This is a genomic window from Bradyrhizobium sp. WSM4873, from assembly GCF_055811355.1.
Window position 1 is genome coordinate 56,640 of the sequence record NZ_JBVVPS010000001.1, and the last position, 57,671, is coordinate 114,310.

44 protein-coding genes and 2 pseudogenes (2 of these 46 cut by a window edge) are annotated in these 57,671 nt (G+C 64.9%); 29 read left to right on the forward strand and 17 right to left on the reverse strand.

Features of this window, described 5'->3' with window-relative positions:
* Together AC0L21_RS00265 and AC0L21_RS00270 are read left to right on the forward strand one after the other, a co-directional pair.
* Positions 1-356, forward strand: the 3' portion of a protein-coding gene (locus AC0L21_RS00265; RefSeq protein WP_007609771.1) for a DoxX family protein. Its footprint begins 49 nt before the window's first position; the window shows 356 of its 405 coding nt (coding positions 50-405); its start codon lies beyond the left edge, outside the window; its stop codon occupies positions 354-356.
* A 407-nt stretch (positions 357-763) separates the two neighbouring features.
* Positions 764-2,458 (forward strand): methyl-accepting chemotaxis protein, encoded by a 1,695-nt coding sequence (locus AC0L21_RS00270; protein WP_473256958.1) that lies wholly within the window; start codon positions 764-766, stop codon positions 2,456-2,458.
* Positions 2,459-2,582: 124 nt separating this feature from the next.
* On the opposite strand, the gene AC0L21_RS00275 is transcribed toward AC0L21_RS00270, so the two are convergent.
* Positions 2,583-6,380, reverse strand: a complete 3,798-nt coding sequence (locus AC0L21_RS00275) for a YhdP family protein (protein WP_473258342.1) — start codon at positions 6,378-6,380, stop codon at positions 2,583-2,585.
* A 204-nt stretch (positions 6,381-6,584) separates the two neighbouring features.
* Between AC0L21_RS00275 and AC0L21_RS00280 the strand changes: the two genes are divergently transcribed.
* Together AC0L21_RS00280 and AC0L21_RS00285 are read left to right on the forward strand one after the other, a co-directional pair.
* The gene (locus AC0L21_RS00280) at positions 6,585-7,277 is read left to right on the forward strand and encodes a peroxiredoxin (RefSeq protein ID WP_473256960.1); all 693 of its coding nucleotides are present in this window, start codon (positions 6,585-6,587) and stop codon (positions 7,275-7,277) included.
* A 110-nt stretch (positions 7,278-7,387) separates the two neighbouring features.
* Positions 7,388-8,746, forward strand: a complete 1,359-nt coding sequence (locus tag AC0L21_RS00285) for a M23 family metallopeptidase (RefSeq protein ID WP_473256961.1) — start codon at positions 7,388-7,390, stop codon at positions 8,744-8,746.
* A 37-nt stretch (positions 8,747-8,783) separates the two neighbouring features.
* Here AC0L21_RS00285 and AC0L21_RS00290 read toward each other — a convergent pair whose 3' ends face one another.
* Positions 8,784-9,422, reverse strand: a complete 639-nt coding sequence (locus tag AC0L21_RS00290) for a TetR/AcrR family transcriptional regulator (RefSeq protein ID WP_473256962.1) — start codon at positions 9,420-9,422, stop codon at positions 8,784-8,786.
* Positions 9,423-9,635: 213 nt separating this feature from the next.
* Between AC0L21_RS00290 and AC0L21_RS00295 the strand changes: the two genes are divergently transcribed.
* The 3 genes from AC0L21_RS00295 to AC0L21_RS00305 are packed head-to-tail and all read left to right on the forward strand — an operon-like array spanning position 9,636 to position 15,471.
* The gene (locus tag AC0L21_RS00295) at positions 9,636-11,198 is read left to right on the forward strand and encodes an efflux transporter outer membrane subunit (protein ID WP_473256963.1); all 1,563 of its coding nucleotides are present in this window, start codon (positions 9,636-9,638) and stop codon (positions 11,196-11,198) included.
* Positions 11,199-11,215: 17 nt separating this feature from the next.
* Positions 11,216-12,340: an efflux RND transporter periplasmic adaptor subunit gene (locus tag AC0L21_RS00300; RefSeq protein WP_473256964.1), complete on the forward strand. Its 1,125-nt coding sequence runs from the start codon at positions 11,216-11,218 to the stop codon at positions 12,338-12,340.
* Positions 12,341-12,351: 11 nt separating this feature from the next.
* The gene (locus AC0L21_RS00305; protein ID WP_473256965.1) at positions 12,352-15,471 is read left to right on the forward strand and encodes an efflux RND transporter permease subunit; all 3,120 of its coding nucleotides are present in this window, start codon (positions 12,352-12,354) and stop codon (positions 15,469-15,471) included.
* Between the two features lie 9 nt (positions 15,472-15,480).
* Here the strand turns inward: AC0L21_RS00305 and AC0L21_RS00310 are convergent, their stop codons facing one another.
* The 6 genes from AC0L21_RS00310 to AC0L21_RS00335 all read right to left on the reverse strand — a co-directional run bounded on the left by AC0L21_RS00310 (position 15,481) and on the right by AC0L21_RS00335 (position 24,013).
* Complete coding sequence (locus AC0L21_RS00310) at positions 15,481-16,716, reverse strand: ABC transporter substrate-binding protein (RefSeq protein ID WP_473256966.1); 1,236 nt, start codon at positions 16,714-16,716, stop codon at positions 15,481-15,483.
* Between the two features lie 107 nt (positions 16,717-16,823).
* A complete protein-coding gene (locus tag AC0L21_RS00315) occupies positions 16,824-17,735 on the reverse strand; it encodes a DMT family transporter (protein ID WP_473256967.1) in 912 nt (303 codons plus the stop codon).
* A 138-nt stretch (positions 17,736-17,873) separates the two neighbouring features.
* On the reverse strand, positions 17,874-18,755 hold the full coding sequence (locus tag AC0L21_RS00320) for an NAD(P)-dependent oxidoreductase (protein WP_473256968.1): 882 nt from the start codon (positions 18,753-18,755) through the stop codon (positions 17,874-17,876).
* Positions 18,755-19,886 (reverse strand): peptide chain release factor 2 gene (gene prfB / locus AC0L21_RS00325; protein ID WP_473256969.1). Its coding sequence is split into 2 segments (ribosomal slippage): positions 18,755-19,816 and positions 19,818-19,886, totalling 1,131 coding nucleotides; the frame shifts between segments, so codons are not numbered across the junction. Before prfB ends, AC0L21_RS00320 begins: the two co-directional genes overlap by 1 nt.
* Before the next feature lie 111 nt (positions 19,887-19,997).
* Entirely contained in the window at positions 19,998-22,499 is a 2,502-nt protein-coding gene (locus AC0L21_RS00330; protein WP_473256970.1) for a penicillin-binding protein 1A, read from the reverse strand.
* 227 nt (positions 22,500-22,726) lie between these two features.
* The gene (locus AC0L21_RS00335; protein WP_473256971.1) at positions 22,727-24,013 is read right to left on the reverse strand and encodes an N-acetylmuramoyl-L-alanine amidase; all 1,287 of its coding nucleotides are present in this window, start codon (positions 24,011-24,013) and stop codon (positions 22,727-22,729) included.
* Between the two features lie 704 nt (positions 24,014-24,717).
* Here AC0L21_RS00335 and AC0L21_RS00340 point away from each other — a divergent pair.
* The gene (locus AC0L21_RS00340; protein ID WP_473256972.1) at positions 24,718-27,780 is read left to right on the forward strand and encodes an Rne/Rng family ribonuclease; all 3,063 of its coding nucleotides are present in this window, start codon (positions 24,718-24,720) and stop codon (positions 27,778-27,780) included.
* Between the two features lie 70 nt (positions 27,781-27,850).
* Here the strand turns inward: AC0L21_RS00340 and AC0L21_RS00345 are convergent, their stop codons facing one another.
* Positions 27,851-28,534, reverse strand: a complete 684-nt coding sequence (locus AC0L21_RS00345; RefSeq protein ID WP_473256973.1) for a helix-turn-helix domain-containing protein — start codon at positions 28,532-28,534, stop codon at positions 27,851-27,853.
* Positions 28,535-28,743: 209 nt separating this feature from the next.
* Here AC0L21_RS00345 and AC0L21_RS00350 point away from each other — a divergent pair, with 209 nt between their 5' ends.
* The 3 genes from AC0L21_RS00350 (at position 28,744) to AC0L21_RS00360 (ending at position 32,832) form a co-directional block, all read left to right on the forward strand.
* Entirely contained in the window at positions 28,744-30,240 is a 1,497-nt protein-coding gene (locus AC0L21_RS00350) for an amidase (protein WP_473256974.1), read from the forward strand.
* Between the two features lie 115 nt (positions 30,241-30,355).
* A complete protein-coding gene (locus AC0L21_RS00355; protein WP_473256975.1) occupies positions 30,356-31,582 on the forward strand; it encodes an MFS transporter in 1,227 nt (408 codons plus the stop codon).
* A 17-nt stretch (positions 31,583-31,599) separates the two neighbouring features.
* On the forward strand, positions 31,600-32,832 hold the full coding sequence (locus AC0L21_RS00360; protein WP_473256976.1) for an NAD(P)/FAD-dependent oxidoreductase: 1,233 nt from the start codon (positions 31,600-31,602) through the stop codon (positions 32,830-32,832).
* Positions 32,833-32,905: 73 nt separating this feature from the next.
* Here AC0L21_RS00360 and AC0L21_RS00365 read toward each other — a convergent pair.
* Positions 32,906-33,732, reverse strand: a pseudogene (locus tag AC0L21_RS00365) (helix-turn-helix transcriptional regulator).
* A gap of 89 nt (positions 33,733-33,821) precedes the next feature.
* On the opposite strand from AC0L21_RS00365, the gene AC0L21_RS00370 reads away from it, so the two are divergent.
* Positions 33,822-34,700, forward strand: coding sequence for an SDR family oxidoreductase (locus AC0L21_RS00370; protein ID WP_473256977.1), 879 nt, complete (start codon positions 33,822-33,824; stop codon positions 34,698-34,700).
* 35 nt (positions 34,701-34,735) lie between these two features.
* On the opposite strand, the gene AC0L21_RS00375 is transcribed toward AC0L21_RS00370, so the two are convergent.
* The 3 genes from AC0L21_RS00375 to AC0L21_RS00385 all read right to left on the reverse strand — a co-directional run bounded on the left by AC0L21_RS00375 (position 34,736) and on the right by AC0L21_RS00385 (position 37,984).
* Positions 34,736-36,070, reverse strand: a complete 1,335-nt coding sequence (locus AC0L21_RS00375) for a dicarboxylate/amino acid:cation symporter (RefSeq protein WP_473256978.1) — start codon at positions 36,068-36,070, stop codon at positions 34,736-34,738.
* A gap of 84 nt (positions 36,071-36,154) precedes the next feature.
* Positions 36,155-36,709 (reverse strand): biotin transporter BioY, encoded by a 555-nt coding sequence (locus tag AC0L21_RS00380; protein WP_473258345.1) that lies wholly within the window; start codon positions 36,707-36,709, stop codon positions 36,155-36,157.
* An 87-nt stretch (positions 36,710-36,796) separates the two neighbouring features.
* Positions 36,797-37,984 carry a pyridoxal phosphate-dependent aminotransferase gene (locus AC0L21_RS00385; RefSeq protein ID WP_473256979.1) on the reverse strand — a complete coding sequence of 396 codons (1,188 nt, stop codon included), beginning with the start codon at positions 37,982-37,984 and terminating at the stop codon, positions 36,797-36,799.
* Positions 37,985-38,202: 218 nt separating this feature from the next.
* Between AC0L21_RS00385 and AC0L21_RS00390 the strand changes: the two genes are divergently transcribed.
* The 10 genes from AC0L21_RS00390 to aat all read left to right on the forward strand — a co-directional run bounded on the left by AC0L21_RS00390 (position 38,203) and on the right by aat (position 48,116).
* Positions 38,203-39,606, forward strand: a complete 1,404-nt coding sequence (locus tag AC0L21_RS00390) for a M48 family metalloprotease (RefSeq protein ID WP_473258347.1) — start codon at positions 38,203-38,205, stop codon at positions 39,604-39,606.
* Between the two features lie 113 nt (positions 39,607-39,719).
* Entirely contained in the window at positions 39,720-40,487 is a 768-nt protein-coding gene (locus tag AC0L21_RS00395; RefSeq protein WP_473256980.1) for a DsbA family protein, read from the forward strand.
* 207 nt (positions 40,488-40,694) lie between these two features.
* Positions 40,695-41,558 (forward strand): DUF1236 domain-containing protein, encoded by an 864-nt coding sequence (locus tag AC0L21_RS00400; protein WP_473256981.1) that lies wholly within the window; start codon positions 40,695-40,697, stop codon positions 41,556-41,558.
* A 260-nt stretch (positions 41,559-41,818) separates the two neighbouring features.
* The gene (gene aroQ / locus AC0L21_RS00405) at positions 41,819-42,286 is read left to right on the forward strand and encodes a type II 3-dehydroquinate dehydratase (protein WP_473256982.1); all 468 of its coding nucleotides are present in this window, start codon (positions 41,819-41,821) and stop codon (positions 42,284-42,286) included.
* Between the two features lie 37 nt (positions 42,287-42,323).
* Complete coding sequence (gene accB, locus AC0L21_RS00410) at positions 42,324-42,812, forward strand: acetyl-CoA carboxylase biotin carboxyl carrier protein (protein ID WP_473256983.1); 489 nt, start codon at positions 42,324-42,326, stop codon at positions 42,810-42,812.
* A 60-nt stretch (positions 42,813-42,872) separates the two neighbouring features.
* Positions 42,873-44,231: an acetyl-CoA carboxylase biotin carboxylase subunit gene (gene accC / locus AC0L21_RS00415; RefSeq protein WP_473256984.1), complete on the forward strand. Its 1,359-nt coding sequence runs from the start codon at positions 42,873-42,875 to the stop codon at positions 44,229-44,231.
* Positions 44,232-44,336: 105 nt separating this feature from the next.
* Positions 44,337-45,854 (forward strand): sensor histidine kinase, encoded by a 1,518-nt coding sequence (locus tag AC0L21_RS00420; protein WP_473256985.1) that lies wholly within the window; start codon positions 44,337-44,339, stop codon positions 45,852-45,854.
* On the forward strand, positions 45,851-46,291 hold the full coding sequence (locus AC0L21_RS00425; RefSeq protein ID WP_007609730.1) for a response regulator: 441 nt from the start codon (positions 45,851-45,853) through the stop codon (positions 46,289-46,291). Before AC0L21_RS00420 ends, AC0L21_RS00425 begins: the two co-directional genes overlap by 4 nt.
* A complete protein-coding gene (locus AC0L21_RS00430; protein ID WP_473256986.1) occupies positions 46,288-47,385 on the forward strand; it encodes a sensor histidine kinase in 1,098 nt (365 codons plus the stop codon). The genes AC0L21_RS00425 and AC0L21_RS00430 overlap by 4 nt, the downstream gene beginning before the upstream one ends.
* Before the next feature lie 50 nt (positions 47,386-47,435).
* Positions 47,436-48,116, forward strand: a complete 681-nt coding sequence (aat, locus tag AC0L21_RS00435; RefSeq protein WP_026232743.1) for a leucyl/phenylalanyl-tRNA--protein transferase — start codon at positions 47,436-47,438, stop codon at positions 48,114-48,116.
* 26 nt (positions 48,117-48,142) lie between these two features.
* Here aat and AC0L21_RS00440 read toward each other — a convergent pair whose 3' ends face one another.
* Positions 48,143-49,183 (reverse strand): DUF2155 domain-containing protein, encoded by a 1,041-nt coding sequence (locus tag AC0L21_RS00440; protein ID WP_473256987.1) that lies wholly within the window; start codon positions 49,181-49,183, stop codon positions 48,143-48,145.
* 255 nt (positions 49,184-49,438) lie between these two features.
* Between AC0L21_RS00440 and AC0L21_RS00445 the strand changes: the two are divergent.
* Together AC0L21_RS00445 and AC0L21_RS00450 are read left to right on the forward strand one after the other, a co-directional pair.
* A pseudogene (locus AC0L21_RS00445) lies at positions 49,439-49,573 on the forward strand (alpha/beta hydrolase); the annotation flags it as partial.
* Positions 49,574-49,586: 13 nt separating this feature from the next.
* Positions 49,587-50,603 carry a Na+-dependent transporter gene (locus tag AC0L21_RS00450; protein ID WP_473256988.1) on the forward strand — a complete coding sequence of 339 codons (1,017 nt, stop codon included), beginning with the start codon at positions 49,587-49,589 and terminating at the stop codon, positions 50,601-50,603.
* Positions 50,604-50,665: 62 nt separating this feature from the next.
* On the opposite strand, the gene AC0L21_RS00455 is transcribed toward AC0L21_RS00450, so the two are convergent.
* Both AC0L21_RS00455 and AC0L21_RS00460 read right to left on the reverse strand, forming a co-directional pair.
* Entirely contained in the window at positions 50,666-50,842 is a 177-nt protein-coding gene (locus tag AC0L21_RS00455; protein ID WP_018454491.1) for a hypothetical protein, read from the reverse strand.
* 128 nt (positions 50,843-50,970) lie between these two features.
* Positions 50,971-51,912, reverse strand: coding sequence for a GlxA family transcriptional regulator (locus AC0L21_RS00460; protein WP_473256989.1), 942 nt, complete (start codon positions 51,910-51,912; stop codon positions 50,971-50,973).
* 91 nt (positions 51,913-52,003) lie between these two features.
* Between AC0L21_RS00460 and AC0L21_RS00465 the strand changes: the two genes are divergently transcribed.
* Together AC0L21_RS00465 and AC0L21_RS00470 are read left to right on the forward strand one after the other, a co-directional pair.
* On the forward strand, positions 52,004-52,690 hold the full coding sequence (locus AC0L21_RS00465; RefSeq protein WP_473256990.1) for a DJ-1/PfpI family protein: 687 nt from the start codon (positions 52,004-52,006) through the stop codon (positions 52,688-52,690).
* Between the two features lie 141 nt (positions 52,691-52,831).
* Entirely contained in the window at positions 52,832-53,464 is a 633-nt protein-coding gene (locus tag AC0L21_RS00470; RefSeq protein WP_473258350.1) for a glutathione S-transferase family protein, read from the forward strand.
* A 361-nt stretch (positions 53,465-53,825) separates the two neighbouring features.
* Here the strand turns inward: AC0L21_RS00470 and AC0L21_RS00475 are convergent, their stop codons facing one another.
* The gene (locus tag AC0L21_RS00475; protein ID WP_354054866.1) at positions 53,826-54,233 is read right to left on the reverse strand and encodes an NADH:ubiquinone oxidoreductase subunit NDUFA12; all 408 of its coding nucleotides are present in this window, start codon (positions 54,231-54,233) and stop codon (positions 53,826-53,828) included.
* Between the two features lie 247 nt (positions 54,234-54,480).
* On the opposite strand from AC0L21_RS00475, the gene AC0L21_RS00480 reads away from it, so the two are divergent.
* The 3 genes from AC0L21_RS00480 to AC0L21_RS00490 all read left to right on the forward strand — a co-directional run.
* Positions 54,481-55,161: a BA14K family protein gene (locus AC0L21_RS00480; protein ID WP_473256991.1), complete on the forward strand. Its 681-nt coding sequence runs from the start codon at positions 54,481-54,483 to the stop codon at positions 55,159-55,161.
* A gap of 239 nt (positions 55,162-55,400) precedes the next feature.
* Positions 55,401-55,823, forward strand: coding sequence for a response regulator (locus AC0L21_RS00485; protein ID WP_473256992.1), 423 nt, complete (start codon positions 55,401-55,403; stop codon positions 55,821-55,823).
* Positions 55,820-57,671, forward strand: partial view of a CHASE3 domain-containing protein gene (locus AC0L21_RS00490; RefSeq protein WP_473256993.1) — the 5' portion only. Its footprint extends 401 nt past the window's final position; 1,852 of the gene's 2,253 nt are visible here — the first part of the coding sequence; it begins with the start codon at positions 55,820-55,822; its stop codon lies beyond the right edge, outside the window. Before AC0L21_RS00485 ends, AC0L21_RS00490 begins: the two co-directional genes overlap by 4 nt.

Sequence of the window (57,671 nt, forward strand, 5' to 3'; positions counted from 1 at the left end):
TTCGCTTCATCACTGGACTCCTGTTGCTCCAGTACGGCATCGCCAAGCTTTTCAAATTTCCGGTGCTTCCCTACTTCGCAAACATCCCGCCGATCATCTACGCAGCCGGTACGCTTGAGCTCGTGCTTGGCGCGCTGCTGATGATCGGCCTGTTCACCCGCCTCGCGGCGTTCATCCTCTCGGGTGAGATGGCCTTCGCCTATTTCATGGGCCACATGTTCAAGGGCGAGACGCCGGTGTTCCTGCCGCTGCTCAATGGTGGCACCGCGGCGATCTTGTTCTGCTTCGCCTGCCTCTACCTCTCGGCAGCCGGCGGCGGCTCGGTCAGCGCCGATGCGGCGATGGGCAAGGACTAGCTAGCGGCACAACCGGCGGCGCGTTCGCGCGGCGCTGAGGCGTCAGCAATTGATTCGCGAATAAAGGATAAGGGATGGCACCAGTACATTTACGGGTGCCATCTCAGCGCGAGCCCAGCACGTTCCAGACCAGGACCAGGACTGCGACCAGCAGCATCGACATGATGAGGCGGTGAACGAATCGGTTCATGTCCGCTCCCATCGAATTCGGTCGCGACTAAAGACCCACACAATCTTTCTCCCAGTTGACGCGCCATGCGCCGACGCGGCGCATTTCCGCATGGGTGTTTGCGTATGCAGCTCGCGGATGCCGCTAGCGCGGCAGCCCGTCGCACGCGTCCATTCATGATTGGTAAGAATTTCATGCTACCGACGCGAGCAACAATAACCATTCCGTCGAGGCCGTGATGAAGCTGCTGAGCCACCTCAAGATCCGCACCAAGCTCGCCAGCATGGTCTGTCTTTCGGCACTCACGGTCACGGCCATCATCGGGGTGTCGTCCGTGCTCAGCAAGAGCCGCATGCTGGAGGACCGCGTCCAGCAGATGCGGACCGCGGTCGATATGCTCCACAACCTCGCCCAATCACTCGAAGAGGAGGTCGGCGCCGGCAAGCTGACGCAGGCCGAAGCGAAGGTCCAGTTCCACCAGCGCGGCCGCCGCATGAGCTTCAATGGCGGCCAAGGCTATCCGGTAGTCTATAACGCCGATACGTCCCTCATCGTCAACGGCGCCAACCAGCAGCTCGAAGGCAAGATCACCGGTGCGAAGGACTCCAATGGCGTCCTGATCGCCGACGCCATTATCAAGGCCGGCGCTGAGACCGCACAGGGCGGCGTAACCTCCTATCTCTATCCCCGCCCCGGCCAGACGGAGCCGGTCCGCAAGACCGTGTTCGCGCGCAAATTCGCGCCCTGGAACGCGACGATCAGCTACGGCCTCTATGTCGACGACATCGACGCCGACGTGCGAGCCTTGACGCTGGAATTGGGGGCGATCGGCATCGGCCTGATGCTGCTGATGGCGACACTGTCCTGGCTGATTGCCCGCGACGTGCTCGGCGCGCTCGACCGCCAGAAGAACCGCATGCAGGCCATTTCCGAAGGCGCCATCGACGCCCCGGTCGAGGAGACCGGTCGCGGCGACGAGATCGGCCGCATGGCCGAGACCCTCGAAGTGCTCAGGCAGACCGCGCTGACGGCGCGCAAGCTGGAGGCCGAGCAGGTCGCCACCAAGGCCCGCAGCGAACAGGAGAAGCGTGACGCGCTGATCTCGCTTGCCGACCGGTTCGATGCCTCCGTCGGCCAGCTCGTCGGCCTGATGGCCTCGGGCTCCGGCGAGCTGGAGGTCACCGCCAAGTCGATGTCGTCGACCGCGGAAGGCACCAACCGCCGCGCCGCCGTCGTCGGCTCGGCCGCCACCGAAGCCAGCCAGCGCGTCCAGACGGTCGCGGCCGCCGCCGAGGAGCTCTCCTCCTCCATCACCGAAATCAGCCGACAGGTCGCGCAGTCCGCCGTGGTCACCGGCCGCGCCGTGGATAGCGCACGCCGCACCGACACCATCGTGCGCGCCCTCTCCGACGGCGCCCAGCAGATCGAGCACGTCGCCGAGCTGATTTCCAGCATCGCGGCGCAGACCAATCTGCTCGCGCTCAACGCCACCATCGAGGCCGCACGTGCCGGTGAAGCCGGCCGCGGCTTTGCCGTCGTCGCTTCGGAGGTGAAGTCGCTGGCGAGCCAGACGGCGGAAGCCACCCGCGAGATCGGCGACAAGATCGCGCAGATCCAGGGCGCGACCAAGGAAGCGGTGGACGCCATCGGCGGCATTACCGCCACCATCGAGGAGGTCAGCCGGATCGCTACCTCGATCGGCGCTGCGATCGAGGAGCAAGGCGCCGCCACCGCCGAGATCGCCCGCAGCGTCTCGCAGACGGCCGAGGCCACCCAGGAGGTCACCACCAATATCGGGGGCGTCAGCACGGCAGCGAACGAGACCGGCAATGCCGCAGGCATGGTGCTCGCCGCGGCCTCGAACCTCTCCAAGCAGGCCGAGCAGCTCTCCGGCGAAGTCGGGACCTTCCTGGCCGGCGTGCGCGCGACGTAGGCCGCACCAAAGCCAGCACGTCGTCATGGCCGGGCTTGTCCCGGCCATCCACGTTCTGCGCGCTTATGGAAACAAAATTCGTGGACGCCCGGGAAAGCCCGGGCATGACGAAGTCGCCTCGCCCCTATCGCCGCGCGAGGGTGCAGCCGCTCGATAGCTGGCGCGTCGGCCCGGTCGAGCCATCGCTCGACTGCGACGGGAATTCCTCGAACGGCGAGTTCTGTTTGCCGGTGTTGAATTCGAAGATCTTGCGGAACAGACCGGGCGCCATCGCCGAAATCGGATTGACGCGCATCACGGGCGCGGCCGGCGTGCCGACGACCTCGTAGGTCACCCCGATCAATCCTTCATTGTTGCCGCCGCCGAGGAAGATGCCGAACAACGGGATCTGGCCGAAGATGTTGTTGACGCCATACATCGGCACGAAGGTGCCGCTCATGCAGACCTGATTGCCGGGAAAGTCGATTGAGCCCTCAATGGTGGCACCGATCATCGGCCCCTTGACCACGCCGTCGCGGATCGTGAGCGCGCCGTTCTGCCGCGTGAACTCCGCGCGCAACGCCGTGAAGGCGACGCCGCTCTGCGCACCGTTGGGAGCGCCCGCCGCGACGCGATCGAGTTGATCCATTCCCTTGACCGAGAAGTCGCGCACGTTGATCAGACCTTCCCGTGTCGTAGGCTCCGACGTCGGCGGCTCCATGGCCACCACCATCTGGCCGCCGAAGACCTTGTTGGTGGTATCTGTGAAGCGCAGGAAGTTGCCGGCATCGCTGGTCTGGAGATAGATTACCTCGCGGTTGCCCTGGGCGCGGCCGCCGCGCAAATCGGCGGCCACGGGCGTGTCTTTTCCGATCCTGCCGCTCAGCGTGAAGGCTTTGACCGCACCATTGCGCCGCGACATCTTGGCCTCGACGCTGCGCATCGCCTCGCCGTTGAAACCCATGACGGCGCCGAGCTTCACGTCCATGTCGAAATCGAGGTTCTTCGTCTTGCTCTTGGCATCGTCCTTGGAACTGCCTGAGATCGCCGATTTCAGGAAGCCGCGGCCGTCGAATACGTCGCCGCGCATCGTGCCCTTCAGCACGCCATCCTGGCTGCGCTCCACCTTCAGCGAGGCCTTGTCGCCGTCGGACGGCGCGTAGGTCGGGAAGTTCGCGTTCATGAGGTCGCCGTTCGGATCGACCTCGAGCGACCCCTTGATCGCAGCGCCGCCGCCTTCGATGACGATGTCCTCCAGACGTGTCGACTGCGCTGTCGGCACCACCTTGAAGCTGGCCTTGCCCGCTCTGCCCGGCAGCTTGACCCAGCCGGGCAGGATGTTGTCGAGCTTGACCGAGGTCAGGTCGGCCTCGATGCCGAGCTTCGTCGTCTGGTCGGGCCCCCCGGCGATCTTGCCGGACAGCTTAATCGGCACCGATCCGCTGACGGCGGGGCCCAGATCGAATCCGAGGCGCGCGCGGCTCGCATCGTCCAGCGTGGTCTGCAATTTGACGTCCGCATCGCCCTCGGCCGGCTTGCGATAGTCGAGCGAGGCCGCCTGCCCGTTGATCTTGACGTCGCCCTTGACCTGATAGCCCTGGTTGCTCGCGACGATCTTGAGGTTGTTGGCCTCCAGCTTCTGGTTCATCACCAGCTTGTCGGCACCAAAACCGTTGAGATCGGCGGTAACGCTGTAGGTGGTATCGGCTTTGGTCAGCTCGCCCTTGACCGGCAACCCAAGCTGGACGTTCGCCGAGAACGTCCCCTTGCTGGTATTGGGATCGATGACGGTCGACGACAGATCGCTCAGGCGATCATTGGAAAGCATTTCGGCCGCCGCAGGCACCGGGCCTTCGACACGGAACCTGGTCCGCGACGGCGACGGCTTGGGCGCCATATCGGGCACCTCGAAGACGAAGTCGGAAATCGTGATCTTGCGGCCCGCTGGCGTATCGGCGATGCCCTGCCCGATATTCACGGTCGCCGTGCGGCCGGTCACGCGCGCCTTCAAATCGGCATCGTGCACCACCGGCAGGCCATCGACGGGGCGAACCGTGACACCACTCGCCACGATATTGACCGACAGGCCGTCGTCGGGAATGGGTGGGCCCTTGCGCGGAAGATTCTTCGTCGGTGAATTAACGCCGATCTCGATGCGCTGGAGCGTTCCACGCTCGATCCGTTCGATCACCCATTCGCGCAACTCGGGGACGACAAGCGTCGGCCACATCCGCTTGAGCGCGGAGGCCGACATCGGCGTTCCCGCAAAACCCAATGTCAGCCGCGGCTCGCCCGAATAGTCGATGGCACCGGTGCCGGCGACGCCGATCTCTCCGTTGGAGATATCGGCCTGCGTCAACAGCAGCCTCTTGTGGTCGGTGTCGAAGCGGAAGCCGATCGCAATACGGTTGAAGACCAGCGGCGGCTCGTTGTCGATGCCGCCGAGCAGGATCGAACCGCCGCTGAAACCGAGCTGCCAGTCGTTGACGGTGCCGTTGGGCGGCTCGACATGAGCCAGAAGCGTCAGACGATTCGCGCCCGAGAGGACCTTGAACGGAGCGACCAGCACCCGCCGATTGGCGTCCCACTCGACATTGATCTCGGCCGAGTCGATCGCCATCGGATAGTCGGGCGTATCGGTGTCGATGATGTTGCCCGCGCCGACCGCGATCTTGCCGCGAAAAAAGGTCGGCACGCCGTCGCGGCCGAGTTCGCCCTTGAGCTCGCCGGTCAGCGGCAGGTCGGCGGTGTAGGTGAGATCCTTCACCCGCAGCGCCAGCAGGATGTTGGCGGTCGAGACCTTGTCGGCGCGGATATCGACCGAGCGCACGCCGTTCTCGGTGGGGCCGATCGTGGCACGCAACGACCACGGACGCGCGCCCTCCTCGCCGAGGCTAAGCGCGACGCCGCCACGGCTCGGACGGCGCAGGCTGAGCGTGATGTTCTCAAACGTCCATTTGCTGCCGCGCTGCTGATCGTCGACGATCAGATTGCCGTTCTTCAGGCCGATCTCGTTGAGGTTCTGGCCGTCGAGGCCGGTCATGCTCAGACTGTCGAGCCAGTCGAGGCCCTGAAGAATGCCGGTCGGGGCCGTGGGCTGGGTCGCGGCTTGCGATGCATCGGGGGTCGCAGGCTCGGTTGCGAATGGCGGCGGCGGGACACCGTTGCGCGGGAAAGTCGGCGGCAGCCCCGCATCCTTCTTGGAGGCGACGCCAGTCGCGAGCGGCTTTGCGGTGTCGCCAGCCGACACCGTGACGGTGCCGTCAGGCGCGATCCGGATCGCGAGCTCGGCATCGACGAGGTTGAGGCTTTCGGCGCGCAGATGCCCCATCAGCAGGCCCGCCCCCGACAGCTTCACCTCGGCCTTCGGTGCGGTGGCGACAATGACATGATCGTGGTCGCGCACCACGATGTCACGGATACGCACGGCGATGCGGATCCGCCCGGCCCGCTCGATCTGCGTGCCGCCGACCTCCACGGTGTTGCCGTGACCGATATTGTCCTCGATCGCGGCCGCGAGCCACGGCGTCGCAATGTCGAGATTGATGGGACCGGCGCCGAGCCGCCACCACAGCGCGCCGAAACAGCCGACGAAGATGACGATCAGGGCACCGGCGACCACGGCCACGCGCTTCAGCCAGCGACCACCGCCCAGCCAGCGGCGCAACGGACCAAACCCGTCAGTGAATCGATGGAAGCCCGAATTGGAACGCGACAACAGCCGGCGCGCGCGATAGCCCGCCGCCGCTTCCTGATCCGGATCCCAATCGGCGTCGTCCCATTGCTGCTGCTCTGGTTGGCTGCCGCGCCGATCTAAATCCCGATTGTAATCCTGGGGCGACGTATTCCTTGCCATTGCCTCTCGATACAAGCGCCCGTCGTAGGATTGAGCGCCGCCGGGGCTGCAGCCATCGACAGGAAGCGAAGCTTCCTGCCCCGGCATTGCCGCCATACCTCGAATATTCCTTCTGTTCGTCATGTCGCCCCGGGAGCGCGTTCAACGAGCAGTGGGGTGGTGCGTGGAATTCCTTGTAACCAGACTCCGGCGTCGTCAGACTCGCCCCGCCGAGGGCACGATTCCGGCATAGCGGAAAAGGGCTGCAATACCGCTTTGGTTGACCCGCCGAAAGCGACGAAAGGAAGGCGTATGTCCAAGAAATCCCAAAAGGAATCGTCCAAAACGCCCTCCGGCAGGCCGACGGCTAAAAAGAAGCCCGTGAAAGCGCGGGCTGCGACTCAAACCAAGCCCGCGAAAACACAGCGGACACCGGCGAGCAAATCAACTGGGACCATAGCAAAGACAGCATCGCATAAGGCCGCATCGAAACGGTTAAATTCTTCCAGATCGGCTTCCACGCCCGAAACGGCGGCGAAGGCCGGCCTGGCCGAGGGTCAGAAGGCTCCCGCCTTCCGCCTGCCCCGCGACGGTGGCGGTGTCGTCGCGCTGTCGGATTATGCCGGCCAGAAGCTGGTCCTGTTCTTCTATCCCCGCGCCGACACGCCGGGCTGCACGAGGGAGGCCATCGATTTCACCCGGCTGACCGGCGCCTTCGCCACGGCTGGCACCGCCGTGCTTGGTATCTCCGCCGATCCACTCAAGGCTCAGGACAAATTCCGCGACAAGCACGGTCTCGGCGTGCCCCTCATCTCGGACGAGACACACGAGATGCTGCAGGCCTACGGCGCCTGGGGCGAAAAGTCCATGTATGGCAAGAGCTTCCTCGGAGTTCTTCGTACCACGATGCTGCTTGGCACCGACGGCAAGATCGCCCGGATCTGGCGCAATGTCCGGGTCGACGGCCACGCCGACGAGGTGCTGGAGGCCGCAAGGAGCCTTTAACCAATCATTTAAATTCAAACGGTTCCGTTTCCGGAAAATTAACCATGACTGGCCCAGATTGCCGCGGCAATTAGGCCGTACGGACTCATCCGACCGGCGCGGGAGTGCCGATGTCGAAAAGTTCTGCCCAATTCTCGCAGTACCCCCAGCATCACCCCCACGACCACGGTCGAGCCTTTCATCGCCGTGCTGCCGCGGTGGCAACCGCGCTTCCCCTTCCGGACACCGACGACGCCTACACCATCGTGCATCACGGCAAGCAGGTTCGCCTGGGGCCTGTGGTGTTCTGGATCGTGGTCGGCACGGTCGTGTTGCTCGGGCTCTGGTCGGCCGCAACCGCCACCTATTTCGCCTTCCGCGACGACGTCCTCACCCGACTGATCGCCCGGCAGGCCGAGATGCAATACGCCTATGAGGACCGCATCGCCGAGCTGCGCGCCAAGGTCGACCGCACCACCAGCCGGCAGCTGCTCGACCAGGAGCAGTTCGACCAGAAGCTCGACCAGATCATGAAGCGCCAGACGGCGCTGGAATCCCGTGCCACGGCGCTCGGGTCCATGCCAGACGTGACCGGATCGATTCCCCGGTCCACCCCGCAGCGTGGCGACGCCAGCCAGACGACGCAGGGCACGCCAAAACCCTCGCCGATCAGCGACACCGTAATCTTCGTCGCGCCGCCGGATCGCGAAGCGCGGCTCGAATCGCGCGCGCCGAGCCTTGCAGCTCCGCCCGTCAATCAATTCGCCAAGAACCAGGGATTCGACAACGTCGTCGTTCGGCTCACGACCTCGCTCGACCAGGTCGAGCGCCGCCAGATGGCAGCACTCAACGCCGTCGAGGAAGGCATGGATTCGCGCATGCGCCGGATGCGCGGCGTCGTCAGCGATCTCGGCCTGAACCTCGCAAGTCTCGAAGCCGCCGTGCCGCGCACGGCGATGGGCGGGCCTTTCGTACCCGTAAAACTCACCGCCAGTTCGGGGCCGTTCGAGAAGCAGCTCTATCGCATCAACAGCACCCGCGCCGAGATGGACCGGCTCAATCGCACGCTCGCACTCGTGCCCTATCGCAAGCCCGTCATCGGCGAGGTCGAGTTCACCTCCGGCTTCGGCGTGCGCAGCGATCCGTTCCTGGGCCGGCCCGCGATGCACACCGGGCTCGACTTCCGCGCCGCGAGCGGCGATCCCGTTCGCGTCACCGCCAACGGCAAGGTCGTCTCGGCCGGCTGGTCCGGCGGCTACGGCCGCATGATCGAGGTCGATCACGGCAATGGCCTTGCGACGCGCTACGGCCATCTCTCCGAGATCAATGTCCGGGTCGGCGAGATCGTCAAGATCGGCCAGGTCGTTGGTCTCGTCGGCTCGACCGGACGTTCGACCGGCCCGCATCTGCATTACGAGACCCGCATCGACGGCGAAGCGGTCGATCCGCAGAAGTTCCTGCGCGCCGGTGTGCGTCTCAGCGCAGGCTAGAGCTGGCCTCTTCCTTCATGCGATATGCGTGAGAATTTCAGCCGCGAGGCTGACACGCTTTCAGGAAGAGATTGAGACCCGCCTCGATCTCCTGCTCGATCATTCCTTCCGTGAGCTCGTTGAGACCCAGCACGATCAGCAGCGGCAGCTCGCCGCGGATCAGGCTCAGGAATTGTCTGGCGGCTGCGATCGAGTCGTCAAATTCCAGCAGCTTCGCCGCCCTCGCCTCTTCGAGGAAATGAGAGAGCCGCCGGATCGTCGCTTCGGGTCCGCTTTCATAGAACAGCCGCGCGAGCACGGGAAAGCGTCCGCTTTCATTGGCGATGATGCGGACGAAGGCGACGTCTTTCCGGTCGATGAAGGTGCGGACGTATTGCCTGGCGAACTCCCTGAGCGCCTCGGAGAGTCCGGCCGACAGTTTGGGCATCGGCAGGTCGTGTTGCAGGCTGTCGCATTCCGCCACGATCAACGAGGCGAACAAGGCTTCCTTGCTAGGGAAATACGCATAGAGCGTTGCTTTCGACACGCCGGCGGCCTTCGCGATGGCGTCCATGCTGGTTGCGGAAAAGCCGTGGTCGAGAAACAGCTGCCAAGCCGCGCGAATGACAGTTTCCATCTTGCGGCCCGCCGGCGGGCTCGGCTGCTCAGCAGCGGGATGGGCGATCGTTTCGATCAATGATGGCACTCCGTCGGGTCACGAATCGGTGTCGCTGCCGCCAGCGCGCAGAATGACGCCGCATCAACGAGTTGAAAGAACAACAACCTGATCTTGGGGACTCCGCGTACATCAAAATGTTTGATGCTGCAATAAAACTAAACAGTTCAGTACTGTTGACAATCCCGGCGGGGCCGGTCAAGTACTAAACGGTTCAGTTTAATAAGGCGGCGGATGTCGGCGAGAACATTGCTTCAAAGAGGTACTTTACTACCGCTCATTCAGGCTGCCCTTTCCCTTGGCGGCTGCGCGGTAGGCCCCGATTTCGAGTCCCCGGCCGCCCCAGCGGTGAGCGGTTACACGGCGGGCCGACTGCCCGCGACGCAAAGCGCGGACGTCCCCGGCGGCATGGCGCAACGGTTCTCGTACGGCGCCGATGTGCCCGCGGTGTGGTGGCAGGTGTTCCGCTCGCGTCAGATCGAAGCCTTCGTCCGGGAAGCGATCGACAACCATCCCGACCTCTCAGCGGCGCAGGCTGCGCTGCGCCAGGCCCGCGAAGTTGCCGCGGCAGATACCAGCGCGCTGCTGCCGTCCATCACCGGGGACAGCAGCGTGACACGCAACGAAGTACCGCTGGCACAATCCGGACAAGCCGGGCCATCGTCTCTGTACACCCTCTACAAGACTTCGGTCCCGGTTTCCTTCACGCCGGACATCTTCGGCGGCAAGGCGCGGGGCATCGAGGCGGATCTTGCCAATACGGACTATCAGCGCTTCCAACTCGAGGCGACCTACCTGACATTGACCGCAAACGTCGTGACGACCGCGATCAGCGATGCGTCCTACGCGGCGCAAATTCGGGTGACCCAGGAGCAGATCGACGGTCAGCGTCAGCTGGTCGCGTTGCTCGACCAGCAGTTTGCCCTCGGCGCCGTCGCCAACAGCGATGTCCTGACTCAGAAGGCCCAACTGGCGCAGACGATTGCGACGCTGCCGCCGCTGCAGAAATCCCGCGCGCAAAATCGCAACCAGCTGATGGCTTATCTCGGCCGGCTGCCGAGCCAGGACAGGGGCGAGGCGGTGCCGCTGGCAAATCTGCGCTTGCCGCGCGATCTGCCGGTCAGCGTACCGTCATTGCTGGTGCGGCAGCGCCCGGACGTTCGTGCCGCCGAAAGTCAGGTTCATCAGGCCAGCGCGAATGTTGGTGTCGCCACAGCCAACATGCTCCCAAACGTGACGCTGTCGGCCTCGGGTGGCAGCTCCGCGGTGGCGCTGTCGGGACTCTATGGTCCGCAATCGGCAGCCTGGAGCGTGGCGGCGAGTGTGACGGGCCCCATCTTCGATGCCGGTGCCCTGTTCCACACCAAGGAGTCCAAGGTCGCAGCTTTGGAGCAGAGCGGCGCAAAGTATCGCTCGACGGTGATCACCGCGTTCCAGAATGTCGCCGACGCGCTCCGCGCGATCCAATCGGATGCCGATCTGCTGAAGGCTCAGTTCGAGGCGGAAAAGGCCTCCGCCGAAAGCCTGAAGATGTCCCAAGCCCAATTCAAGGCCGGCTCCACCACCTTCATCTCCGTCATCAACGCCGAACAGACGCTGCTGACGGCACGGATCAACCGCGTGAAGGCGCAGGCCTCGCGCTATGCCGACACCGTGGCGCTGTACCAATCGCTGGGCGGCGGCTGGTGGAATCGTGTCGATGAAACTCCGGCGGCCGAGGCAAAGCCCGCAGGCATCGCCGCAATATTCGTTCCCGCAGGCGCCCTGCCGGCACAGCCGACCCCACCAGCCAACTGATCCGAGAGTCCGAAGCCATGTTGAAGCGCATGATGATCATGCTGTGTGTCGTCGGTGCGGTGTTCGCCGCGTTGGCTTGGTTCGTCAATTTCCGCGCCGGCATGATCAGGCAAGCCATGGCTGCCCTCGCCGATCCGCCGCAGACGGTGTCGACCACCACTGCGGTGCTCAGCGACTGGCAGTCGGCCCTGACCGCCATCGGCACGTTCCGCGCGGTGAACGGTGCCGATCTCTCGCTCCAGCAGTCCGGCATCGTGGACAGCGTGCACTTCGAGTCGGGCACGGATGTCGCCGCGGGTGACGTGTTGCTCGACTTGCGCAAAGAGGATGACATCGCCAAGCTGCAATCCCTGCAGGCCACCGCTGACGGCTCCGCCATCACGTTGCGGCGCGATCAGGGTCAGTTGAAGATCAGTGCGGTCAGTCAGGCCACGGTCGACAGTGATCTCGTGAACGAGCGCAACGCTTTGGCACTGGTGGCGCAGCAGCAGGCGCTGCTCGATCAAAAGACCCTGAAGGCACCGTTTGCAGGGCGGCTCGGCGTGCGTCAGGTCGACGTCGGCCAATATCTCACCGCGGGCACCGCCATCGTCACGTTGCAGGCGCTCGACCGCCTCTTTGTCGACTTCACGCTGCCGCAGCAGGCGGTCGATCAGGTCAAGGTTGGCCAGCAGGTCGTTGCGCGCATGGACGCGTTTCCCGGGCGCACCTTCAAGGGCGTCGTGCAGGCGTTCAATTCCAAGGTCGATCAAGCCAGCCGCAACGTTCAGGTCCGTGCGATCTTCGACAATGCGGATCGCAAGCTCCTGCCCGGCATGTTCGCGCGGATCGACCTCAACATCGGCCACGCCGCGAGCTACGTCACGCTGCCGCAGACCGCCATCGTCTACAACACCTACGGAGATTCCGTGTACCTCGCAGTCAAGAGTGAGGACGCGGGCAAGCAGGGGCTGGTCGCCCGCCAGACCTTCGTCAAAACCGGCGCCGCCCGCGGCGATCAAGTGGCGGTGATCTCGGGTCTCGACCAGGGCGCGACCGTCGTCACCGCCGGCCAGATCAAGCTGCGCAATGGCACCCTGCTGAAGGTCGACAACTCCATTGCCGTGGCGAACGATCCTAGTCCGGCACCCGCCGATCAGTGAGGAGCGAGAACGTGTCCTTTACCGACCTCTTCATTCGTCGGCCGGTGCTTGCGATCGTCGTCAGCCTGATGATCCTGGTGCTGGGTCTCAAGTCGATGACTTCGCTGCCGATCCTGCAATATCCGCGGACCCAGAATGCGATCGTCACCGTGACGACGACGTACTACGGCGCGGATCCTGCGATCGTCGCCGGCTTCATCACCACGCCGCTGGAGAACGCCATCGCGCAGGCCAACGGCATCGACTACATGACGTCGAACAGCCAGTCGAGCACCTCGACAATCACGGTCAATCTGCGGCTGAACTTCGACTCCGGCAAGGCGCTGACCGAGATCAACACCAAGGTGAACTCGGTGCTCAATCAGCTTCCGAGCGGCGCGCAACAGCCGGTGCTGACGGTCAAGGTCGGTCAGACCATCGACGCCATGTATCTCGGCTTCAGCAGCGACCTGCTGGCGCCGAACCAGATCACCGACTACCTGATCCGGGTGGTGCAGCCGAAACTGCAGGCGGTGTCGGGTGTGCAGACCGCGGAATTGCTCGGCAACAAGACCTTCGCGCTGCGGGCCTGGCTCGATCCGATCAAGCTTGCGGCCTACGGGCTGACCGCATCGGACGTCTCGACCGCGCTGTCCGGCAACGATTACATCGCCGGGCTCGGCACCACCAAGGGCCAAATGGTGCAGGTCAACCTGACGGCCGCGACCAACCTGAAGTCGCTGCAGGAGTTTCGCGACCTGGTCGTGAAGCAGGCCGGCGCCTCCAACGTCAAGCTGTCGGACGTAGCCAACGTCACCCTGGGCTCCGAAGATTACGACTCGTCGGTCGGCTTCAACGGCAAGCGGGCGGTCTATATCGGCATCCAGGTGGCGCCGAACGCCAACTTGCTCGACGTCATCAAGGGCATCCGCGCGGTCTATCCCGATATCAGGGCGCAGCAGCCGGAGGGGCTGAAGTCCGAGATCATCTATGACTCCACCGAATTCGTGAACAGCTCGATCGACGAGGTGATTCATACCCTGGTCGAAGCACTTCTGATCGTCACCGTGGTCGTCTTCCTGTTCCTCGGCTCGTGGCGCTCGGTGCTGATTCCGGTGATCGCAATTCCGCTCTCGCTGGTCGGCACCTTCACCCTGCTGCTGGCGCTCGGTTTCTCGATCAACCTGCTGACGCTGCTCGCGCTGGTGCTCGCGATCGGGCTTGTGGTCGACGACGCCATCATCGTGGTCGAGAACGTCAATCGGCATCTGGCGGAGGGCGCGAAGCCGTTGCAGGCCGCGATCGCCGCCGCGCGCGAGCTTGCCGGTCCGATCGTGGCCATGACCGTGGTGCTGATCGCGGTCTACGTGCCGATCGGATTCCAGGGCGGCCTGACCGGAGCGCTCTTCACCGAGTTCGCTTTTACCCTTGCCGGCGCAGTCGCGGTGTCGGCCGTCGTCGCGCTGACGCTGACGCCGATGTGCTGCGCCTACATCCTCAAGCCGCCGACGAGCGGCAAGCCGACGCTCGACGATCGCATCGTCGCCTTCATCGATGCCCGGATGGAGACGTTCCAGCATCGATACCGGCGCCTGCTCGCCGGCAGCCTGACGACGATCCCGGTCACGGTCGTGTTCGCGGCCCTGGTCCTGAGCAGCATCTACTGGCTCTACACCAACGCCAAGAACGAGCTGGCGCCGGAGGAGGATCAGGGCGCGATCCTGATGCAGTCGACGCTGGCGCCGACCGCAACGCTGCAGCAGAAGCTGCTGTATTCGGCCGAGGTCTACCGCCGCATTTCCGCCTATGCCGAAACCGCCGGCGTGTTTCAGCTCGATCTCGTCGGCAGCTCGATTGCAGGCTGGGTGCTGAAGCCCTGGGACAAGCGCGACAAGACCGCGGCGGAACTGCAGCCGGTGCTGCAACAGGAGATGGCCGGGGTCGCCGGAGCCAAGATCGTGGCGTTCCAACTGCCGCCGCTGCCAGGCGCGAGCGGCCTCCCGATCCAGTTCGTGATCCAGACCACCGACCCCTTCGAGCGGCTTGACGGCATCGCCAAAGCGTTCACCGCCGAGGCCCTGAAGACCGGCAAGTTCATCTTCCTCGACAACGACTTGAAGGTGGACCAGCCGCAAACCACAGTGCTGATCGATCGGGAAAAGACCGCACAGCTCGGACTGAAGCTCAGCGATGTCGGCGGTGCCCTCGGCAACATGCTGGGCGGCGGGTATGTCAACTATTTCGGCCTGGACGGTCGCTCCTACAAGGTGATCCCGCAGGTTGAGCAACGCCAGCGACTGAACGCCGATCAGGTGCTGAACTACTACATCAAGACCTCCGACGGCACGTCCGTTCCGCTCTCGACGGTGGCGTCGCTGAAAACGACCACGGTTCCGCAATCCCTGAACCATTTCCAGCAGGTCAATGCCGCCACTATCTCCGGCGTGGCCATGCCGGGCGTGATTACCGGCGAAGCGCTCGCAGAGCTGAAGGAGATCGCCGACCGAACCCTGCCCAAAGGCTACAGCATCGACTACGGCGGACAGTCGCGCCAGTTCATCCAGGAATCATCCGGCTTCGCCGCCACCTTCGGATTTGCCCTGATCATCATCTTTCTGGCGCTGTCGGCGCAGTTCGAAAGCTTCCGCGATCCCCTCATCATCCTGGTCTCGGTGCCGATGTCGATCGCGGGCGCCCTGATCTTCATCATGCTGGGCATCAAGGGCGCGAGCCTGAACATCTACACCGAGGTCGGCCTCGTGACGCTGATGGGACTGATCAGCAAGCACGGCATTCTCATCGTCGAGTTCGCCAACGAGCTGCAGCATGCCGGCCGCTCCAAGCGCGATGCGGTCATCGAAGCCACCTCGATCCGGCTGCGCCCGATCCTGATGACGACGGCGGCGATGGTGATCGGCGTCATGCCGCTGATCACCGCATCCGGCGCCGGCGCAGCGTCGCGCTTCAACATGGGGCTGGTGATCGCCTCCGGACTGTCGATTGGAACGCTGTTCACCCTGTTCGTGGTGCCGGCGTTCTACATTCTGCTTGCCGCCGATCATTCCGCGGCGACAGGCGACGCGGCGAAACGCGATGCGGCCGGCCTCGGAACGAACGGCGAGGCGCACGTACTCCAGGAGGGAAGCACGTGACGGCCCTGACTACTGGCCCCGCTCGTGGCCGACCTCACCGGTGATGACGTCGCCGAACAGCTCCCAGGCCTGCCCGTTGAAGCGCATCAGCTGCATCTGCTCGATCGGGAAATAATCGTCGGCCGAGGTGTTGACCATGATGCCGGGCAGCATCAGGTCGGTGTGGAAATCTTTCAGGTTCGTGGCCTGCTTCATCACGTTGTCACGCGTGAGATTGTCGCCGCACTGCTTCAGCACCTGCGCCATCGCCTCTGCCTGGACGTAGCCATAAAGGTTGTTGGCGTTGGTCTTGTCCCCTTCGGGATAGTACTTGTCCATGAAGGTGCGCCACGCGATCACGGCCGGATCCTTGTCCCAGGTCGGGTCGGTCGGATCTTTCAAATATGCGGTCGAGATGATGTCCTTGGAATAGTCGAGCCCGGCGGGCTTGAGCACAGAGGCGATCGACGTAGCCGTATTGGCCAGGAAGAATTTCGGCTTCCAGCCGAGCTCGCCGACCTTCCGGATCGCCTGCGCCGATCCCTTTGGCGCGGCCCAGGAGAAGAAGATGTCGGCGCCGGAATCGTGCAAGGCGACGATCTGCGAGTCGATCGAGGGATCGCTGACCTCATAGGATTTGTCGGCGATGATCATATTGGCCTTGTCGCCGAGCCCGTCCTTCAGGCCCTTGAACTGGTCCTTGCCGGCGTCGTCGTTCTGCCAGAACACCGCGATCTTGCTGTTCGGAAACTTGTCACGGATATATTTCGCGTAGATCCGCCCCTCGCTCTGGTAGTTCGGCTGGAATCCCATGGTCCATGGGAAATTCTTGGGGTCGCCGAACTTGGTGCCGCCGGAGGCAACGAAGAGCTGCGGCACCTTCTTCGAATTCATGTATTTCATGATCGCGGAGTTCGAAGGCGTGCCGAGCGGCTGGAAGATCAGCAACACCTCGTCGCTCTCAACCAGCTTGCGCGCTTGCTCGATCGCCTTCGGCGGCGAATAGGCGTCGTCATAGCTGATGAAATTGATCTTGCGCCCGTTGATGCCGCCCTGGTCGTTGATCATCTTGAAGAACGCGGCCTCGGTCTTGCCGATCACGCCATAGGACGACGCCGGCCCGCTATAGGGCATGATATTGCCGAGCTTGATTTCGGTGTCGGTCGCTCCGGGGTCGTATTTCTTCTGCGCCAGGGCCGGTGTCGAGACGAGCACGCCAGCAGCAAGAATGGCGAGTGCAGCAAGGTTATTGCGACGACCCGGCATCGTTCTCTCCCTGTGTTTTGTAGTCTTGTTTTGCCGAGAGTGTCGCAAGGCCGCCTGCGGCTGGCAAGCGCCGCGATTTTCCGTGAGGTGAAACGGCGGATCTGGAACTATGTGCCGCGCCGCAGCAGGTTCAGAACGCGCCCATCGATCACCAGCAACGCGCTTCCGATCACGATCGCGCCCGCGATCTCACGCATGGCGATCGGCTCGCCCAGCACCAGCGATCCCAGAAGAACGGCGGTGACGGGAATGAGCAGCGTCACCAGCATCACATTGGTCGCGCCCGACCGCCGCAGGATCTGGAAGAAGACGATGTAGGCGAGCGCCGTCGACAGGCCGGCAAGGCCAAGCACCGCGAGCCAAATCGTCACGCCCGGCATCGGGAGACGCCACGGCTGCTCCACCACGCCGGCGACGATCGCCATCATCACCGTGGAAGCCATCAGTTGATATGCTGCCGTCCCCAGCGGCGGGGAGTCCTTCAACAACCGTCGCGCTGCCAATGCCGCAAAGCCATAGCTGAAGGCGCCGCCGAGGCAGAGCAGGATGCCCAGCCCCTGCCCCGCCCGTGTTTCAACGCCCCATCCGCGCAGGATGATCACGCCGGCGAGGCCCAGTGCCACGCCGACAACGCGCCGCAGCCGCAAGGCCTCTTCGCCTGCCGCCGCCATCACCATCACCGTGAACAGCGGCGTGGTGGCATTCAGGATCGACGCCAGCCCGCTTGGAATGAAAGTCTGGCCCATCACGATCAGCGAGAATGGGACGACGTTGTTGAGGAGCCCAATCGCGACGAACGGCTTCCAGCCGGCGATGCCCTTGGGAAAACCGATGCCGTGCATGCGGAGCAGCGGCAGCAGAATGGCCGCGCCAAGGGCAACGCGCAAAAGCACCAGCGTGAGCGGCGGCAATTCCCGCAGCGCCGTGCCGTTGAAAAAGAACGAGCCGCCCCAGAGCGCCGAGAGCACAGCGAGCAGCGACCAGTCTCGCGCGTCGATACGGTTGTCGTTCGGGGACATGGCGTCTCATGACGGTGGCTGAGACAGCCGCCTAAGACAACACGGCGAACAGCGCCACCCGATTTCCGACGACGCACCCGTTTACAAGACCGATGCTCGAAAGAGGCGAACGAGGCTGCCCCATGTCGATGTGATCCGCTAGGACAGCCTCTTCGGCCGCGACACCAGCTCGATCATCTTGCCTTCGTCGTCGTCAGGCATCACGGCCTTGGCCTGCGCGTAGGCCTCGACCGCGGCCCGCGCGACCAGCGGCTTGTCGGCCAGCAGGCTCTCGGCGAGTTTCACGGCGTAAGCGGCATCCTTGTGCCGCAGCGCCGCCGTGAATGTCGCGCCGGAAAAATCGCGGGCGACCATGCGCTTGGAGTGTCGTTGCACCTGCGGACTTGCGGCGACGCCCGCCTGAATCGAGTCCAGCACCAGATTCATGTCCAGGCCGGCCTGCTCGGCGATGGCAAGTCCCTCGGCGAGGCCGGCGATCTGAATCGCGCCCATCAGATTATTGATCAGCTTGTAGACGGTGCCGGCGCCGACCGCGCCGAAATGGCGGATGGTCGAGCCGATCGGTGTCAGATAGGGCCGCGCGCGTTCGAGATCGGCGGCATCGGCACCAACGAGCAGCGTCAGCTTTCCGCTTGCTGCAGCGTCCGGCAATCCCGTCACCGGGCAATCGATATAGATCAGGCCGCGCCCGTTCATTTCGCGGCCCATCTCGCGCGCATGGTCATAGGAGACGGTGGAGCATTCGATCGCGATGGTGCCGGCCTTCGCGGTCTTGGCCGCGCCCTTGGGCCCGAGCCAGACCGCGCGCGAGGCCTCGTCATCGGCGACCATGGTCACGACGGCGTCGGCGTCGATCGCCGCGTCTTCAGGCGAGGTCGCCCACTGCGCGCCGCGCGCGATCAGGTCTTCAGCTTTTGTTTTGCTGCGATTCCACAGCGTCACCGTGAAGCCTGCATCGAGATAGCGACCGGCCATGCCATGGCCCATCCGTCCAAGCCCGATGAAGGCGATGCGGGGCATCAGTCGACGTCCTCGATGTCGGCGCCGGGGGTGCCGAAGGCGCGCTGCGCCAGGGTCGCGGCCATGAAGTCGTCGAGATCGCCGCCGAGCACGCCTGATGTGTCGGAGGTCTGCACACCCGTGCGCAGGTCCTTCACCATCTGGTAGGGCTGGAGCACGTAGGAGCGGATCTGGTGGCCCCAGCCGATGTCGGTCTTGGCGGCTTGGTCGGCGGCGGCTTTCTCTTCACGCCGCTTCAGCTCGATCTGGTAAAGCCGTGCGCGCAACATGTCCCAGGCCTGCGCCTTGTTCTTGTGCTGCGAGCGGCCGGCCTGGCAAACCACGGCGACGCCGGTCGGAATGTGCGTCAGGCGCACCGCGGACTCGGTCTTGTTGACGTGCTGGCCGCCGGCACCACCGGAGCGCATGGTGTCGACGCGGACGTCGGATTCCTTGATGTCGATCTTGATGGTATCGTCGATCACCGGAAACACGGCAACCGACGAGAACGAGGTGTGCCGCCGCGCGTTGGAATCGAATGGCGAGATCCGCACCAGGCGGTGCACGCCCGCCTCGGTCTTGAGCCAACCATAGGCATTGTGACCGGAGACCTGGATGGTCGCGGACTTGATGCCGGCCTCTTCGCCCTCGGACTCTTCCAGCACCTCGACCTTGAAGCCGTGGGTTTCGGCCCAGCGCGAGTACATGCGGAGCAGCATCTGCGCCCAGTCCTGGCTCTCGGTGCCACCGGCGCCGGCATGGACTTCGAGATAGGAATCGAAACCGTCGGCCTCGCCCGAGAGCAGCGCCTCGAGCTCGCGCCGGGCGACTTCCTTCTTGAGGGTCTTCAGCGCGGCTTCGGCTTCCTTGACGACGCCCTCATCGCCCTCGGCTTCGCCGAGCTCGATCATGCCGATGTCGTCTTCGAGCTCCTGCTCGACCTTGCCGATGCCGGAGAGCGCATCCTCGAGCGAGGTGCGCTCCTGCATCAATTTCTGGGCTTTCTGGGGATCGTTCCAGAGGTTGGGATCTTCTGCGAGCTTGTTCAGCTCAGCGAGGCGCGCCGTCGATTTCTCGACGTCAAAGATGCCTCCTCAGCAGCCCGACAGACTGCTTGATCTCTTCTACCAACCGTTCGATTTCGGCGCGCATGGGATTCTCTGGTCTCGCGGAATTGTTCCGCGTTGAATTGCAACGGGATGTAGCGGCGGCGGCTGCAAAGCGCAACCGCCGCGGCGACGAACGTCTGTCTTGTCCTATGCCTTAGTACAGCCCGCCGGTGCCCGGCCGCATGAAGAAACCGGAATCCGGCTGCTGCTGCTGCGACGCCGGCATCCGGCCGTCGGCATCGGCAACGCCGATGACCGAATAATTATCCGGCGGCGCCGTGCCCGGCTTGAAGGCTTCGAGGATGGTTCCGCCGGTCTCGCCCGGACCGGCGCGCATGCCGGTCTTGGCGACGACCCGCACCAGCTTGATGCCTGCCGGCACCTTGAACGGGACCGCGGGCTTGTCGGCGAGCGCGAGCTGGAGGAAGTCGCGTGCGATGGGGGCTGCGAGATGGCCGCCGGTCGCGGCGTTACCCTTGCCGAGCGGACGCGGCTTGTCGTAGCCCATGTAGATGGCGACGGCGACGTCGGGCGAGAAGCCGACGAACCAGGCGTCCTTGGCCTCGTTGGTGGTGCCGGTCTTGCCGGCGATCGGCTTGCCGACCTGCTTGACCACGGTCGCGGTACCGGCCTGGACCACGCCTTCCATCAGCTCGGTGATCTGATAGGCGGTCATGGAATCCAGCACCTGCTCGCGGCGGTCGATCAGCTGCGGCTCGTTCTGGTTCTTCCAGCCACCCGGTGCGTCGCAGCCGCGGCATTCGCGCTGGTCGTGCTTGAAGATGGTGTGGCCGTAGCGATCCTGGATCCGGTCGATCAGAGTCGGCTTCACCCGGCGGCCGCCATTGGCGAGCATCGAATAGGCCGTGACCATGCGCATCGCCGTGGTCTCGCCAGCGCCGAGCGCGTAGGAGAGATAGTTCGGCAGTTCGTCATAGACGCCGAAGCGGCGGGCATACTCGCCGATCAGGGGCATGCCGATGTCCTGGGCGAGGCGCACCGTCACCGTGTTGAGCGACTGCCGCAGCGCATTGCGCAGCGTCACCGGCCCCTGGAACTTGCCCGAGGAGAAGTTTTCAGGCCGCCACACGCCCGCGCCCTGGCCCTGGTCGATTTCGATCGGCGCGTCGAGCACGACAGTCGAGGGCGTATAGCCGTTGTCGAGCGCGGCCGAATAGACGATCGGCTTGAACGACGAACCGGGCTGCCGATACGCCTGAGTGGCGCGGTTGAACTGGCTCTGGTCGAACGAGAAGCCGCCGACCATTGCCAGCACGCGACCGGTCCAGGGGTCCATGACCACCATCGCGCCGGACACTTCGGGGATCTGGCGCAGCCGGTACTGACCTTCGACAGGCTGGGCGTCCTTGTACAGCGGATCGGCGTAGATCACGTCGCCGGGCTGGAGCACCTGCGACACTGCGCTTGCCGCCCTGCCCTTCGTGGCGCCGGACGCCGACTTTGCCCATTTGATGCCGTCGAGCGTGATAAGGCCGGTCTCGCGCTGCTTGCTCACCGCGCCGCCGAGCTCGCGGCTCGGCTGGAAGCCGATGCGCGCCGACTGGTCGCTGGTCTCCAGCACCACGGCCATGCGCCACGGCGAGATATCGGACAGAGACTTGATCTCGGCGAGCTTCACGCCCCAGTCGCCCGAAATGTCGAGCTTGCTGATGGCGCCTCGATAACCCTGCTGCTCGTCATAGTTCACCAGACCGGCGACCATGGTCTTGCGCGCCATGACCTGGATCTTCGGATCGAGCGTGGTGCGGACCGAGAGGCCGCCCTCGTACAGCTTCTTCTCGCCATAGCGCTCGAAGATGTCGCGGCGCACTTCCTCGGCGAAATATTCGCCGGCGAATGTGTGGGCGCCGTTGGAACGGCTGGTAACGACCAGCGGCTCCTTGCGCGCCTTGTCGGCGTCGGCCTGCTTGACCCAGCCGTTCTCAACCAGACGATCGATCACGTAATTGCGGCGCTCGATGGCGCGGTCGCGGTTGCGAACGGGATGCAGCGTCGCGGGCATCTTCGGCAGCGCCGCGAGATAGGACGCTTCCGCCACCGTCAGCTCGTTCACCGACTTGTCGAAATAAACCAGCGACGCAGCCGCGATGCCGTAGGCGCCGAGGCCCAGATAGATTTCATTCAGATACAGCTCGAGGATCTTGTCCTTCGAGTAGGTCTTCTCGATCCGCATCGCCAGCAAGGCTTCCTTGATCTTGCGCGCGAAGGAGACCTCGTTGGTCAGAAGGAAGTTCTTGGCGACCTGCTGGGTGATCGTGGAAGCGCCCTGCGGACGGCGATTGGAGCCGTAATTCTGGATGTAGACCACGCCGGCGCGCGCCATGCCGGTATAGTCGATGCCGCCATGCTCGTAGAAATTCTTGTCCTCGGCCGCGAGGAAGGCGTTGATCACAAGTTTCGGCACCGCCTGGATCGGCAGGTACAGCCGCCGCTCCTTGGCGTACTCGCCGAGCAGCGAGCCGTCGGTCGCGTGCACGCGGGTCATCACCGGCGGCTCGTAATCCTGAAGCTGAGAGTAGTCCGGCAAGTCCTTGGAGAAATGCCAGATCAGGCCTGCGACGGCACCGACCCCCACAAGGAACAACACCGTTCCCGCGGCGAACAGGAAGCCCATGAACCGCACCAGCAAGCGCATTATCTGTTTATCCGTTCAAACTCTGGATCAGCCCAAAGATCAGCCTCTGGCACCGAAACAGGCGCCAAACCATCGTGAATTCACCGGCCTTACTCAATACTATCAGCACCGGACTCAAGACGCTTGCCGAGCGGGATTCTCGCCGATTCCGGAACCCCCTGCGGCGTTTTTATAAAGCGCCCGCTGTGGCCAAACTAGGGCTTTTGCGGCGGGACGGAAAATCACTCTCAATTCGAGGACCCGGCCGTAGCCATCCGTTTCGCCAAAAACCCGTCGATCGCCTGCGCCATCGAGCCCACGGCACGTGACCGCCATCCCTCGGAGACCAGATGCTCGAGGTCGCCCTTGTTGGAGACATAACCGATCTCGACCAGGACCGACGGCACGTCGGGCGCCTTCAGCACCCGGAAGCCGGCCGACTTCAGGGGATGCTTGTGCATGCGCACCGTCGACTTCATTTCGCCCATCAACAGGCGGGCAAAACGACTTGAAAAGGTGCGGGTTTCCCGCTGGGTGAGATCGATCAGGATGTCGGCGACATCGGTCGGCTCCTCCGCGAGGTTGAAGCCGGCGATGGCGTCCGCCCGGTTTTCAGCATCCGCGAGCCGCTGCGCCTCGGCGTCGGAAGCCTTGTCGGACAACGTGTAGATGGTCGCGCCCTGCGCATCGCCCTCGGCGCGCGGCAGCGCGTCGGCATGGATCGAGACGAACAGCGCCGCCTTGAGGCTGCGGGCGACTTTGACCCGGTCGTTGAGCGGGATGAAGGTGTCGTCGTCCCGTGTCATCACCACGCGATATTTGCCGGTCTTTTCCAGCCGTTCGCGCAGCGCCAGGCCGAACGCCAGCACCAGATTCTTCTCGCTCTCACCGCTCGACTGCGTGCCGTTGTCGATGCCGCCATGGCCGGGATCGATGACGACCACCGCGCGGCCATCGGCCTTCTGCCCGGCTTCAGGGTGTGCAGATGCGGGAACCGTCGCGGGCAGCGGATCGGCAATTGCCGGCCGCAGCTCAGGACGGTTTTCCGGAGCCAGCGACGGCACGAAGGCGGTGCGCTCGACCTCCTCCATTTCGAGCACCAGCCGCGCCGGCTGACCGTTGGCAGCCTCCACCACGTAGGAATTGGCGATCTTGGCCGGGCCGGTCAGGTCGAACACGATTCGGGAGCCGCCGGGCATCACCAGCCCATAGCGGAAGGCCTTGACCAGTCCGCGTCCGCCGGACCCGGTGCCGGCGGGAAGTTGAAAGTTGACCTGGGGAACGTCGACCACCACCCGGTATGGGTCGGCCAGCGTGACGGCGCGGAAGCTAACGGTCTGGTCGATGTCGAGGACAAAGCGCGTTTGCTTGCCGTCACCGGCCAGCCGGGCGGCCGAGGCCGTCGGGAAATTCGCTGATGCAACAGGGGTTTGGCTTTCCGCGGCCTTCAGGCGCGAGGAATCAGCACACGGCAATGCCGCCGCACAGAGCAGCACGCATCCCAGCAAGATCCTTTGATTTGCGCGGCTCGCCACCGATTCCGTGCCTCCGAGCAGCCTCTTTAACGCAATAGAACCACAGGGTTAAACGATCCTTAATGACAGACACGCGAAACTCGCTGACTGTGACCGCCGTGCGACGCTCCTTGCACGGATGGCCCAATCCACGTATGTACGGAATGCTGACGGCCGATATTTCCGGTTGTGTCGCATTCAGCCTCCCGGTGCAGCGCCGGAACTCTCAAGGTTTGGGAATTCCAGCGTTTTTCCGTTCCCCTCTAAGTCCAGCGCGGTGCGCGGCAGCAAGGTGGAGCGGGACAAGCCCCGGCGGCGGACGGTCCCCGGTTACCACCACGTTTCCGGGACGGTTCTGACAGCGGCGCAACCCGTTACCCGGTCCCTTAATCCCAAGGGAGCGGTTCGTAATACCCAAGGCGAGCGCGCTCGCGCCATGCCTGGCCAACAGCAACTGATTGAGGGGCGGCCCCGCCGCCCAATGTTTCATACGGGCCGACGCTTGATGCGCCAGACTGTGCCGACCAATTCTGAAGGACCATTCGCGACGCTGCGGAGTGAAAATTCCGCGCGCCACTTTGGTCCTCCGGCTTCCGGTTCGGCAAGGCGCGAGAGACGGCGTTTCGGCCTTCCCCTCACCCCCGAATCAGGTGGACCGTCGCGTCACCCGGCAGCGCTGATGGCGCCCACGGTGAATCGCGCCCGCCGCCGCCAAGAGTTAAGACATGCCCAACAAGATGTTGATCGATGCCACCCACCCGGAAGAGACCCGGGTCGTCGTGGTCCGCGGCAATCGCGTCGAAGAGTTTGATTTCGAGACCGCGCAACGCAAGCAACTGCGCGGGAATATCTACCTCGCCAAGGTCACAAGGGTCGAACCCTCGCTCCAGGCCGCTTTCGTCGAATATGGCGGCAACCGCCATGGCTTCCTCGCCTTCAGCGAAATCCATCCCGACTACTACCAGATCCCGGTTGCCGACCGGCAGGCGCTGATCGAAGCCGAGGAGCAGGCCCATCGCGAGGCCGAGGAAGAGAGCGAGAACCGCTCCCAAGGCCGCCGCCGCTCCCGCCATCGCAATTCCCGCCGCCGTAGTCATGGCGAGCGCGTCCGCAGCGAGGTCGTCGAAGGCGATCCCGCGGCCCGGCAGGTCCAGGGCGAGGCGCTGCCCGAGGGCGCTTCGCACGAGGGCGAGCACCTGCACGCCGGCGTAGAGCATTACGGCGAGCACGAAGGCCACGATCATCACGGCCACGAAACACATGACCACGAAGGACATGATCACCACGACCATGATCATGCCCATGGTGACGATCCTCACGCCCATGATCATCACGACCACGATCATCATGGCGAGCACGACCATCACGACCATGATCATGCCGACGAGGCACCGGCGCCTGTCGCAGCGATCGGCGCCGAGCCCGTGGTTGCCGCAGAAGCCGTTGCCGAGCCGCAGGACGTTACCTCCGACGCACACGCCGACGATCTTGCCGAGGCCGTGACATCGGCTGCTGAGCCTGCCGACGCCGTGTACGCCGCAGGCGAGAATGCGCAGGCTCCGCATCACGAATCCGAAGCGACCGCCGAGGACGACGACGAAGACGAGGACGACGAGGAAGCCGAAGAGGACGTCGTCGAATCCGTCGGCGGCGACGATGTGCTGGAGGAAGTGCCGGAGCGCACCTTCCGCCCCCGCCGCCAGTACAAGATCCAGGAAGTCATCAAGCGTCGCCAGGTGATGCTGGTGCAGGTCGTCAAGGAAGAGCGCGGCAACAAGGGCGCGGCGCTGACGACCTACCTCTCGCTCGCCGGCCGCTATGCCGTCTTGATGCCGAACACCGCGCGCGGCGGCGGCATCAGCCGCAAGATCACGAGCGCGCAGGACCGTTCGCGCCTGAAGGAAGTGGTGCAGGATCTCGACGTGCCCGAGGGCATGGGGATCATTCTGCGCACCGCGGGCGCCGCCCGTACCAAGCCCGAGATCAAGCGCGATTTCGAGTACCTGATCCGGATGTGGGAGACGGTGCGCGACATGACGCTGAAGTCGCAGGCCCCGACCCTCGTCTACGAGGAAGGCTCCCTGATCAAGCGCTCGCTGCGCGACCTCTACAACAAGGAGATCGACGAGATCCAGGTGGCGGGTGATGCCGGCTACCGCGAAGCGCGCGACTTCATGAAAATGCTGATGCCCGCCAATGTGAGCGCGGTGAGGCAGTATCGTGACGGCCAGCCGCTGTTCTCGCGCATGGGCGTCGAAAGCCAGCTGGATGCGATGTTCTCGCCGACCGTGCAGTTGCGCTCCGGCGGCTACATCGTGATCAACCAGACCGAAGCGCTGGTCTCGATCGACGTCAACTCCGGTCGTTCGACGCGCGAGCATCATATCGAGGACACTGCGCTCAAGACCAATCTCGAGGCCTCCGAGGAGGTTGCGCGTCAGCTTCGGTTGCGCGACCTCGCCGGCCTGATCGTCATCGACTTCATCGACATGGACGAGAAGCGCAACAACCGCGCGGTGGAACGCAAGCTGTCCGATTGCCTCCGGCAGGACCGCGCGCGGATCCAGGTCGGACGCATCTCGCATTTCGGCCTGCTCGAGATGTCACGCCAGCGCATCCGCGCCAGCGTGCTGGAGTCCTCGACCGATCCGTGCACGCATTGCGGCGGCACCGGCCATGTACGCTCGGTGTCCTCGGTTGCGCTTCAGTTGCTGCGCGGTCTCGAAGAGATACTGATGAAGGGCGCGACCCACAACCTCGTGGTCCGCACCCGCACCGACGTCGCGCTCTATGTGCTGAACCACAAGCGCGGCCATCTGCGCGATCTGGAGAACGGCTTCAAGGTCACGTTGTCGGTCATCGCCGATCCGAGCGTCAACGGGCCTCAGGCCTATGTCATCGACCGCGGCGAGCAGGTGCATACGCTGGAAGCCGCCAAGGCTCTGCTGGCGGCGCAGGCGGCCGCAAGCCCGCCGCCCCTGGTCGAAGAGGCCTATGACGACGAGGAGTTCGATCCGGAGACCGAATCCGAGGTCGAGACCGAGGAAACCGAAGGTCTCGCCGAGGAGCAGACCGCAGGCGATGCCGCTACCGAGCAGGACGGCCAGCGCCGCAAGCGTCGCCGTCGCCGCCGCGGTCGCGGTGGCCCGCGCGACGAGGAGACGCGCGAGGATGGCGCTCCCGCTATTGCCGAGACGGCCATGGCGGCCGTAGAAGGCGAAGAGGATGCCGAGGCCGAGCCGGAAGGCGAGGAAGGCGAGGAACAGGCAGGCCGTGGCGAACAGCAGGGCAGCGCCGATCGCCGTCGCCGGCGTGGTCGCCGTGGCGGTCGCCGCCGTCGTGGTCCCGGCGAGGAAGGTCTGGCCGGCTCCATCAGCGACGAGCTCACTGCCAATGCGCCGTCGGAAGCGACCAACGCTGTCGCCGATTTCGACAGTTTTGGCGGCGAGGCAGCGCCCTCGATCGCGCAGGCCGAGCACACGTCAGAACCTCAGGTCACCCAGCCTGAGCCGCGGGCCGAAGCACGGATTGAGGCAGCGGCCAGGCCTGAGCCGGCTCCTGCTGCCGCGGACGAAGAGCACGCCGACGACAAGGCCGCACGACGCCGTTCGACGGTTCGGGAAAAGGTGAGCTTCCTGTCGAGCAGCCAGAGTGAACCGGTACCAGTCGCGCAGGCGGCCGAGCCGGTTGCCCCGCCCGCTCCGGAGCCCGCGCCCGCAGCGGCAAGCGAAACGTCGGCCGCACCGCGTCGCGCCGGCTGGTGGTCGCGCCGCTTCGGCGGCGGCTAATAGACGAGCCCCAATCAAAAACGCCCGGCTTCGGCCGGGCGTTTTTCGTTCCACGCTCTCTTTGCAGACGTCAGAGCGACGGCGGATCATCCTCGATCGGCGCCACGTCGCGCGATACAATCCGGCGAAGCTGATCGTAAAGGTCAGGCGCCTCGCTGGTGCAAAGGCAGACGCCCTTTGCAGCAGGCGCTTCGCCCGCGTTGAGGTAGGCGTGGCCCATGGTGCTATCGAGATAGATGCCGTCGCCCTCGCCCAGGATCTCCGGCGCGTAGAACTCGGTGTGGACGGCAACGCGTCCGCTCGTCACCACGAAATATTCCTCGCCGGCGTGGCGCAGCAGAGGGCCGAACTCCTCCAGGGAGCGTGCCCGGACTTCTGCCAGGATCGGCACCATGCGTTTGCCGATCAGATCGGTGCATTGATAGGTGTAGGTGTAGAATCCGGTCGTGATCACCTGCCCCTGCCCGGCGCGGCTGATGCTCCGTCGTGCCGTGACCGGCCGGCTCTGCTCGGGGCGCGGGGGTGCCGGATTGAACAGCTCGGCGATCTCCATCTTCAAGCCCGAGGTGAGCTGGAGCAGCTTGTCGTAGGTCAGCGACATCAGGCCGTTCTCGACCTTGGACAGGGTCGACAGTGCCATGCCGGTCCGCTCCGCCACCTGCTTGAGCGTCAGCCCTCGCGCCTGGCGAGCAGCCTTGAGGCATTGGCCGAGCTGGGAGTTGGCGCCCTCCGGCGTCGTCATGATCTCGCTCATCGAGCGAGGGTATCACGGCCGCCGAAAAATTGTTTGACCGATCCACCTAATCTTTTCGGCTGAAGCCGGCCCTGGGTTCCGCGTCTGGTCGGCGTGTGGGCAGGTAAACCAGCATTTGTGCATGAAACGGCCGATTCTGACGAAAATTGGTGCGCGGCTTTGACTTTCCGATATGCTAAATCATTTTCAAATTTTGAAAGGGATTGGCGTTGTCCGAGCTTTGCGATTCCAGCGCCGTTGAGCTGCGCCGCCGCCTGTCCGCCCGGGACGTCTCGCCCGTCGAGCTGCTGGACTCCTGCCTGTCGCGGATCGCCACCGTCAATCCCGCCGTCAACGCCGTCGTGACGCTGGACGAGCCCGGCGCTCGCGCCGCTGCCAGGGAAGCCGAGGCCGCCATCCTGCGCGGCGAGGATCATGGCGCCCTCCACGGGCTCCCCGTTCTCGTCAAGGACACCCAGGACACCGCTCGCCTGCGCACCACCTATGGCAGCCCGTTGTTCAGGGACAACGTCCCGCTCGCCGACCAGGGCTCGGTCGCTCGGCTGCGCGCGGCTGGCGCCATCATCTTCGGCAAGACCAACACACCGGAATGGGCGGCCGGCGGCAACACCCGCAACCCCGTGTTCGGCGCGACCGGCAATCCGTTCGATCCAATGCGCTCGGCGGCTGGCTCCTCCGGCGGCTCGGCGGTGGCGCTCGCCTGCGGCATGGCTCCGCTCGCCTCGGGCTCGGACACCGGCGGCTCATTGCGCAATCCGGCGGGCTTCGCCGGCATTGTCGGCATGCGTCCGTCCTACGGCCTCGTCGCCAGCGAGAAGCGCGTGTTCGGCTGGTCCAATTTGTCGACCGACGGGCCGATGGCGCGTAATGTCGCCGACACCGCGCTGATGCTGTCGGTGATGGCGAGCGACGATGCCCGCGATCCGCTCGCCTATACGCTGCCCGGCGAGTCCGTGCGCGCGCGTGCCGAACGCTGGGCCGCGCCGCGCCCCGCAGAACTCGGCAGGCTGCGCCTCGCCTTCACCGAAGACTTCGGCTTTGCCCCGACGGAGCAGGCGATCCGGCGCGTGTTCCGCCATCGCGTGAGCAAGCTTGCACCGCTCTTCGCCGAGTGCCGCGAGACGACGCCGGATTGCTCCGGCGCCGACGACGCCTTCGCCGTGCTGCGCGCCGGCATGTTCCTGGCGACACACGGCAAGAACTACAGGGAGCGGCCCGAGATGCTCGGGCCCAATGTCCGCGCCAATGTCGAGGAAGGCCTCGGCTACACCCTCGAAGATCACGCGCGCGCCGCAACGACGCAGACGCGGATCTATCGCGCCTGGCAAAGCTTCTTCGAAAGCTGCGACGTGCTGATCAGCCCGACCATCACGCTCAGTCCGCGGCCGTGGTCGGAGCCCCATCCCGCGGAGATCGACGGGGTACCTACGAAATCCTACTTCCATTGGCTCGCGCTCGCTTATGCGGTCACGCTTCCCGGCCATCCCGCCATCAGCATCCCTCTCGGCCTTGATGAAGCCGGGCTGCCTTTCGGCCTGCAGATCGTTGGTCAGCGTGGCGGCGACGCCGCCGTGCTCACGGTGGCCGCGAGCCTCGAAGCAGCGTTCTCCGGCGACGCGCAATTGTGCCGGCCCGCGCCCGATCTGGCCCGGCTTGCAGTGGCGCCGCCGCTCTCGGCTGCACCCGGCTTCCTGACTTGGGAATGATCAGAACTTGGCAATGAAGAACTTGGGAATGAAGAACTTGGGAATGATCAGAGCTCGGGAATGACCTGAACTCGGCAACGACCGAACCAGCCCTGGCAGCGCAATGGAGACGAGGATGACGGAATTGCCGAGGAAGACCAGCGTCATCGCATTCGTCCTGCTCTACGTCGCCTACTGCATCTCCTATGTCGACCGCGCGGCGATCTCGCTGGCGCTGGCCCAGATCGGCAAGGACTTCAACCTCCAGGCCGCAGATCTCGGCATCGTTATCAGCGCGTTCTTCCTCGGTTACGCCGCAATGCAGGTGCCGGGCGGATGGCTCTCCGACCGCTTCGGATCGAAATATGTGGTGATCATCACCATCGTGATGTGGTCGCTGTTCACGGCGTTCACGAGTCTTGCCTGGTCGCTGACATCGCTGATCGCGATCCGCTTCCTGTTCGGCATCGCCGAGGGCGGCTTCCCGCCGGCGAGCATCCGCGCCGTCGCGGAGGTGTTCAAGAAGGACAGCCGGCCGAAGATGTCGGCGCTGCTGCTGTCATCCAACTATGCCGGCAGCATGATCGCGCCGCTGATCATGGCGCCGCTGATCCTCTGGCTCGGCTGGCGCCATGCCTTCAACGCGATTGGCATTGCGGGCATCGTCTTCGCGGTGGCCTATTTCGTCTTCGTCCCCTATCTGGGCCGCCCGGGTGCGAACGATCCGACCCCGGCGGGGACGAAGGCCGAGAACCGTGCACCGATGCGCGAGCTCATGAAGAATCCGCTGCTGTGGCAGCTGATGGTGGTGTGGTTCGGCCTCAGTTGCGTCAACAAGGGCCTGGATTCCTGGATGCCGCTCTATCTGCTCCAGCAGCGCGGGCTCGACCTCAAGACCGTCGGCATCGTGGCCCCGATCCCGTTCGTGATGGCGACGATCGCGACTGCGATCGGCGGCTGGGTGATGACGACGTTCTTCGCCGAGCGCGAAAAATATCTGCTGATCGGCGCCTCCGCATTGACCGGCATCTTCCTCTACGCCATGTACAAGGCGGAGACGATCGCGATGTTGATCACCTACCAGTCGGTGGTCTATTTCTTCAAATCCTTCGTGCTGGCCTCGGTGATTGCGCTTCCGACCAAGCTGCTCCGCGACGACCAGATCGGATCCGGCATCGGCATGGTCAATCTCGGCGGCCAGAGCGCGGGCTTCGTCGCACCCGTGGCGATCGGCTTCATCGTGACCGGAACCGGATCGTTCGATGCCGCCTTCGGCTTCCTCGTGGCGATGACGGCATTATCCGTCGTGGTCGCCGCGACCATCAACACGGCCGAGCCGAAGCTCACGCCGCAGACGGCCTGACAGGAGAATTTCTTCCGATGCAAAGCGCGATCGTCCTCGGCGGCGGCATGATCGGCGTCAGCGCGGCGCTGCACCTCCAGCAGCGCGGCTGGTCCGTCACGCTGATCGACCGCAGGGAGCCGGGCCGCGAGACCAGCTACGGCAATGCCGGCATGATCCAGGCGGAAGCGGTGCGCCCCTATCCGATGCCACGCGATCTCGCCACGCTCCTGAAGATCGCGACTGGCCGCACCAACGACGTGCGTTACAGCCTCTCATCGCTTCATCTCCATATCGAGCCCCTGCTCCGCTATTGGTGGCATTCGGCGCCGAAGCGGCATCGCGAAGCGATCGACGCCTGGGCGCGGCTGATCGCCTACGCGACGGCGGAGCACGACATCCTCATTCGCGAAGCCCACGCCGACAATCTGATCCGCCGCGCGGGATACAGGCACCTGCATCGCGACGCAGCTTCGTTCGATCTCGCCGTCAAGGCGGCGGAAGAAGACCAGCGCGAATTCGGCGTGAGGTTTCGTGCGCTCTCGGGCGCCGAGCTCGCCAAGGCCGAACCTGTCCTGCGCGACGACCTGCCCGGCGCGATCCATTGGCTCGACACCTGGACCGTGTCCGATCCCGGCGCGCTGGTCACAGCGTATGCCGATCTGTTCGAGCGCCTCGGCGGCACCATCGTGCTCGGTGATGCCCAAAGCCTGCAGCAGACCGCCACCGGATGGTCGGTCAAGACCGACGTTGGACACATCGACGCCGCCCACGCGGTCGTGACGCTCGGGCCGTGGTCGCCCGATCTCCTGCTCAAATTCGGCTATCGCATCCCGCTGGTGCGCAAGCGTGGCTACCACATGCATTACAGCGGTGGCGCCTCGCTCGATCTGCCGCTGGTCGACAAAGCCGGTGGCTACGCCATGGGTCCGATGGCGAAGGGTATCCGCATCACCACCGGCGCGGAGTTGACGGGCCTGGACGCGCTCGCAACGCCCGTGCAGCTCGCCAGCGCGGAAGCGTCCGCGCGCGAGTTGATCGACCTTGGCAAGCGGGTCGAGCCCGACCCCTGGTTCGGCACCCGCCCCTGCACGCCTGACATGCTGCCGGTGCTCGGCCCCGCCCCGCGCCATGCAGGCCTCTGGATGAACTTTGGCCACGGCCACCAGGGCTTTACGCTGGGACCCGCGACCGGGCGCCTGCTCGCGGAGATGATGAGCGGCGAAACGCCGGCGATCGATCCGACGCCATACCGGCCGGAGCGATTCTAACCCCGAGTGTTGGCGGCAAGCACCGCGCGCGCGTCGCCAGATGCCGGTTGAACGCGCGAATTTGCAAATTCCGTCAATCGACGCGCTCGGCGAGCAGTGTCCGGATGCGTTCGGCGTCTTCGGGAGTCGCGGGGTTGTAGACGATCATGCTGAGATCGGAGCGTCCCTCGACGATAAAACTCGAATATTCGAACGACATCGTGCCGTGAACGGGGTGCCGCAGCCGCTTGGTGCCGTCGCCGTGGTGACGCACGTCGTTGTCGCGCCAGAGCGCGGCGAATTCCGGGCTGGTCCGGCACAGCTCGTCGACAAAATCGGCGACATGCGAGACTGCGCCGGCCCGCGCGGCGTCCGCCCGGAATGCCGCGACGACGAAGCGCGCCACGCTGTCCCAATCGTATTGCGCGGCGCGCACGCGCGGATCGCAGAAGATGAAGCGCAGGATGTTGCGTGGATCGCGCCGTAGTCGGTCAGCACGGCGCTTGCGGCACGATTCCAGGCGACGACGTCCCAGGTCGCGGTCCGCACCAGCGCCGGGCTGAATGCGAACGCGTCGAGCACGCGCTGCAGCCGCGGCGAGACGCCCTCGCCGGCCTGGTAGCGCACCTCGGGCGGACGGCCGAGGCCGATCAGGAACAGGTGCTCGCGCTCGACATCGGTCAGCATCAGCGCTCGTGCGATGCGGTCGAGCACGTCGGGCGACGGCGCACCGCCGCGGCCCTGCTCCAGCCAGGTGTACCAGGTCGGGCTGATATTGGCGCGCTGCGCCACCTCCTCGCGGCGGAGTCCCGGCGTACGCCTGCGGCTACCCGCGAAGCCGAACGCGGCGGCGTCGAGCCGGGTACGGCGGTCCTTGAGGTAGGCCCCGAGCAGGTTTTCGGCTGAAGCGGTCTCGCTCATCCTGTTAGCTATTATACCCCGATAATGTCACTACTTTACCCGGATAATCCTAGCGCGGATGGTCGTCTCCACCAACCCTGGAGATACTGATGCGTGTTTTCGTCACTGGCGCCACCGGTTTCGTCGGCTCCGCCGTCGTCCGCGATCTGATCGCCGCCGGCCACCGGGTCACGGGCCTCGCCCGCTCCGACGCGGGAGCCGCCGCGCTCGCCGCGATGGGCGCCGATGTCCACCGCGGGTCGCTAGAGGACCACGCGTCCTTGCGCAGCGGCGCCGCTGCAACGGATGGCGTCCTGCACCTCGGCTTCAACCACGATTTCTCGAAATTCGCCGACAATTGCGAGCTCGACCACCGCGCGATCCTGGCGATCGGCGAGGAACTCAAGGGCTCCGGTCGCCCTCTCATCGTCACCTCCGGCGTCGCGCTGCTTGCGCCCGGCCGCCTCGCCACCGAGGATGATGTGTCGGCGCAGCGCTTTCCGCGCGTGTCGGAAGCGACCGCGCTGTCGCTGGCCGGCCTCCGCGCCGCCGTTGTCCGTCTTCCGCCCTCCACGCATGGCGAGGGCGACCACGGCTTCGTCCCGATCCTGATCAACCTCGCGCGCCAGAAGGGCGTATCGGCCTATGTCGGCGATGGCAGCAACCGCTGGCCCGCCGCGCACCGCTTCGACGCCGCGCGCGTCTACCGGCTGGCGCTGGAGCAAGGCGCACCCGCGAAGCACTATCACGCGATCGCCGAGGAAGGCGTGCCGTTCAAGGCGATTGCGGAAGTGATCGGCCGGCGGCTCGGCGTGCCCGTGGTGTCCCAATCGCCCGAGGAAGCGGCCGCGCATTTCGGCTGGTTCGCACAACTCGCGGCCGCCGACGTTCCGACCTCGAGCGCGAAGACGCGTGCTTTGCTCGGCTGGTCGCCGCAAGAAAAAGGGCTGATCGAGGATCTAGACCAGCCCTGCTATTTCAAGAACTGACGGCGCGGTTGGCGCCGTCGGTGAGAGCTTGCAGATCAGTCCGTCGTGACCGCGGTTTCCATGTCGGTCGGATCGATCTGCCTGGCGAGGTTGGCGTTGAGCTTGTCGCGATCGAGTTCGCCCTCCCACCAGGCGACGATCACGCAGGCAACGCCGTTGCCGCACAGATTGGTCAGCGCGCGGCACTCGCTCATGAACTTGTCGATGCCGAGCACGATCGCCATGCCCGGCACGAGGCGCGGATCGACCACGGCGAGCGTCGCCGCCAGCGTGATGAAGCCCGCACCCGTGATGCCGGAGGCGCCCTTCGAGGTCAGCATCGCCACCACCAGGATGGTGAGCTGCTGGCCAAAGGTGAGATCGAAGCCCAGCGCCTGCGCGATGAACAGCGTCGCCAGAGTCATGTAGATGTTGGTGCCGTCGAGATTGAACGAATAGCCCGTGGGCACCACGAGGCCGACCACCGACTTCGAGCAGCCGAGGCGCTCGAGCTTTTCCATCAAGGACGGCAACGCGCTCTCCGAGGACGAGGTGCCGAGCACGATCAGCAGCTCGTCCTTGATGTAGGCGAGGAACTTGAAGATGGAGAAGCCGGCGAAGCGCGCGATGATTCCGAGCACGACGAACACGAACAGCGCCGCGGTCAGGTAGAACGTCGCGATCAGGCCGATCAGGTTGAGGATCGCCCCGGTGCCGAACTTGCCGATCGTGTAGGCCATCGCGCCGAAGGCACCGATCGGCGCCGCGCGCATCACGATGGAGATGACGCCGAACACCGCATGCGCGGCGTCGTCGATGAACGAGCGGATGGTGTGGCCGCGTTCGCCGAGCCCCATGATGGCGAAGCCGAACAGCACCGAGAACAGCAGCACCTGCAGGATCTCGCCTTGCGCGAAGGCGCCGACGACGGTGTCCGGAATGATGTGCAGCACGAAGTCGACCGACTTCTGGCCTTCGGCCTGCTTGGCGTAATTGGCGACGGCCTGCGCGTTGGCGGCGGCGCCGCCGAAGCCCGCACCCGGCTTCACCAGATTGCCGATGATAAGTCCGATCACCAGCGCGAAGGTCGAGACGATCTCGAAATAGACCAGCGCCTTGACGCCGATGCGGCCGACCTTCTTGGCGTCCTGAATGTGGGCGATGCCCGAAACCACGGTGCAGAAGATGATCGGGGCGATCACCATCTTGATCAGCTTGATGAAGCCGTCGCCGAGTGCCTTGATCCACTCATTGGTGGCGACTGACGGCCAGAGCCAGCCGACGATGGCGCCGAGCACGATCGCAATCAGCACCTGGATATAAAGGACCTTGTACCACGGCTTGGCGGCGGGCGGCGCGACCGGCGCCCCCACCATCGTTGTCGTCGTCATTGTTTCACTCCCCCTCAAAACGCTAGGCCAGCCAAGATCAACTTGGCCGGCCCTGTCAATCGGAACTGCTCGATATTGCGCGCTTTACCCGCGATCGACCGCCCGGCGTATCGCCGGCATCAACGTCGCGCCCAGCGCGTTCTTGACCAGCGACGCCGCAATGAACGGCAGCAGGCCGACCTGCCACGCCTTTGCGGTGCCAAGGCCGAGGCCGAAGGCGAGCCAGCCAAAGCCCGCGGCCAGAATGAGGATGTGGCCAACGGCCATGGCCGCAAACAGCAGCATTACGCCGCGATCCCAGCCGCGCTCGGCGAGCCAGCCGGTGACGAAGGCGGCGCCAATGAAGCCGAACAGATAGCCCGCGGTCTGGCCGACCAGCGGTGCGATCCCACCAACGGGACCGGCGAACACTGGCAGGCCCATCGCACCCTCGGCGAGGTAGGCAATCATGGTTGCGCTGCCAAGCCGCCAGCCATAGGCGGCGCCGATCATCAACACGACCAGCGTCTGCAATGTCATGGGCACGTAAGGCAGCGGCAGGTTCACCTTGGCTGACAGCGCCATCAAGGCGGTGCCGAGCACAATCAGCACGACGGCGCGCAAGGCACCGACAGTTTCACCCGGCCGGATCGGCCACATCAATGCGGCGAGAGGAGAATGTGTGGCGGTAGACGAGACGGAACGGTCGGACAAGTTGCACTCCAGAAGGCTGGCGAAAACTGCCGGCTATTTAAGCCAGTGAGCGATCCGGTCAACTGCTTCCCGCATCTCCGCAGCCGAACGCGCATAAGAGAGCCGTATGAACGAACGACCATGGATTGGATCGAAGTCGAGCCCCGGCGTGACCGCGACATGGGCCTGTTCGAGCATCTGCTTGGCGAAGTCGAAACTGTCGGAGGTGAAGTCCGAGACGTCCGCATAGAGATAGAACGCGCCGTCGGCCGGCAGAAACCTGGTCAGGCCGGCCCTGGGCAATCCCTCGATCAGGATGCGCCGGTTTTCCTGATAGCCGTGCTTGATCTCTTCCATCTCGGCCGCGCCGTCGAAGGCCGCTTCGGCCGCGATCTGCGACAGGGACGGCACCGAGATCGACAGGTTCTGCTGCAGCCGCTCGATCGGCCGTACCAGAATCTCGGGCACGACCATCCAGCCGACGCGCCAGCCCGTCATGCAGAAATACTTCGAGAACGAGTTGATCACGAGCGCGTGCTCCGACAACGCCGCAGCCGTCACGGCGGGAAACGCGTAGTCGAGCCCGTGATAGATCTCGTCCGAGATGAAACGGATGCCCGCGCCTTCCGCCGCCGCGATCAGGCCCGCGAGCGCCTCGCGGGACATCATGGTCCCGGTCGGATTGGCGGGGCTGCCGACCAGCACGCCCTTCAGCGGCGCCTTGCGATGGGCGGCCAGCAGCGCCTCGCCGGTCAGCGCATGACGCGTCTCGTTCGTGGTCTCGATCAGCACCGGCTCGCAGCCGAGCGCGGTGAGGATATGGCGGTACGGCGGATAACCCGGCACCGTCACGGCGACGCGGTCGCCCGGCTCGAACATCGCGAGGAAGGCCAGAATGAACCCGCCGGAGGAGCCGGTGGTCACCACAATCCGCTCGGGGCTGACGTCACAGCCATAGGCATCGCGATAATGCCGCGCGATGCGCGCGCGCAAGGAGGGGATGCCGAGTGCTGAGGTATAATCGATCCGCCCTGCCTCGATCGCCGCATGGGCGGCCGCAATCGCGGTCTTCGGCGCGCCGGCGGCGGGCTGGCCGACCTCCATATGGATCACATGGCCCCCGGCCGCCTCGATTCGGGCCGCCGCGGCCATCACGTCCATCACCATGAACGGGGGAACATCGCTGCGGCGGGAGGGCGCGAGCCACTCTCCCAATGGGTTCCTCAAGGTCGCATCGTGCATCGATTTCTGCTATTCGCTGGCGGGGCCGATCCGTCCGACCCGGGAAAAACGGGGTGCTTGCGCCCCAGACTGGCCGCATTGTACGGCTCATAAGGGGTACGGCTCAAAGGGGCATATCGCGTATCCGGTCCGCCGCCAATCGCCAAAACCAATCACTGAACTGCTTGACCAGGAATGCCTGACAAGCCTGCTGACAAGACCGTTTGACCCAGACCGTGATGTTGTTCCAGATCGCATTGCGCAAGAAGGCCACCGCCCTCACCTCCCTCCTCGCGGCGGCTGCGATCGCGCTGACGCCGTTCTCGGCTGCGCATGCGCAGGCCAAGGGACCGCCGGTACTGCGCGACACCGAGACCGAGCAGCTGCTGCGCGAATACACGCGCCCGATCCTGCGCGCCGCCGGTCTGGAAAAGCAGAACATCCAGATGGTGATCGTCAACGAGGGCTCGTTCAACGCGTTCGTCGCCGATGGCCGCCGCATCTTCGTCAATTACGGTGCGATCCTGCAATCGGAGACGCCGAACCAGATCATCGGCGTGCTCGCGCACGAGACCGGGCATCTGGCCGGCGGCCATCTGTCCAAGCTGCGCGAGCAGCTCGCCAACGCCCAGACCCAGATGATCATCGCGATGCTGCTCGGCGCCGGCGCGATGGCCGTGGGCAGCACCCGCGGCAGCGGCAGCGCCGGCAACAATGGCCTGGCCAATGCAGGAGCCGCCGCCCTCGCTGGCCCCCAGGAGATGATCCGCCGGACGCTGCTGTCCTATCAGCGCCAGCAGGAGGAGAACGCCGACCGCGCCGGCGTGAAATTCCTGACGGCGACCCAGCAGTCGCCGAAGGGCATGTACGAGACCTTCAAGCGCTTCACCAGCGAGAGCCTGTTCGCCGCACGCGGCGCCGATCCCTATCTCCAGTCGCACCCGATGCCCGCCGAGCGCGTCGCTTCCCTGCAGGAATTCGCCAGCTCCAGCCCTTATTGGGACAAAAAGGACGATCCCGCGCTCCAGCTCCGCCATGACATGGTGCGCGCCAAGATCTCCGCCTTCATGGAGCGGCCGGAGACGGTGTACCGCCGCTATCCCCTGACCAACGACAGCATGCCGGCGCGCTACGCCCGCGCCATCAGCACCTATCTGCATGGCGATTTGCGCAGCGCGCTCACCCAGATCGACGCGCTGATCCAGATCCAGCCCAACAATGCGTATTTTTACGAGGTGCGCGGCCAGGCGCTGCTGGAGGGCGGCAAGCCGGCCGAGGCAATTCCTGCCCTGCGCAAGGCTGTCGCACTTTCGAACAACGCGCCCCTCATCGAGATGTTACTTGGGCAGGCTCTGGTTGGGTCCGATAATAAGGCCTACACCGATGACGCCGTTCGGATTCTCCGGGCTGCGGTGGCACGGGAACCGGAGGCCATTCTCGGCTACATGCAGCTCGCGATGGCCTATGGCCGGAAGGGCGACTATGCCGAGGCCGATCTGGCGTCGGCGCAGGCCGCCTATCTGCGCGGCGACAACAAGACCGCCCGCGAGCTTGCGACGCGCGCGAAAACCCGTTTCGCCGTCGGCACGCCCGGATGGGTCAAGGCCGACGACATCGTGGCGTCGAAACCGCCGCGCAACTGACCAGACCAAGACGACGCCTTACGCCACCACGCCTTACGAAACGACGTCACGACACCGAGCTTAAGTCCGCCGGGACGTTTTCCGAAACCTGCTTTGGATAAGAGGATTTGCCTATGCCTTCGCTGCGCCTGCTTGCTCCCGCGCTGTTTGCGCTCGCCATGTTCGGCGCAGCCGTGCCCGCGTCGGCCGACAGCTTCTCCGATGCCCAGCGCACGGACATCGAGGCGATCGTCAAGAACTATCTCGTCACCCATCCCGAGGTGCTCGAGGAAGCGATGGCCGAGCTTACCAAGCGCCAGGCCGCGGCCGAGACGCAGAAGCACGAGGCCAGCGTCGCGCAGAATTCCGATGCGATCTTCAACTCACCGCGCCAGGTCGTGCTCGGCAACAAGGACGGCGACGTCACCTTCGTCGAGTTCTTCGACTACAATTGCGGTTACTGCAAGCGCGCGATGGACGACATGCTCACCCTCATGAAGTCCGATCCGAAGCTGAAGGTGGTGCTGAAGGAGTTTCCGGTGCTGAGCCAGGGCTCGGTCGAAGCAGCCCAGGTCGCCGTCGCGGTGCGCATGCAGGATCCCTCCGGCAAGAAGTACCTCGACTTCCACCAGAAGCTGCTCGGCGGCCGTGGCGCGGCCGACAAGGCGCGCGCGCTTCAGGCGGCCAAGGAAGCCGGCCTCGACGTCGCGAAGATCGAAAAGGACATCGGCAGCGCCGAGGTGCGCAGCACCATCGAGGAGAATTTCAAGCTCGCCGAAGCGATGGGCATGAACGGCACGCCGAGCTACGTGATCGGCAAGCAGATCGTCGTCGGCGCCGTCGGTGTCGATAGCCTCAAGGAAAAGATCGCTGTGGCGCGCTGCGGCAAGGCGACCTGCTGACAAGGCGACCCGCTGATCACGTTAAAAATCACGCATGCAAAGGCCGGCTGAAAAGCCGGTCTTTTCATTGCGCCGAAATCTGGCGCGCGCGTTCATCTGGCGTTCAACAAACAAAAGCCTCGGAACCACCAAAGTTCCGGAACTACTCAAATCTCCTTTCGTTGTCGGCGCGGGCAATGACGCAAATGAACACGTGAGGAGAATTCCATGTCTAACCGCTTTATGATCTCGGTTGCCACACTCGCGCTCGTCGCGGGCACCGGTCTGGCGAACGCACAGGGCACCATGAGCCGCGACAGCGGTGGCGGCGCCGGTGGTGCGCAGATGCAGCATTCGCAGCCTTCCGGCGGCGCCGCCGAACGCGGCGGCTCGATGGGTAAGGAATCCGCCCATGAGAAGGGCACCGTCGGTCAGGCTGGCGGCTCCAGCAGCATGAAGTCCGGCGGAGCAGCCGAGGAGAAGTCGTCGGGCGGGATGGACAAGTCCGGCGCGATGAACAAGAACGCGACCGACGAGAAGGCCGGCGCGGCGAAGGGTGAGCACGCCCAGGGCGCGCAGGAAAAGTCCGCGCAAGACAAGTCCGCGCAGGACAAGTCCATGCATGACAAGTCAGCGCAGGACAAGGCAGCGCAGGACAAGTCGAAGAGCACGATGGACAAGTCCCAGACGGACAAGTCCAAGAGCACGGAGACTGACACCAAGAGCGGCAACATGAACGCCCAGACCAAGGGCGCAGACAGCCAGACCAAGGGTGCGGACAACAAGGCTGCCGATACCAAGTCTCAGACCACGACCGGCACAGCCTCCGCGACCGCTTCTGCGCCGCCGCCCGAGAAGCGGACCGAGATCACGTCCGCGATCAAGTCGACCAAGATCGAGGAAACGACCAACGTCAACTTCAACATCTCAGTCGGCACGACGGTCCCTGCCAGCGTTCATTTCCACCCGCTCCCGCCGCGGATCGTCGAGATTTATCCGGAATGGCGCGGCTATGATGTGATCTTGGTGCACGGGCGGTACGTCATCGTTCGTCCGCAGACGCGCGAGATCGTGTACATCATCGAAGGCTAAGTCGCTTCGCTGAAGCTCCAAATGAGCCCTTGCCGAGAGATCGGCAGGGGCTTTTGGGTTACCGGGCGGCGTCTTCCCGCACACGCCGGCCGGCAGCCATGCTTCGGACTGGTTAACAAGCGATTTCCATAGCTTGCGCACAGGTTTTTGCACCTGGGATGAGCTATCTGAAGCCACCTGGGAGGTCCTTCAAGGCTTCCCCTCACGCGCTTTGTTACCTATAACCCCCGCCACGCCGAAGCACCTCTTGCGGGATTGGAATGGCCGAACCAGCAACCGACACGATCCTTGTCCTGAACGGGCCGAACCTCAACATGTTGGGGACGCGCGAGCCCGAGAAGTACGGGCATGCCTCGCTGGCCGACGTCGAGGCGCTGTGCCGGGAAACGGCGGCCACGTTCGGCCTCAAGGCCGACTGCCGGCAGTCCAACCGCGAAGGCGAATTGATCGACTTCATCCACGAGGCATACGCCCGCAAGATGAAGGGCATCATCATCAATGCCGGCGGCTATTCGCACACGTCGATCGCGCTGCACGACGCGCTGCTCGCGGTGCAGATCCCGACGGTCGAAGTGCACGTCACCAACATCCACGCCCGCGAGAATTTCCGGCATCACTCCTACACCGCGCGCGCGGCCTTCGCCTCGCTCTGCGGCTTCGGCATCGAGGGCTACCGCCTCGCCATCCAGGGCCTTGCCGCCAAGCTCGGCATCAAGCCCAAAGCCTGACGCTCCCCCTTCACACAGAACATTCGGATCAAACAACATGGCGCGCCAGCCAGACGACAAAGCAGCCGCAAAGTTTTCCAGCGAGGACTCCGCCCTCGTCCGTGAGCTTGCCTTGCTGCTCGATGAGACCAGCCTCACCGAAATCGAGATCGAGCGTGCCGGCCTGCGCCTGCGCGTCGCCCGCAACATCAGCGTCGCCGCGACCATGCCGATGCAGATGGCGGCCGCCCCCACCGCCCTCCCGGCGACCGCAGCTGCCGCCGCGCCTGCCGCTGCCGACCTGTCGAAGCATCCCGGCGCCGTGACCTCGCCGATGGTCGGCACCGCCTATTGGGCGCCGGAGCCCGGCGCCAAGCCGTTCATCGAGGTCGGCAGCAAGGTCTCGGTCGGCCAGACGCTGCTGATCATCGAAGCCATGAAGACCATGAACCAGATCCCCTCGCCGCGCGCCGGCACGGTGACGCAGATCGTGATCGAGGACGGCCAGCCGGTCGAGTACGGCGAGCCGCTCGTGATCATTGAGTGACGGTCGAGGGCGATCTCATCGCCCTCGCCGCTTTCCGCGCGTCAGTCCAATAAGGACACCATGTTCGACAAGATCCTCATAGCCAATCGCGGCGAGATCGCCCTTCGCATCCTCAGGGCCTGCAAGGAACTCGGGATCGCGACCGTCGCCGTGCACTCCACCGCCGACGCCGATGCCATGCATGTGCGCCTCTCGGACGAGAGCGTTTGCATCGGGCCACCGGCGTCCAAGGACAGCTATCTCAACGTGCCCGCGCTGCTCGCGGCCTGCGAGATCACCGGCGCCGATGCCGTGCATCCCGGCTACGGCTTCCTGTCGGAGAACGCGCGCTTCGCGGAAATCCTCGCCGAGCATAATCTGCATTTCATCGGCCCGAAGGCCGAGCACATCCGCCTGATGGGCGACAAGATCGAGGCCAAGAGAACCGCCAAGAAGCTCGGCATTCCCGTGGTGCCCGGCTCCGACGGAGGGGTCGGCCCCAACGACGACGCTATGGCGATCGCCAGGAAGATCGGCTTCCCCGTGCTGGTCAAAGCCGCGGCGGGCGGCGGCGGCCGCGGCATGAAGGTGGCCGAGAGCGAGGCCGATCTTCAGGTCGCGCTGTCGACGGCCGCCAACGAGGCCAAATCCGCCTTCGGCGATGCCTCCGTCTACCTCGAAAAATATCTGCAGAAGCCGCGCCACATCGAGATCCAGATCCTCGGCGACGGCCGCGGCGGCGCGATTCATCTTGGCGAACGCGACTGCTCGCTGCAGCGACGCCACCAGAAGGTCTGGGAAGAAGGCCCCTCGCCCGTGCTGACTGCGGCTGCACGCGCCAAGATCGGCGAGACCTGTGCCAAGGCGATGCGCGAGATGAAATATCTCGGCGTCGGCACCATCGAATTCCTGTTCGAGGATGGCGAGTTCTACTTCATCGAGATGAACACGCGCATCCAGGTCGAGCATCCCGTCACCGAGAGCATCACCGACATCGACCTCGTGCTGGAGCAGATCCGCATCGCCGCCGGCGGCGACCTGCCGGCGAGGCAGGACGAGGTTCAGGTCATCGGTCACGCGATCGAGTGCCGCATCAACGCCGAAAATCCGGAGACCTTTCGTCCTTCGCCCGGCCGCATCACGCAATATCACCCACCCGGCGGGCTCGGTGTGCGGATCGATTCCGCGGTCTATCAAGGCTATACGATCCCGCCTTATTACGACTCGCTGGTCGGCAAGCTGATCGTGCACGGCAAGACCCGCGGCGAGTGCCTGATGCGGCTGCGCCGGGCGCTGGACGAGATGGTGGTCGAGGGCATCGAGACCACCCTGCCGCTGTTTCGCGCGCTGGTGCGCGAGGACGACATCATCAACGGCGACTACCACATCCACTGGCTGGAACAATATCTCGCCGGCAAGGCGGAACCCGCCCCGAAGTAGCCGTCCCTCCGCATGGAACCCTTTGGCCCTAATCGCGTTTAGGACGTGGGGACAGTTCCGAGGGGGCGATTTGAAGTCCGGCAAGCCTGATCGAGCGAGACCGTCGTGACCGCTGACGCACAGCGACGGCGTAGATTTTGGCAGATCCTGCTGCTCGCAGCGGGGCTCTTGGTGCTGACCGTGATCAGCGCCGGCTCCGTCTACCTCGTCAACAAGGCGAGAGACGACAGCAAATGGGTGATTCACACCATCGAGGCGGAGAACCAGATCAACGCCCTCCTGCTGGAAATCCGCAGAGCCGAGAGCACCGCCCGCGGCTACCTCCTGACACAAGGCGAGGATTTCAAGGTCGACCATGACAAGGCCGTGGCGGCCGTCATCCCGGCTCTCGACAAGCTCACGCGCCTGACCGGCGACAATCCGGCGCAACGCGAGAACATCGAGAAGCTGAGCGCGGCGATCGAGACCCGTCTCGGCCAGTTCGCGCAGGAGATGGATTTCCTCCGGCGGGGTGAGCCGGAGAACGCCGCAGCGCTGGTCCGCGAGGTTGTCTCCACGGACGCGACAGCCGCGATCGCCAAAGTCGCGACCGGGATGATCCAGGAAGAAGAACGGCTGTTCCGGCTGCGAACGGTCAATTCGGACCGCAGCCAGACCCTGGCCGCGTCGATGACCGGCATTGGCTCGGGCCTCGTCGTGCTGCTGGCGCTGATCTCGATCTGGCTGGTGCGGCGCTCGGCCCTTGCCCGTGACGACGCCGAGGCGCGCCTGCGCGATGCCAATGTCAATCTGGAGGCCGTGGTCGACGAACGCACGGCCGATCTGCGCGAAGCCAATAACGAGATCCAGCGCTTTGCCTATATCGTCAGCCACGATCTGCGCTCGCCACTCGTCAACATCATGGGCTTCACCAGCGAACTCGAAGAGCTCGGCGGCGACATTTTCCGCCGTATCGGTGGCCTTACCCACGTCCCGGCCGACGGGCCGCCGCTGCCGGACGGCGAGATCGCGCTCGAAGGTCCCGACAAGCAGCTCTCAGCGGATTTTTCCGAAGCGCTGGGCTTCATCAAGTCGTCGATCGCCAAGATGGACCGCCTGATCTCGGCGATCCTCAATCTCACCCGCGAGGGCCGGCGCGAGTTCCAGCCGGAAAAGATCGACACGCGCGAGCTGATCGAAGCCATCGTGTCGACGCTGGCGCATCAGGCCGCCGAGGCACAGGCCGAGATCCATGTCGCTCCCCTGCCCAATCTCGTCAGCGATCGCCTGGCACTGGAGCAGATCTTTTCCAATCTGATCGACAACGCCATCAAATATCTCAAGCCCGGCGTCCCCGGCGAGATCAGAATTCGCGGGCGCACCAAGCTCGGCTACGCTATCTTCGAAGTCAGCGATAACGGCCGCGGCATCGACCCAAAAGACCACCAGCGGATATTCGACCTGTTTCGCCGCGCCGGAACCCAGGACAAGCCCGGTCAGGGCATCGGTCTTGCCCATGTGCGTGCACTTGTGCGTCGCCTCGGCGGCACCATGTCGGTATCATCGGAACTGAATACGGGCAGTACCTTCACCATCACGTTGCCCATCACCTGGAACGCCAGCAACCGGAACGCGGATCAATGACTCAACCCGTCAGCATCATCATGATCGAGGACGACGAAGGACACGCGCGGCTGATCGAGCGGAACATCCGAAGGTCCGGCGTCAACAACGAGATCATCTCCTTTGCCAACGGCACGGACGCGATGAAACATTTGTTCGGACCCGATGGCAGCGGGCTCGTGCAGAAGGGCAATGCGCTCCTGATCCTGCTCGATCTCAACCTCCCCGACATGACCGGGATCGACATTCTGAAGCAGATCAAGGAGAACAAATATTTGAAGGCCTCGCCCGTGGTGGTGTTGACCACCACCGACGATTCCCAGGAAATCAAGCGCTGCTACGAGCTCGGCTGCAACGTCTACATCACCAAGCCCGTGAACTACGAGAATTTCGCCAATGCCATCCGGCAGCTCGGCTTGTTCTTCTCGGTCATCCAGGTTCCGCCCGCCGCCCCATGAACCAGCGCATGCCCACACTGCTCTACATCGACGACGACGGGGCGCTTGCGCGCCTGGTCGATCGCGGCCTGACACGGCGCGGCTACAAAGTCGTTCACGCCGCGAGCGGCGAGGAAGGCCTCGAGCTCATCCGCCGCGCGGGCGCGCAAAACAGCGTCGATAGCGGTATCGACGTCGTGGCGCTCGACCAGTACATGCCCGGCCTCGACGGGCTCGAGACGCTGGAGCAGATCATGGCGATACCAGGCGCACCGCCGGTGGTCTTCGTCACGGCGTCGCAGGATTCCAGCATTGCGGTGACGGCGCTGAAGGCGGGCGCGGCCGATTATCTCGTCAAGGACGTCAAGGGCGACTTCATCCCCCTGCTCCACGTCGCGGCCGACGGCGCGCTGCGTCAGGCCGAATTGCAGAAGGCGCGCGAGGAAGCCGAAGCCGAAATCCATGCCTCGCGCGACCGCTATGCTGCGCTCGCCGCCGAGCGCGAGCTGCTGCTGCGGGAGGTCAATCACCGCGTCGGCAACTCGCTGCAGATCATCGCCTCCCTGCTGCATCTGCAGGCAAGCTCCGCCGCGCAGGACGAGGTCAAGGCTGCGTTGACCAACGCGATGGGCCGCGTCGCCGCGGTCGCACAGGTGCATCGCCGCCTCTACACCTCGCAAGACCTGAAGAGCGTGGTCCTGAACCAGTATCTGGATTCGCTGCTCGAGGATCTCAGGCGCTCGGCCGAGGGCAACCGGATGTCGCGCCTGACGCTGAAGGCCGAACCGATCGAGATCGATCCGGACCGTGCGGTCGCCGTCGGCATCATCGTCAACGAACTGGTGATGAACGCGGTGAAATACGCCTACCCTGACGGCGCCGGCCCGATCCATGTCGAGCTGACCTCGCAAGGCGACGATCTCCTGCTGTCGATCAGCGACGATGGCGTCGGCGACAACGTCAAGGCCGATCCGCGCTCCACCGGCATGGGCCAGCGCATCGTCGCAGCCATGGCCACCAAGCTCGATGCTTCGGTCGAGCGCGACCCCACCCATTCCGGAACCCGAATCATGTTGATGTTCCGCCGTGTCCCGGCTGCCGCCGCAGCGAACTGATCCGCACCGCCCATCGCAACCGCATTGCGATCCTGCTATTGTGGCGAGCCATGACTTCGCGCGACTCTGCCCCGTCTGAAATCACGCCGGCCGTGCTGCTGCGCGCCTATGCCTGCGGCATCTTTCCGATGGCCGAAAGCGCCGATGATCCGACCCTGTTCTGGGTCGAGCCGGAGTTGCGCGGCGTCATCCCGCTCGACGGATTTCGCGTGGCCTCGCGGCTCGCGCGCACCGTGCGTTCGGATTCATTCCGCGTCACCGTCAATACCGCCTTCAAGGCCACGATCGCAGGCTGCGCCGCCCCGCAGGCCGGGCGCGAGGACACCTGGATCAACAAGCGCATCCGCGACCTCTATGGCGGCCTGTACGAGCTCGGCCATTGCCACAGCGTCGAGGCCTGGCAGGGCGAGGACCTCGTCGGCGGGCTTTACGGCGTCAGCCTGGGGCGGGCTTTTTTCGGCGAGAGCATGTTCCACACCGCGCGCGATGCCTCCAAGGTCGCGCTGGTGCATCTGGTCGCGCGGCTCATCCATGGCGGCTTCGAGCTGCTCGACACCCAGTACGTCACCGAGCACCTGAAGAGTTTTGGCGCGGCCGAGATTTCGCGGCGGCGCTACACCGCGCTGCTCGACAAGGCGCTCGCGGGCGAGCCTGGCGATTTCCTGAGGCTCTCCGCCGGCGAAGCGATCCCGGGCGCACGCGCCCTCGAGATCATCGCGGCGCGCCAATAGTCAGGCCAAACCCCGGGGGATTTGGCCTAGCGGCCAAACCCGGGGATACCGAACAGACCCGGCCGCTGCTCGGGCGGCGGAGGTGGTGGCGGCGGTGCCGGCTGCTGCTGCTGGATCGGCGGCAAGGGCTGCGGCGGACGCTGCTGCACCTGCTTGGGCGCGGCTTTCTTCTGCGCGGGCGGCGGCGGTGCTGCCGGCTTGGTGCCGGGATCCGGAGCCGCGGTCGCAATCGTTTGCTGCGGCTCTTTGCAGTCGGTGAGCCAGATATCGTAGATCGGGTGCTCGACGCCGTGCAGGCCCGGGCTTGCCGCGTACATCCAGCCCGAGAAGATGCGCTTGACCTCGCCCTGCAAGGTGATCTCGTCGACCTCGACGAAGGCGTCGGTGTTGGCGGCCTCGGTCGCCGGCCGCGTGTAGCAGGCGTCGGTTTTGACGCGCAGCGCACCGAACTGCACGGTCTCGCCGATCTCCTCGTCGAAATTGATGATGCGCCCGGTGATCTTGTCGAGACCGGAGAAGGTCGCCTTCTTGTTCACGATCTTCTGGGCCGGCGGCTCGGTGACGACCTCGTCGCCCGGCTGAAGGCTCGCCGGCGTCTGCGGGACAGCGCCGCCCGGCCCGCCCTTCTGCTGTGGCTGGCGCTGACCAGGCGCACCCGGGGCGCCTTGCGGAGTGGGCGGAGCGACCGCGACGGGCGGCGGCTGGTTTGGTGGAGCGGCGCTCGACCCGGGCGGCGGCGCCAGAGGCTGGCTCTCGACCGGCCCCGGCATCACATTGCCCTGCCGGCCCGGCGGGGGCGCCATCGGGCGCGACGGCAGCACACGGCCTTGCGGCGGCAGCTCCGGCACTTCTTCGTCGTCGTCGGGGATCTGCGGCTGGGGCTGGCCACGCGGAATGTTGCCGGGCGGCCGCAGTGGCGGCGGATCGGAGAAGATCGTGCCGATCTGCGCCTGCGCCGGCGTTGCAGCCGTCAGTGCGGTGGCGGCCAGAAGCGCCGCAAGGCCTGTCAGGGTAAATGTTCGAAACATCTCGCGCGGCTTCAACAGCGAATCGGGCTTGCTGGACATTCTACAGGGGATACCGCCGCTCGCAGGCCATCCGGTTAACACGGCGAATACGGCGGGGGAAGGGCGGCATCCCTGCCCTTCCCGGCCCGGTCTGGCCAGATCGGCCCCCGGATGGAATAGTCGAGCACTCCTCTCCGCGGTCAGGCGGGCGCTGCCCCCGAAAATGACGTCCAACGAACAATCAGAAACCCGCAAGGTCGCTTCCCCATGCCCGTTGTGCTCGATCCCGATGCCGCCGCCGTCTACAAGGCCTTCCAGGAGGCCGGCGTGCCCGTGGCCACCAAGCATTATCCCGGCCAGTTCCACGGCTTCCTCACCATGGGAAAATTGCTGCGAGAGGCCAATGTCGCCGTGAGCGAGATCGGCGCCTGGCTGAAAGGATTGGGCTGAAACGCCGTTCCCGATGCCGCCGGTTCTTCAAAGCATATTCGCCCTCCCCCTGCGCGGGCTGACATGGCTCGGCGGCCAAGGCACCCGCGCGGTGGCCGCCGTCGTGTTCATCGCGCTCGCGGTGCCGCCGCTCGGGGTGATGCTGCGACCCTATGTCACCGAGGCGATCTTCGTTCTGCTCTGCATCTCCTTCATGCGGGTCGATCTCGCCGCGCTCACCGGCCATCTGCGGCGGCCGGCGCTGGTCGGGACCGCGACCGTCTGGACCATGATCGGCGTGCCTGTGATCGTCGGCCTGATTGTCCATCTCACCGGGCTCACGGCGCGCGCGCCCGACCTTGCGCTCGCATTGATGCTGCAGAGCATGGCCTCGCCGATGATGGCCGCGCCGGCGCTGGCTGCGCTGATGGGCCTCGACGCCACGCTGGTGTTGGTCACGCTGGTGAGCGCGACCGCGCTGGTGCCGTTCACGGCATCGCTGTTCGCAAGCCTGTTCCTTGACGGCATGCTCAGCATCTCGCCGCCTGCGCTGGGGCTGAAACTGCTCGGCATCCTCGCAGCATCGCTGCTGGCGGCGACCGTGATCCGACAGGTCTTTGGGGCAGCCGCGATCCAGCGTCACAGGCAGCCGATCGACGGCTTCAACATCGTCATCCTGCTGGTCTTCGCGACCGCGATCATGGGCGACGTCGCGAGCGATCTCGTCGCCCGGCCGGTCTCCACCATCGGCTTCGCGGCGCTCGCGTTCGCGATCTATTTCACGCTGCTCGCCGTGACCACGCTGCTGTTCCGCCGCATCGGCTATGAGCGCGCGCTGGCGCTCGGGCTGATGGTGTCACAGCGCAATCTGGGCCTGATGCTCGCCGCGACCGCCGGCGCGCTGCCGCCCACCACCTGGCTCTATTTCGCGATGACGCAGTTTCCCATTCACCTGGCGCCCTACATGCTGATGCCGATCGCGCGGCGCTTGACGGCGCGCGCACAGGCCTCGGGCGCCGCGGCAACCGGCGGCAAGGCCGCATCGGGCTGACCCAAATAGCAAGTCTTGTCCGCTCTGCCATCGCGAGACTGCTGGTGACCAAGCGAATGTCGTCACGCAGCGCGCCAATGTCCCTTGTGAATATCGAACTTCACGGCGCCTTCGTCACGCATCTTCAACAGGAGCGATTGGCAGTCGTCCTGGTTCTTGATGTTCACGCGCTTCATGACTTCGAAAGTCTTCAAAGGTTTTTCGCGAAGGGCAATCAGAATCTTTTCTCGATCAGTCATTGGGGTTCCTTGCATCGGGATCAGCGACGGTACGTGTTGTACTGATCGTCTGCAACGGGTGACGCAAGGCCGGGGAATATGCAAGTCTGCTCACCCGCTAAAGCGGCCTCTCCGATCGATGAATCTCCCTACCCCGCCCTTGCCGCGCGCCGTAGCGCTTGCGGCGGCTGGCCGAAAGCGCGGATGAACGCACGCCGCATGCGCTCGGGGTCGCGGAAGCCGGTCGCCTCCGCGACGAGCTCGATCGCCTCGCGCGAGGACTGCACGCGCTCGCGCGCGACCTCGATGCGCAAGCGCTCGATGGCCTTCGAGGGCGTCGTGCCGGTCTCGGCGGCAAAGGCGCGGGCAAAATGCCGCGCGCTCATGCCGGCACGGTCGGCGAGATCTTCGACCGTCAAACGGGCGTCGAGGTTCTCGCGCGCCCAGGACAGCAGCGCACCGAAGCGGCCGTTCGGCGTCTTCAATTCCAGAAGTGACGAGAATTGCGACTGGCCGCCGCTGCGGCGATGATACAGCACGAGCTGCCGCGCGACCTGTTGCGCGATCTCTTCGCCATGGTCCTCGGTCACCATCGCGAGCGCAAGGTCGATGCCCGCCGTGATGCCCGCCGACGTCCACACATTGCCATCGCGCGTGAAAATCTGGTCCGGCTCGAACTTCACCTTCGGATAGCGCGCAACGAAATCCCGCGTGCGTCCCCAATGCGTGGTGGCGCGACGCCCGTCGAGCAGACCCGCTTCGGCCAGCACATAGGCGCCCGAGCAGACGCTCGCGACCCGCACGCCGCGCCGCGCCAGCCGCTGCACGAAGGCGCGCGTGACCTCGCAACGCGCGGCATCCGTCACGCCCGCGCCTCCCGCCACGACCAGCGTCGTGATCGTATTCGCCGACTTGAAGTCGCGCGCCATCATCTCCACGCCGGACGAGCTGCGCACGGGCCCCGCGTTCACCGCCAGCACGCGGATCCCGGTCGTCGTCTTGCCCGTGCAGCGCGCCGCGATCTCGAACACGGAGATCGGGCCGGCCGCATCGAGCAACTGGAAGTCCGGGAAGATCAGGATGCCGATCATGGTCATGTCCGAAAGCGAGGGAAATACGCCATTTTGGACGGGAGGGCATCATGACAGGCTGCGTCCGTCAAGCTCATAATTGGAGGCTCTCATGTCGTCCCCGCTCCAGATCGGTCTCTTGGTGTTTCCGCGCGTCACCCAGCTCGACTTCACCGGTCCCTTGCAGGTGTTCTCCGCCGTGCCGGGTGCAAAACTGCATCTGATCTGGAAACGGATCGAGCCGGTGCCGAGCGATTCCGTGCTGACGCTGACGCCGACCATGACCTTCGCCGATTGCCCGCAGCTCGATGTGATCTGCGTGCCCGGCGGCCGCGGCACCGACGATCTGCTCAATGACGAGGAGGTGCTCGGTTTCCTGCGCCGGCAGGCCGAGGGCGCCAAATATGTCACCTCGGTCTGCACGGGATCGCTGGCGCTCGGCGCTGCCGGCCTCCTGAAGGGCTACCGCGCCGCGACGCATTGGAGCGCGATGGAGATGCTGGCCCAGTTCGGCGCGACGCCGACCAAGACGCGCGTCTGCGTCGACCGCAACCGCATCACCGGCGGCGGCGTCACCGCGGGAATCGATTTCGCGCTGACGCTGGTGTCGATCCTGGTCGACCGCACCACGGCGGAAGCGATCCAGCTCGGGATCGAATACAATCCGGCGCCTCCGTTCAATTCCGGTTCGCCGGATACTGCGTCAGCCGACGTGCTGGCGCAGGTCAAGCAACGGATCGCGCCGAACCAGGTCCGCCGTCTCGAAGCCGTCCAACGGGCGGCGGAACGGTTGAACTAGCCTCTGCCGTCATGTCGCCAACGCGCGGCACTGCTGACACGACGCTGTCAGGAGCCTGGTGCGACGATCTGGCCCGCGATTGACAGCCACGGCCGCTCCCGGCCGCGCGCACAGGAGGAGCTGACCATAGCCCGATACCGGCTGCACTGCGTCGGAGCTTCTGGCAATTCCTTCAAGGTCGCGCTGTTCCTCAACTGCGCCGGGCTCGACTGGGAGCCGGTCGGCGTCGACTTCGCCGGCGGCGAAACCCGCACACCGGACTGGCGGGCCGCAACCAACGTCATGGGCGAAGTGCCCGTCCTCGAGGCGGACGGCCTGCATATGACTCAGTCGGGCGCGATCCTGATGTGGCTCGCCGAAACTCACGGCATGTACGGCCCGACGCGCGAGGAAGCATTCGAGGCGACGCGCTGGCTGCTGTTCGACAACCACAAATTCACGTCGAGCTTTGCCCAGCATCGGTTTCAGCGCTGCTTCATGCCGGAGCCCGCTCATCCCGCGGTGCTCGCTTATCTGCGAACCCGGACCGAAAGTGCCTTCTCGATCGTGGACAGGCACCTGTCCGAACGCAGCTTCATTCTGGGCAGCCGGCCGACCATCGTCGATTTCTCGCTGTTGGGTTACCTGTACTATCCAGCCGAGGAGACAGGTTTTGATCTTGCCACGGCATTTCCGGCCATTGATGCCTGGCGCGGGCGTGTCGCCGCGTTGCCTGGCTGGAAGGCGCCCTATGAAATGATGCCGGTCGGCAACTCGCCGCGGCTTTATCTTTGAGCGGCCGCGCCAGCCGAAAAGCAGATCAAAGAAAAAGGCCGCCCGGTTTCCCGAGCGGTCTTTCCTGTCTCACGGCGGCTGCACATTTCATCGGGCGATTTCGGAGCTTGCAGACCGGGGGCCTATCTCCCGATCGAGTCCTGGTCGGCGGCCGCTGCATTTCGGGACAGTCGCGAACTGTTGCCCGAACCGAACGCGATGGTCTCCCATCTCCGTAAGATGCGACCATTGAGCCGCATCGCTCGCGTGGCTGCAACCCGCGCGCAGGACTCATCCCCGCTGTTCCCGCTGTCCACAGCAAGGCGAGGCGGATGCGGGTGCATCCACTCCGACGACAAGGGTTCAGGCGGGGATCGGGAGCCTAGCTGGGCGTCCAGGGCTGATAGTCGCCGGTCGCCTTCGGCCGCTTGCCGCTGGCGAGCGTCGAGCCCGAGGGACGGTAGGCGTTGGCCGTGCCGGTGAGATTGGGCTGGTGCGGCTTTTCCCACTCGCGCGGCTGGTAATTGTCCTGCGTCGGCGGCACATCGACGGTGTGATGCATCCAGCCGTGCCAGGACGGCGGGATACGGCTGGCCTCGGCATAACCGTTATAGACCACCCAGCGCCGCTCGAAGCCGAGCGCCGGGTCGATCGCCCCGCCGCGGGTGCGATAATAGAGGTTGCCCTGCTCGTCCTGGCCGACCAGCTCGCCGTAGCGCTTGGTCCAGAGTTGGGTGCCAAACGTCTGGCCATTCCACCAGGTGAAGAACTTGAGGAAGAATTGTTTCATTCGGCAAGGGCCCTGCTTCGTCGGGTCCTGATGCCATCCGGACGGCGAAATGTCCAGTTCGGCGCGGGCGGCGGCGCCCCGCTGCAGATCTGGTCTACCGGCACGGAACGCTGCCGCAAAGCGGACGCGATCCGTTCATGTGGGATACAGCGTCGCCATGTGAGCTTGTCCTCGCACGCAAACCCCCGTGATCCCAGGAACTCCGGCCCTTTCATGGGGTTTGCTTCCGGGAAAAGGAGTTTTGATCATGAAAAGTCTGAAAGTCTTGAGCACGGCTGCGGCAGTGGCATTGGTTATCCCGTTGGCGACGCCGAGCTTTGCCCAAAGTCGGGCCGCAGCGGTTGGAGGCGGTGCCCACATTGGCGGCGGCCTTGGCGGCGGGGCACACTTTGGCGGCGGCGGCGGTGGGGCACACTTCGGTGGCGGCGGCGCTCACTTTGGCGGTGGCGGCGCCCGCATGGGCGGCGGCAACTTCGGCGGCGCACGGATCGGTGGCGGCGGGGGCCATTTCGCGGCCGGCGCAGCAGTACGTCCCGGCGGTGGCAGCTTCGCAGCCGGCACGGCGAGCCGACCGGCCTTCTCACCGTCGTACAGCGGTACACGCAGCGTCGCGACTGCGCGCAACTGGCAGGGCGGTAGCGGCAATTGGAGTGGTCGTCACTGGCATCATCGTCACGGCGGCGGCTTCTGGCCCGGTGTCGCGGCGGGCGCTGCGATCGGCGGCCTCGGCTCGTACGCCTATTACGGCGGCGGCTACTATGACGACCCCTACTATTATGGCGACAGCTACTATGATGAACCGACAGTGGCCGTGGTCCCCGATAGCGGCGGCGATTCCGCGGGCTACTGCGCGCAGCGCTACAAGTCCTACGATCCCGCCTCCGGCACCTATCTTGGCTATGACGGCCAGCGTCATCCCTGCCCGTAAGCACACCGAGAGTACTTGAAGAAGAAGGCGTCGCAGCGATGCGGCGCCTTTTTCATTCCGGCGCCCCACCTGTTTCGCTCGCTTCGTATTCGTCATCGGCGATGCCGCGAACAACCGATGCGAGGGGACCTCTATTCACCGCACCGTGCATATCTACCCTTATCCAATCCCAAATTGACCCGACGCGCGATTCACCTGTATCAACTTGGCTGTGGGGACTTCGATGACTGGGAAGTGTCATGCCGCGCATTCTCGTGGTTGATGACGATCCGATGGTCGGCGCGACCATCGAGGTCCTCCTCCAACGTCAGGGCTTCGACGTCACGTTGACTGACGGCGGAGAAACGGGTCTGGCTGCGCTCGAAACCCAGAATTTCGACGTGATGCTGGTCGACATCTTCATGCCGCACATGCGCGGCTTCGAGTCCATTCGCATCTTTCACGAGCGCGCGCCGGCGGTTCCGCTGATCGCGATGTCCGGCTACGCCTTTGCATCGTCCGCCTCGCCCTCTCCCGATTTCCTCCGAATGGCGCTGGAACTCGGCGCGACTCGCTGTCTGCGCAAGCCGTTCACGCCGGACGCGCTGCTGACCACGATCCGGGAATGCATCGCCGAGCCGGGCGGTGGCTCACAGCCGAAGGACAAGAAAGAAGCCCCTTGATCCCAACGCAGCGCGTCATTCTCGGTGCTGGACTTGCCATCCTCCTGATCATCACCGCAGCCTCGATCGGCCTCGACGTCAAGTCACGGTCCGACGCGGCCTGGGTCAATCATACCGTCCAGGTGCTGAAGAAGATCTCCGATCTGCGCGTGCTGATGCGCAGTGCCGAGAGCGCCGCACGCGGCTACGAGATCTATCGCAACCCGAGCTTCAGCGAAGAATTCCAGGCGGTGCACGCACGGATCGCACCGGCACTCGCCGACCTCAAGCGCAGCGTGCGCGACACTCCCGAACATGTCGCGCTGCTCGAGGGCACCGAGCCGCTGGCGCTGCGCCGGATCGAGATCGCCGCCGAAGTGATGCGCCTGCGCGCCGGAAACGATCAGGCCGGCATTGCCGCGGTCCAGGGCAAGGGCGAGGGCCGCGGCCTCATGGACACGGTGATGGGCAATTTCGATCATTTGAGCGCAGAGCAAGAACGATTGCTCGCCGCGCGCTCCCAGGATTCGCGCCGCACCGGCATCGTGCTGCTCGGCATCGACGTCGCCGGCGCGCTGGTGATCCTGCTGCTGGTCGTGATGATGATGCGCGAGAGCCGGCGCAGCGAGGGCGCACTCAAGAGCACGCTATTGGAGACCACGGCCGCCAATCAGCAGCTCGAGGCCGCAGTGGCCGAGCGCACCGAGCATCTCGTCACCGCGCATGACGAGCTGCGCCTGTCGGTCAACGTGCTCCAGAGCACGTTTCACAGCATGGCCGAGGCGGTGCTGGTCATCGATGCCGAGGGCAATGTCCTTCTGTCCAATCCCGCCGCGGAGCGCATGCTGCTGCACCGGACCGGCACGAACCTGCGCAATCTGCGCGCGATGTCCAGCGTGCTTCACGGCGACGGCGTCACCCCGCTCAAGCCCGACGAGCTGCCTTCGGCACGCGTGCTGCGCGGCGAGCCGTTCGAGAACATGGAGATGATCGTCCGCCCGCACAGCGGCAATGCTCCCCGTCATCTCATGATCAGCGGCCGGCCGATGCTGGATGGGAAAGGCAACGTCTCCGGCGCGGTGCTGGTCTATCACGACGCAACCATTTCGCGCGAGACCGAGCGGCAATTGTACCAGTCGCAGAAGCTGGATGCGATCGGCAAGCTCACCGGCGGCGTCGCGCACGACTTCAACAACATGCTGACCGTGATCTCCGGCAATACCGAGACGCTGGTGGCAAGCCTGAAGCAGCAGCCCGAGCTCCAGCGCGTAGCGCGCCTGATCGACGAGGCCGCCGAACGCTGCGCCGAGCTGATCCAGCATCTGCTCGCCTTCGCGCGCAGGCAGCCGCTGCAGCCGCGCAACGTCGAGATCAACGCCGCGGTCGCGGACATCGCAAAACTCCTGCGCCCCACCCTCGGCGAGCAGATCGAGATCGAGACCGTGCTCGAACAGGGGCAGATGACCGCGCACATCGATCCGTCCCGCCTTACCAATGCCCTGCTCAACATGGCCATCAACGCCCGCGACGCCATGCCGAACGGCGGCAAGCTGCTGCTCGAGGCCCACCGCGTCGTGCTCGACCAGGCCTATGCGCAAAACAATCCCGACGTGCGGCCCGGCCCTTACGTGATGCTCGCCGTCAGCGACACCGGCACCGGCATGCCGGCCGAGGTGCAGCAGCAGGCGTTCGAGCCGTTCTTCACCACCAAGGAGGTCGGCAAGGGAAGCGGCCTCGGCCTTTCCATGGTCTACGGATTCGTCAAGCAGTCCGGCGGCCACATCAAGATCTACAGCGAAGAAGGCCACGGCACCACGATCAAGCTTTATCTGCCGCCGGGCGAAGGCATGGCCGAACTGGCCCCCACCA

Excerpts from the sequence above, each read along its gene's own strand:
- AC0L21_RS00285 (WP_473256961.1), top strand. The coding sequence starts at position 7,388 with ATGTCGAAAAGTTCTGCCCAATTCTCGCAGTACCCCCAGCATCACCCC.
- AC0L21_RS00430 (WP_473256986.1), top strand. The coding sequence starts at position 46,288 with ATGAACCAGCGCATGCCCACACTGCTCTACATCGACGACGACGGGGCG.
- AC0L21_RS00460 (WP_473256989.1), bottom strand. The coding sequence starts at position 51,912 with ATGATCGGCATCCTGATCTTCCCGGACTTCCAGTTGCTCGATGCGGCC.
- AC0L21_RS00300 (WP_473256964.1), top strand. The coding sequence starts at position 11,216 with ATGTTGAAGCGCATGATGATCATGCTGTGTGTCGTCGGTGCGGTGTTC.
- aat (WP_026232743.1), top strand. The coding sequence starts at position 47,436 with ATGACTTCGCGCGACTCTGCCCCGTCTGAAATCACGCCGGCCGTGCTG.
- AC0L21_RS00315 (WP_473256967.1), bottom strand. The coding sequence starts at position 17,735 with ATGTCCCCGAACGACAACCGTATCGACGCGCGAGACTGGTCGCTGCTC.
- accB (WP_473256983.1), top strand. The coding sequence starts at position 42,324 with ATGGCGCGCCAGCCAGACGACAAAGCAGCCGCAAAGTTTTCCAGCGAG.
- AC0L21_RS00345 (WP_473256973.1), bottom strand. The coding sequence starts at position 28,534 with ATGAGCGAGATCATGACGACGCCGGAGGGCGCCAACTCCCAGCTCGGC.
- AC0L21_RS00450 (WP_473256988.1), top strand. The coding sequence starts at position 49,587 with ATGCCGCCGGTTCTTCAAAGCATATTCGCCCTCCCCCTGCGCGGGCTG.
- AC0L21_RS00400 (WP_473256981.1), top strand. The coding sequence starts at position 40,695 with ATGTCTAACCGCTTTATGATCTCGGTTGCCACACTCGCGCTCGTCGCG.
- AC0L21_RS00455 (WP_018454491.1), bottom strand. The coding sequence starts at position 50,842 with ATGACTGATCGAGAAAAGATTCTGATTGCCCTTCGCGAAAAACCTTTG.
- AC0L21_RS00390 (WP_473258347.1), top strand. The coding sequence starts at position 38,203 with ATGTTGTTCCAGATCGCATTGCGCAAGAAGGCCACCGCCCTCACCTCC.
- AC0L21_RS00425 (WP_007609730.1), top strand. The coding sequence starts at position 45,851 with ATGACTCAACCCGTCAGCATCATCATGATCGAGGACGACGAAGGACAC.
- AC0L21_RS00475 (WP_354054866.1), bottom strand. The coding sequence starts at position 54,233 with ATGAAACAATTCTTCCTCAAGTTCTTCACCTGGTGGAATGGCCAGACG.
- AC0L21_RS00360 (WP_473256976.1), top strand. The coding sequence starts at position 31,600 with ATGCAAAGCGCGATCGTCCTCGGCGGCGGCATGATCGGCGTCAGCGCG.
- AC0L21_RS00370 (WP_473256977.1), top strand. The coding sequence starts at position 33,822 with ATGCGTGTTTTCGTCACTGGCGCCACCGGTTTCGTCGGCTCCGCCGTC.
- AC0L21_RS00330 (WP_473256970.1), bottom strand. The coding sequence starts at position 22,499 with ATGCGCTTGCTGGTGCGGTTCATGGGCTTCCTGTTCGCCGCGGGAACG.
- AC0L21_RS00480 (WP_473256991.1), top strand. The coding sequence starts at position 54,481 with ATGAAAAGTCTGAAAGTCTTGAGCACGGCTGCGGCAGTGGCATTGGTT.
- AC0L21_RS00395 (WP_473256980.1), top strand. The coding sequence starts at position 39,720 with ATGCCTTCGCTGCGCCTGCTTGCTCCCGCGCTGTTTGCGCTCGCCATG.
- AC0L21_RS00270 (WP_473256958.1), top strand. The coding sequence starts at position 764 with ATGAAGCTGCTGAGCCACCTCAAGATCCGCACCAAGCTCGCCAGCATG.
- AC0L21_RS00340 (WP_473256972.1), top strand. The coding sequence starts at position 24,718 with ATGCCCAACAAGATGTTGATCGATGCCACCCACCCGGAAGAGACCCGG.
- AC0L21_RS00295 (WP_473256963.1), top strand. The coding sequence starts at position 9,636 with ATGTCGGCGAGAACATTGCTTCAAAGAGGTACTTTACTACCGCTCATT.
- AC0L21_RS00375 (WP_473256978.1), bottom strand. The coding sequence starts at position 36,070 with ATGACGACGACAACGATGGTGGGGGCGCCGGTCGCGCCGCCCGCCGCC.
- AC0L21_RS00275 (WP_473258342.1), bottom strand. The coding sequence starts at position 6,380 with ATGCCGGGGCAGGAAGCTTCGCTTCCTGTCGATGGCTGCAGCCCCGGC.
- AC0L21_RS00320 (WP_473256968.1), bottom strand. The coding sequence starts at position 18,755 with ATGCCCCGCATCGCCTTCATCGGGCTTGGACGGATGGGCCATGGCATG.
- AC0L21_RS00485 (WP_473256992.1), top strand. The coding sequence starts at position 55,401 with ATGCCGCGCATTCTCGTGGTTGATGACGATCCGATGGTCGGCGCGACC.
- AC0L21_RS00385 (WP_473256979.1), bottom strand. The coding sequence starts at position 37,984 with ATGCACGATGCGACCTTGAGGAACCCATTGGGAGAGTGGCTCGCGCCC.
- accC (WP_473256984.1), top strand. The coding sequence starts at position 42,873 with ATGTTCGACAAGATCCTCATAGCCAATCGCGGCGAGATCGCCCTTCGC.
- AC0L21_RS00310 (WP_473256966.1), bottom strand. The coding sequence starts at position 16,716 with ATGCCGGGTCGTCGCAATAACCTTGCTGCACTCGCCATTCTTGCTGCT.
- AC0L21_RS00440 (WP_473256987.1), bottom strand. The coding sequence starts at position 49,183 with ATGTCCAGCAAGCCCGATTCGCTGTTGAAGCCGCGCGAGATGTTTCGA.
- AC0L21_RS00465 (WP_473256990.1), top strand. The coding sequence starts at position 52,004 with ATGTCGTCCCCGCTCCAGATCGGTCTCTTGGTGTTTCCGCGCGTCACC.
- AC0L21_RS00280 (WP_473256960.1), top strand. The coding sequence starts at position 6,585 with ATGTCCAAGAAATCCCAAAAGGAATCGTCCAAAACGCCCTCCGGCAGG.
- AC0L21_RS00355 (WP_473256975.1), top strand. The coding sequence starts at position 30,356 with ATGACGGAATTGCCGAGGAAGACCAGCGTCATCGCATTCGTCCTGCTC.
- aroQ (WP_473256982.1), top strand. The coding sequence starts at position 41,819 with ATGGCCGAACCAGCAACCGACACGATCCTTGTCCTGAACGGGCCGAAC.
- AC0L21_RS00380 (WP_473258345.1), bottom strand. The coding sequence starts at position 36,709 with ATGTGGCCGATCCGGCCGGGTGAAACTGTCGGTGCCTTGCGCGCCGTC.